The following is a 56,915-nucleotide window of genomic DNA, read 5'->3' on the forward strand; positions in this document are numbered from 1 at the left end:
GGTCAATATCCTTTACACCGCCCCCACGGCTATTCGCGCCATGATGGCCGAAGGCACTGCGGCGGTGGCCGGCGCTGATGGCTCGAGCTTGCGCTTGCTGGGTTCGGTGGGTGAGCCGATCAACCCGGAAGCCTGGAACTGGTACTACAACACGGTCGGCAAGCAGAAATGCCCGATTGTCGATACCTGGTGGCAGACCGAAACCGGCGGCATATTGATCAGCCCGTTGCCTGGGGCGATTGGCTTGAAACCGGGTTCGGCGACCAAGCCGTTCTTCGGCGTGGTACCGGCGTTGGTCGACAACCTGGGTAACATCATCGAGGGCGCGGCCGAAGGTAATCTGGTGATTCTCGATTCCTGGCCAGGCCAGTCGCGCTCGTTGTATGGCGACCACGACCGCTTCGTCGACACCTACTTCAAAACCTTCCGTGGCATGTATTTCACGGGTGACGGCGCGCGCCGCGACGAAGACGGTTACTTCTGGATCACCGGCCGGGTCGACGACGTGCTCAACGTTTCCGGGCACCGTATGGGCACCGCCGAAATCGAAAGCGCGATGGTCGCCCACGCGAAGGTCGCGGAAGCGGCGGTGGTGGGCGTGCCCCACGACCTCAAAGGGCAAGGCATCTATGTGTATGTCACCTTGAACGGCGGTGAAGAGCCGAGCGAAGCCTTGCGCCTGGAGCTGAAGAATTGGGTACGCAAGGAAATCGGCCCTATCGCTTCGCCCGATGTCATTCAGTGGGCCCCGGGCCTGCCGAAAACCCGCTCGGGTAAAATCATGCGGCGGATCCTGCGTAAAATCGCCACGGGGGAATACGATGCGCTGGGCGACATTTCCACCCTGGCCGACCCCGGCGTTGTGCAGAACCTGATCGACACCCACAAGTCGATGAACAAGGCATCAGCTTAAGTTCTTGCTGCGTTAGCGCACTCTGCTGAACCCTGGCCCGCCCTCGATAGCTATCGAGGGCGGGCCAGGGTTTTTTGCTATTGGCCACCGGCTAGGGTTTGTCCGAAATCAGACACAGGCCGGGAATCCGTCCGACTCGACTTGCGGTAGCCCATGGACTTGCGAATAATGCGCGCCTATTGCCGGGGCATGGATCTACTCGCGAGTGCCTTGCCATTTTATTCTCGGCAAGTCAAGTTCTCTGCCTGTAGGCTTGGGTGCATCTGTAACTTGTTGTCGCATTCAAGAAATATCGACCTACAACCTGTCGTTAAAATGCCCGACATCGGTCAGACCACTGTCTGACACGCCCCCCTGGCTGCATCCCTTCTGCCCTGTTCCGCTGGAGTCCTCTTGATGAAAAAGCTCGCAGTGCTTGGCGCCCTGGCGCTATCCGTGTTGTCGGTTGCTTCGTTCGCCGATGAAAAGCCGTTGAAAATCGGCATTGAGGCGGCTTATCCACCGTTTGCGTCGAAAACCCCAGAAGGCAATATCGTCGGTTTCGACTATGACATCGGCAATGCGCTGTGCGCTGAGATGAAGGTCAAGTGCACCTGGGTCGAGCAGGAGTTCGATGGGCTGATCCCGGCGCTCAAGGTGCGTAAGATCGACGCTATTTTGTCGTCGATGTCGATCACCGACGACCGCAAAAAATCTGTCGATTTCACCCACCGTTATTACGCTACCGTGGCTCGCCTGGTCCTCAAGCAGGGCGTCACCGTGAGCGATAACCTGGCGGAACTCAAGGGCAAGAAGATCGGCGTGCAACGTGGCACTATCCACGACCGCTTTGCCAAGGAAGTCCTCGCGCCCCAAGGCGTCGAAGTGGTGCCCTATGGCTCGCAGAACGAAGTGTACCTGGATGTCACTGCAGGTCGCCTGGATGGCGCCCTGGCCGATGCCACCCTGTTGCAGGAAGGCTTCCTCGACACCGATGCCGGTAAAGGGTATGCCTTCGCTGGCCCGTCGTTCACCGAAGCCAAGTACTTCGGCGACGGTATCGGTATTGCCGTGCGCAAGGGCGACAAGGCCAACCTGGAACGCCTGAACGCGGCCATCGACGCGATCCGCGCCAACGGTAAGTACAAGGAAATCCAGGACAAGTACTTCAACTTCGACATCTACGGTCAGTAAGCGGCCCGGGCATCAACCGCCAGATGGTGCAAGCCGGCCTGTTCGAGCCGGCGGCACCATCTTTTCATCTTCACGGCCGAGGTTTTCTTCATGTTGAAAGGCTACGGGGCTGTCATCCTCGACGGTGCTGGGTTGACGCTGCAGTTGGCGCTGTGTTCCATGGCGCTGGCGATCGTCCTTGGGCTGATCGGTGTGGCCTTGCGCCTGTCACCGCTGCGCTGGTTGGCGTGGTGCGGTGATACCTATTCCACGGTGATCCGGGGGATCCCCGACCTGGTGCTGATTTTGCTGATTTTCTACGGCGGTCAGGACCTGCTCAACCGTGTCGCACCGATGCTCGGTTACGACGACTACATCGATCTCAACCCCATGGCGGCCGGGATCTTCACCCTGGGCTTCATTTTTGGGGCGTACCTTTCGGAAACCTTCCGCGGAGCATTCATGGCCATCCCGCGCGGGCAGGCCGAAGCCGGTTCGGCCTACGGCATGAGCCCTCGCCAGGTATTTTTTCGGGTGCTGGTGCCGCAGATGATTCGTCTGGCGATTCCCGGCTTCACCAATAACTGGTTAGTGCTGACCAAGGCTACCGCGCTGATTTCCGTGGTGGGTTTGCAAGACATGATGTTCAAAGCCAAGCAGGCGGCGGACGCGACCCGTGAGCCCTTCACTTTTTTTCTCGCGGTAGCGGCGGTTTACCTGTTGATCACCAGCGTGTCTTTGCTGGTGCTGCGTGCCATTGAAAAACGCTACTCGGTCGGCGTAAAGGCGGCGCAACTATGATTTTCGACTACACCGTGGTCTGGGACAGCCTGCCGTTGTATTTCGCTGGCCTGCTGGAGACCCTGAGGTTACTCGGCATTTCGTTGTTCATCGGCTTATTGCTGGCGGTGCCGCTGGCACTGATGCGGGTATCGCGCCGCGCTGCGGTGAACCTGCCTGCCTGGCTGTACACTTACGTTATTCGCGGTACACCGATGCTGGTGCAGTTGTTCCTCATCTACTACGGGCTGGCGCAATTTGCCGTGGTGCGCGAGAGCATTTTCTGGCCGTGGCTGTCCAGTGCATCCTTTTGCGCGTGCCTGGCCTTTGCCATCAACACCAGCGCCTATACGGCGGAAATCATTGCTGGCAGCCTCAAGACGACTCCGGCCGGGGAAATCGAAGCGGCGCGGGCCATGGGTATGTCGCGGTCGCTGATGTACCGCCGTATCCTGCTGCCGTCGGCGTTGCGCCGGGCGTTGCCGCAATACAGCAACGAGGTGATCATGATGCTGCAGACCACTAGCCTGGCGTCCATCGTCACCTTGATCGATATTACGGGCGCCGCCCGCGCCGTGAACGCGCAGTATTACCTGCCGTTCGAGGCTTATATCACCGCCGGCGCGTTCTACCTGTGCCTCACATTTATTCTGGTTCGGCTGTTCAAGCTCGCAGAGCGCCGCTGGCTGGGCTACATGGCACCGAGAAAAGGCTGACCCCATGCAACGTATCGACCACACCTTGCCTTGGAGCCCATTGGGCACCGAGCGGCACCTGAGCGTATTCCGTTTTGGCGCTGGCGAACGCAAGGCCTATATCCAGGCCAGCCTGCATGCCGATGAACTGCCGGGTATGCGCACCGCTTGGGAATTGAAAAAACAGCTCGGTGCCCTGGAAGCCGCTGGCGCCCTCAAAGGGGTTATCGAGTTGGTGCCGGTGGCCAACCCGCTGGGCCTGGGGCAATTGCTGCAAGGCGCCCACCAGGGCCGTTTCGAGTTTGCCAGTGGGAAAAACTTCAACCGCGACTTTGTCGAGCTCAGCGAGCCGGTGGCCCAGGCGTTGCAGGGCAAGCTCGGGGATGACCCGCATGCCAATATCCGCCTGATCCGCCTGGCCATGGTCGACGCCCTGGCGGCATTGCCTGCCCCCGGCAGCGCGCTGCAAGGGTTGCAACGCCTGCTGTTGGGCCACGCCTGCGATGCCGATGTAGTGCTCGACCTGCATTGCGATGCCGAAGCTGCATTGCACATGTATGCCTTGCCGCAACACTGGCCGCAGTGGCGCTCGCTGGCGGCCCACCTGAACATGCGGGTCGGCCTGCTCGCCGAAGAATCCGGCGGCAGCTCCTTCGACGAGGCCTGTTCGGCGCCCTGGTTGCGCTTGGCGCGGCAGTTTCCCGACGCGCAGATTCCCCTGGCGTGCCTGGCCACCACCTTAGAGTTGGGCGGCCAGGCCGACACCGGCCCGGCCGAGGCGCAGGCCCATGCCCGTGGCATTCTGGCGTTCCTGGCCGAACAAGGCTTACTTGAGGGGGAGTGGCCGGCACCCGCTTTCGAAGCCTGCGAAGGCATGCCGTTCGAAGGCACTGAATTACTCTATGCCCCGCATCCTGGCGTGGTCAGCTACCTCAAGCCTGTGGGCGCTTGGGTCGAGGTGGGCGAGCCGCTGTTCGAGGTGATCGACCCGCTGTCCGACCGGGTCAGCACAGTTTGCGCGGGTACGCCCGGGGTGCTGTTCGCCGTCGAGCGTTTGCGCTACGCCCAGCCGGGTTTCTGGCTGGCCAAGGTCGCCGGGGCCCAACCACTTCGTCATGGGCGCTTGCTCAACGACTGACCGTTTGATGAGAAACCACAGCATGTACAAACTTGAAGTTCAGGACCTGCACAAGCGCTACGGCAGTCACGAAGTGCTCAAAGGGGTCTCGTTGGCGGCCAAGGCCGGTGATGTGATCAGCATTATCGGCTCCAGCGGTTCGGGCAAAAGTACCTTTTTGCGTTGCATCAATTTGCTCGAACAGCCCCACGCCGGGCGCATTCTGTTGAACAATGAAGAGCTCAAGCTGGTCGCCGGCAAAGACGGTGCACTGCAGGCCGCCGATGCCAAACAGCTGCAGCGCCTGCGCTCGCGCCTGTCGATGGTGTTTCAGCATTTCAACCTGTGGTCGCACATGACCGCGCTGGAAAACGTCATCGAGGCGCCGGTGCACGTGTTGGGCGTATCGAAAAAAGAAGCGCGGGAAAAGGCCGAGCATTACCTGGCCAAGGTGGGCGTCGGGCATCGCAAGGACGCCTACCCTGGGCATATGTCCGGCGGCGAGCAACAGCGCGTGGCGATTGCCCGGGCGCTGGCGGTGGAGCCTGAGGTGATGTTGTTCGATGAGCCCACCTCGGCGCTCGACCCCGAGCTGGTCGGCGATGTGCTAAAAGTGATGCAGGCCCTGGCCCAGGAAGGCCGCACGATGGTGGTGGTCACCCACGAGATGGGCTTTGCCCGGGAAGTGTCCAACCAGCTGTTGTTTCTGCACAAAGGCCTGGTGGAAGAGCAGGGCGACCCGCGGGAGGTCCTGGCCAATCCCCGTTCTGAGCGGCTGCAGCAGTTTCTGGCCGGCAGCTTGAAGTAGGCTGTTACATTGAAACACTTCAGTGCTGCCACTTCACGGCATAACAGGGCATGCTTCGCCACCCGTTAATCGCTTGCCCTGGCAGCCTGACCCGGTGCCCCAGGCACGCGCTACCCCAAAGGTTTCGGACCGCACTTGATGACAGCTCAACGAATCGGCTTTCTGTATTGGCCCAGCACGCGCGCCTTGACCCTGGCGCTGGCCGAGGAAGCCCTGTCTGTCGCCCAACGGGTGCACCCAGACGTCGCTTACGAGTTGGTCTTTCTTGAGGCGCAAGCGCCCACCGAGGGTGCCTGGCGGTTGCCCGGCGAGGCCTGGCAGGGGCGTCTGGAACATTGCCACAAGCTCTTTCTGCTGGCCGACGAGCCACCACTGCCGCCCCATCCGGCGTTGGCCACAGCGCTCAAGCAACTGGTGCGCAGCGGTTGCCTGATTGGCGGGCTATCGGCGGGGGTGTATCCGCTGGCCCAACTTGGCTTGCTCGACGGTTACCGCGCCGCGGTGCACTGGCGTTGGCAGGACGACTTCGCCGAGCGCTTCCCCAAGGTGATCGCCACCAGCCACCTATTCGACTGGGACCGCGACCGCATGACTGCCTGTGGAGGGCTGTCGGTGCTCGACCTGATGCTGGCGGTGCTGGCCCGCGATCACGGCGCGGAGTTGGCCGGTGCGGTGTCCGAAGAATTGGTGGTCGAGCGCATCCGCGAAGGGGGTGAGCGCCAGCGTATCCCGCTGCAGAACCGCCTGGGCTCCAGTCATCCGAAGCTCACCCAGGCGGTGTTGCTGATGGAAGCCAACATTGAAGAGCCCCTGACCACCGATGAAATCGCCCAACATGTGTGCGTATCGCGGCGGCAACTGGAGCGGATCTTCAAGCAATATTTGAACCGCGTACCGAGCCAGTATTACCTGGAGCTGCGCCTGAACAAGGCCCGACAAATGCTGATGCAGACCAGCAAGTCGATCATCCAGATCGGCCTGTCCTGTGGCTTCTCCTCGGGGCCGCATTTCTCCAGCGCTTACCGCAATTTTTTCGGCGCCACCCCCCGCGAAGACCGCAACCAGCGGCGCAACAGCAGCCCGTTCGAGCTATCGTCGGTGCCTGCCGAGCGCGGCTAGTGCTGGGTCTTACCGCAATGGCGTGCAACCGTTTAAACTGCGCCTTTGCGACGCAATTTGTCGCATTGATGAAAACCCCGGAAATTAGCGGTTTGGCGCTGTAACAAGTTGTCGCTTGGCGGCAAGGCCAGCGGCCGTGGTGTCCTTACAATTCTTCCATCGCCCGCCGGTTTATGGCTGGGCGTTCCTCTTCAGGAGACTCCGATGTCCGTTGAGCAAGCTGTGGTGCAACGCGCCGATTTCGACCAGGTGATGGTACCTAACTACGCACCGGCGGCGTTTATCCCGGTGCGAGGCGCCGGGTCCCGGGTATGGGACCAAGCTGGCCGAGAGTTGATCGACTTCTCCGGTGGTATCGCGGTGAACGTGCTGGGCCACGCTCACCCAGTGTTGGTGCAGGCCCTCACCGACCAGGCGAACAAGGTCTGGCATGTGTCCAACGTATTCACCAACGAGCCGACCCTGCGCCTGGCGCACAAGTTGGTCGATGCCACCTTTGCCGACCGGGTGTTCTTCTGCAACTCCGGCGCCGAAGCCAACGAAGCAGCGTTCAAACTAGCTCGGCGGGTTGCCCACGACCGCTTCGGCGCGGAAAAATACGAGATCATCGCAGCCACCAACAGTTTTCACGGACGCACCCTATTCACGGTCAGCGTCGGCGGGCAGCCCAAGTATTCCGACGGCTTTGGGCCCAAGATCACCGGCATCAGCCATGTGCCCTACAACGACCTGGAAGCGCTGAAGGCGGCCATCTCCGAGAAGACCTGCGCCGTGGTGCTGGAGCCTATCCAAGGCGAAGGTGGTGTCTTGCCGGCCGATCGTGCCTACCTCGAAGGCGCCCGAGCCCTGTGTGACCAATTCGATGCATTGCTGGTGTTCGACGAAGTGCAGAGCGGCCTTGGCCGCAGTGGCGAGCTGTTCGCCTACATGCACTACGGCGTCGTGCCCGACATCCTTTCCAGCGCCAAGAGCCTGGGCGGGGGCTTTCCCATTGGCGCGATGTTGACCACCGACGCCCTGGCCAGCCATTTTTCCGTCGGCACCCACGGCACCACCTACGGCGGCAACCCACTGGCGTGCGCGGTGGCGGAAGCCGTGGTGGACGTGGTCAACACGCCAGCCGTCCTGCAAGGGGTGAAGGAGCGCCATCAGCGCTTCAAAACCCGCTTGCAGCAGATTGGCGAGCAGTACGGGGTGTTCAGTGAAGTGCGTGGCCTCGGCTTACTGATCGGCTGCGTCCTGGCCGAAGCCTGGAAGGGCCGCGCCAAGGACTTCTTCAACGCCGCCGAGCAACACGACCTGATGATTCTGCAAGCCGGGCCCGACGTGGTGCGCTTCGCCCCCAGCCTGGTGATCGACAACGCTGATATCGACGAAGGCCTGGATCGCTTCGAGCGCGCTGTCGCACAGTTGGCCAAGGGCTGATACCCGGCTCACCCTAGGCTATACGGGGTGAGCCGCTGTTACCGTTCTTTTACCAAGGAGTGACCCCATGCTGGTAATGCGCCCCGCGCGAATGGCCGACCTGGTCGAAGTGCAGCGTCTAGCGGCAGACAGCCCCATCGGGGTCACTTCATTGCCCGATGACAGCGAGCGGCTACGCGACAAGATTTCCGTGTCGCAGGCTTCGTTCGCCGCTGAAGTCAGCTTCAACGGCGAAGAGAGCTACTTTTTCGTGCTGGAAGAAGTCGCCACCCGGCGCTTGGTCGGCTGTTCGGCAATTGTCGCGTCGGCGGGCTATTCCGAACCCTTTTACAGTTTTCGCAACGAGACGTTTGTCCACGCGTCCCGAGAACTGAAGATTCACAACAAGATCCACGTGCTGTCGCAATGTCACGACTTGACCGGCAACAGCCTGTTAACCAGTTTTTATGTGGTGCCCGAGCTGGTGGGCGGGCCGTGGGCCGAACTCAACTCGCGCGCACGCCTGTTGTTCATGGCCAGCCACCCCGAGCGGTTCGCGGATTCGGTGGTCACTGAAATCGTCGGCTACAGCGACGAGCAGGGAGACTCACCGTTCTGGGACGCTATCGGGCGCAATTTCTTCGACCTCAACTATGCCGAGGCTGAACGTATTTGCGGGCTCAAGAGCCGTACTTTTCTCGCCGAACTGATGCCGCACTATCCCATCTACGTGCCCCTGTTGCCCGACGCTGCGCAAGAGGCCATGGGCCAGGTGCACCCCCGGGCGCAGGTGACGTTCGACATCCTGATGCGCGAAGGCTTCGAGACTGATCACTACATCGATATTTTCGACGGCGGGCCGACCCTGCATGCGCCGGTTTCCAGCATCCGCTCCATTGCCCAGAGCCGCGTAGCGCCGGTCAAACTGGCTGCGCTCGACAGTGCCCAGCATGCGCCCCACAGCCGCCAGTATCTGGTGGCCAACGCGCAATTGCAGGAATACCGCGCGGTGCTGCTGGAGCTCGACTGGGTGCCTGGCCAACCCGTCAGCCTCAGCCCGGAGGCCGCCCAGGCGCTGGGTGTGAGTGACGGCGCCAGCGTGCGCCTGGTCGCTGTTTGATACCTGTTATCCACAGGTCGGATTCTGCGGGCCCTATGGGGTGCTCGCTCGAGGAGAAAGCATGATCGTTCGTCCCGTACGCAGCAGCGACCTGCCAGCGCTGATCGAGTTGGCGCGCAGCACCGGCCCCGGGCTGACTACTTTGCCTGCCAACGAAGAGCGGCTGGCGCACCGGGTGGCCTGGGCTGAAAAAACCTTTCGGGGTGAGGCCGAGCGCGGCGACACCGATTACCTGTTCGTGCTGGAAAACGACGCCGGCGAAGTGGTAGGCATCTCCGCAATCGCCGGGGCCGTGGGGCAGCGTGAGCCTTGGTACAACTACCGCGTGGGCCTGACCGTCAGTGCCTCGCGCGAGTTGAAAATCTACCGTGAAATTCCTACGTTGTTTCTGGCCAACGACCTGACCGGTAACTCTGAACTGTGCTCGCTGTTTTTGCGCAGCGAACACCGCGGTGGGCTCAATGGGCGCCTGTTGGCCAAGGCGCGCTTGCTGTTCATCGCCGAGTTTCCCGAGCTGTTCGGGCAAAAGATCATCGCGGAAATGCGCGGCATGTCCGACGACCAGGGCCGGTCACCCTTCTGGGAGAGCCTGGGGCGGCACTTTTTCAAGATGGAGTTCAGCCAGGCCGATTACCTGACGGGCGTGGGCAACCGGGCATTTATCGCTGAACTGATGCCCAAGTTTCCGCTGTATGCCTGCTTTCTGTCCGAGGCCGCCCGCGCCGTGATCGGCAGGGTACACCCGGCCACTGAGCCGGCACTGACCATGCTCAAGGCCGAAGGCTTCAGCTACCAGGGCTATGTCGACATCTTCGATGCGGGCCCGGCCATCGAGTGTGAAACCCTGAAGATTCGTGCCGTGCACGACAGCCAGGCGCTGATTCTGGCCATTGGCACCCCTGGCGACGATGCGCCGGCCTACCTGATCCACAACCGCAAGCGTGAAGACTGCCGCATCACCGCAGCTCCGGCGCGCTTGGCGGCCGGAACACTGGTGGTGGACCCGCTGACTGCGCGGCGCTTGCGCCTGAGCGTGGGCGACCAGGTGCGCGCCGTGCCCCTGGCCGGGCAGACGGTGCGCGAGGTGAAGAAATGACTTCATTGTATGTAGGGGGCCAATGGCAGGCGGGCCAAGGCGACGCGTTCAACTCGCGCAACCCCGCGAGCCAGCAAGTGGTGTGGCAAGGCAAGGGTGCCGATGCCGCGCAGGTAGATCAGGCCGTCGTGGCGGCCCGTGCGGCATTCCCGGGTTGGGCGTCGCGCACCTTGGCCGAGCGCATCAGCGTGCTCGAAGCCTTCGCTGCCGTCCTCAAACGCAAGGCGGACGCGCTGGCCTATTGCATTGGCGAAGAAACCGGCAAGCCGTTATGGGAGGCGGCGACCGAGGTGGCCAGTATGGTCAACAAGGTCGCGATCTCGCTGCAGAGCTATCAGGAGCGTACTGGCGAAAAAAGCGCGCCCCTGGGCGATGCCAGTGCCGTGCTGAGGCACAAGCCCCATGGCGTTGTGGCAGTGTTCGGGCCTTATAACTTTCCAGGCCATCTGCCCAATGGGCACATAGTGCCGGCACTGCTGGCGGGCAACTGCGTGCTGTTCAAACCCAGCGAGCTGGCGCCCAAGGTGGCTGAGCTGACCCTGCAGTGCTGGATCGAGGCGGGGCTGCCCAGTGGCGTGTTGAGCCTACTCCAGGGTGGGCGTGCCACCGGTATGGCATTGGCGGCCCATGATGGGCTCGATGGGCTGTTTTTCACCGGCTCCAGTGCCACTGGCAATAGCCTGCACCGGCAGTTCGCCGGTCAGCCGCAGAAAATCCTCGCCCTGGAAATGGGTGGCAACAACGCGCTGGTGGTCGACGAAGTCGAAGACCTCGACGCGGCCGTCTATACCATCATTCAGTCGGCCTTTATCTCGGCGGGGCAGCGCTGTACCTGTGCCCGCCGCTTGCTGGTGCCCCGCGGGCCCTGGGGCGATCGCCTATTGAGCCGCCTGGTGCACGTCAGCGCTAATCTGCAAGTGGGGGCCTTCGATGCGCAACCGGCACCGTTCATGGGGGCGGTAATTTCCCTGGCGGCGGCCCAGGCACTGCTCGACGCCCAGGCCCAATTGCAGGCCAACGGGGCGCTGAGCTTGCTCGCCATGGCCCAGGTGCGGCCCGATAGCGCGCTGTTGAGCCCGGGCATTATGGATGTCAGCGGCGTTGCCCAACGGCCCGATGAAGAGCTGTTCGGGCCACTGCTGCAAGTGGTCCGCTACGCGGATTTCGCGGCGGCGATCGCCGAGGCCAACGCCACCCGCTATGGCTTGGCAGCCGGTTTGTTGTCTGACTCCGAGGCGCGTTATCAACAGTTCTGGCTGCACAGCCGGGCCGGCATCGTCAATTGGAACAAACCCTTGACCGGTGCCGCCAGCAGCGCGCCGTTCGGTGGCGTTGGCGCCTCCGGCAACCACCGGGCCAGCGCCTACTATGCGGCCGATTATTGCGCCTACCCGGTGGCGTCGCTGGAAACACCCCGGCTCAGCTTGCCGGCTGGCCTGTCGCCAGGCGTCACGCTGTAACGTAGGGCCTGAAAAGTAATGCGATTCGAGGAGCCAAGCCGATGCAGTCCTATGAAGTGAATTTTGACGGCCTGGTCGGGCCGACCCATAACTACGGCGGCTTGTCCTATGGCAATGTAGCGTCCCAGAGCAATAGCCAGCAGGGCTCCAACCCACGGGAAGCGGCCCGCCAAGGCTTGGCGAAGATGAAGGCGCTGATGGAAATGGGCTTTGCGCAAGGCGTCCTGGCACCCCAGGAGCGGCCCGACATCGGCGCCCTGCGCGCCCTGGGGTTCACCGGCAGCGATGCGCAGATCATCGCCCGCGCTGCCCGAGACGCCATGCCTCTGCTGATGGCCAGTTGTTCCGCCTCCAGCATGTGGGTCGCCAACGCGGCCACTGTCAGCCCCAGCGCCGATACCGCCGATGGCCGTGTGCACTTTACGGCAGCCAACCTCAACTGCAAATTTCACCGCAGCATCGAACACCCCACCACCAGCCGGTTGCTGGCGGCGATGTTCAGCGACCCCGAGCATTTCGCCCATCACGCGGCGTTGCCGGCGGTGGCCCAGTTCGGTGACGAGGGGGCCGCCAACCATACGCGCTTCTGCCGAGCCTACGGCGAGCCCGGCGTGGAGTTCTTCGTGTATGGCCGCAGCGCGTTCGACCCTCGCTATCCAGCACCCCAAACGTACCCCGCACGGCAGACCTTAGAGGCCTCCCAGGCGGTGGCCCGCTTGCACGGCCTGGACGCCGCGGGCGTAGTCTTCGCTCAGCAAAACCCGGCTGTAATCGACCAAGGCGTATTCCACAACGATGTGATTGCCGTGGGCAATGGCGAGTTGCTGTTTCACCATGAAGAGGCGTTTCTCGACAGCGCCGGGGTGCTCGAACAATTAGACAGCAAGCTGGCGGCCCGGGGTGGGCGCTTTCAGGCCATTACCGTGACCCGCGACCAATTGTCGGTGGACGATGCCGTGCGCTCCTACCTGTTCAACAGCCAGTTACTGTCGCGCCCAGATGGCTCCATGCTGCTGGTGGTGCCAGAGGAGTGCCGCGCCAACCCCAAGGTGTGGGACTACCTGCAAGGTTTGCTTGACCAGGCTGGACCCGTGGCCCAGGTCAAAGTGTTCAACCTCAAGCAGAGCATGCAGAACGGTGGTGGCCCCGCCTGCCTGCGTTTACGCGTAGCGCTCAACGAAGCCGAACTGGCGGCGGTCAACCCAGGCGTTATTATGACCGCGCAGTTGTATGAAACCCTGACTCAGTGGGTGGACCGCCACTACCGAGATCGGCTCGATGAGCACGACGTGGCCGACCCCCAACTGTTGGTCGAATGCCGTACCGCGCTGGATGAACTGAGCCAGATACTCAAGTTGGGCTCGGTCTATCCGTTTCAACTCTAAACCCCCTTTTTCTACATAGACGAGAGTAATGATCATGGCCGATGCCCTGCAACTCATCCTGGAAGACACCGATGGCACTCAGCTGGAAACGTCCTGCACCCGTTTTGCGGTGATTTGGCAAGGCAAGGAAGTCTGGATTCAGCAGGATGGCCGTGGCCAGTTGCTGATCGGCGTCGATGTCGAAGAAGACGACGCGGAATACGCCAACCTACTGTTGCGTCCCCTGGCAACCAATCTGGTCAGCCTGCAACTGGAAATGGAGCCTGCCGATGCGGGCGTGGAAGAGGGCGACGAACACGTTCACGGCCCTGACTGCAAACATTGATCCCGCCGCTCACATAGGACTGCGCCTATGCTCGCTCTCGGTAAACTGCTCGAACTGACCCTGGCTGGCCGTGAGCCGGCGGAGAAAACCCAGATGACCACCGGCGGCGTGCGCCTGCGCTGGCTAGGCGAGGGTGCCATGGAAGTGAGGCCGCCGCAGGCGCAGGACACCGGCATGGATCTGCTGTTATCGGCAGGCATCCATGGCAACGAAACTGCGCCGATCGAGCTACTGGACGAACTGATCCATCAGATCGCCCGGGGGCAACTCAAGCCCCGCGCGCGGTTGCTGTTGCTGTTCGGTAACCCGGCTGCCATCCGCCGCGGCGAGCGTTACTTGGAGCAGGACGTCAACCGGCTGTTCAATGGTCGCCATGAGATGTCCAGCGGGGCCGAAGCTTTTCGCGCCTGTGAGCTGGAGCGTTTGGCAGCTAACTTCTTTAGCGAGCCGGGCCGTACGCGGCTGCACTACGACCTGCATACGGCTATCCGCGGCTCGAAAATCGAGCAGTTCGCCTTGCACCCCTGGCAGGCCGGGCGTGAGCCCAGTAGCCAAGAGCTGGCCCGGCTGAGCGCTGCGGGTATGCGGGCAGTGTTGTTGCAAAACAAAGCCTCGATCACGTTCAGCGCTTACACCTACGAGCGTCTGGGTGCTGAGGCATTTACCCTGGAGTTGGGCAAGGCGCGCCCGTTCGGGCAAAACGCCCAGGTCGACTTAAGCCGCCTGCAGGACGTTCTGGAACAATTGATCGAAGGCCGTGAGGTCGCGCCAGCGGCTGACGCCTTGCAAGGCCTGGAAGTGTTCCGTGTGTCGCGGGAAATCATCAAGCACAGCGCGGCGTTTCGCCTGAATCTGCCTGACGATGTGGAAAATTTTTCGGAGTTGGAGGCCGGTTATTTACTGGCCGAAGACGAGGGCGGCAAGCGCTGGATAGTGGAAGAGCAGGGCGCGAGGATTATTTTTCCCAACCCCAACGTCGCCAATGGCCTGCGTGCGGGCATTCTGATTGTCCCGCAGCAGGTATAGCGGCTCGGGCGCGGGCCCGAGCCTGGAAGGGCTTAAACGGCAACCCGTTGCGGGCTCGCCATACGGCGCAGCGCGCGGACCTTCTGCAGTGTGTCGGCACAGGTGCGCGCAGCTTCGGCGCCCTTGTGTACGAAGTGCTTGAAGAAGTAGTCGTGGTGCTGCTCGCCGTCGTGGAAGTGGTGCGGCGTGAGCACGACCGAGAAGACCGGTACTTCCGTTTCCAGCTGGACCTGCATCAAGGCACTCACCACCGTTTGCGCGACGAACTCGTGGCGATATATACCGCCATCTACCACAAGTGCCGCGCCGACGATGCCGGCATAACGGCCGGTCTTGGCGAGCAATTTGGCATGCAGCGGGATTTCATAGGCCCCGCCGACTTCATAGAAGTCGATATCGCTGGCCTGGTAGCCCAGCAGGGCCATTTCTTCGATAAAACCGAGACGGCTCTGGTCGACAATATCTTTGTGCCAACAGGCTTGGATGAAGGCGACGCGCTCGTTGGCGTGGGCCTTGCTGTCAATGGCTGTGGGTTGCATCTACGTTGACTCCTGTTTGTGTGAGAAACAGGGCAGTTGGATCGAATGGGATTCAGGGGTACGTGTGCCTACGCAAGCGTAGAAGGCCACGGCCCTTGGGTGCCAATCCCGCTCTCTCTTCATCCGGACTATACCGTCGGCCCCGGAATCAAACCGGGTCTGCTGACCCTGAAGCGCGTTGCCGAGCTTCAGGCGCTCGCGGGCTAGGCTAGTGCCATTACCGCCGGTGGGGAATTGCACCCCGCCCTGAGAACGTCGTTGCCCAATGGGGGGCAACGCGTTTTTTTATCATAATCGAACCAGCCTTGCATAGGGTCTTGGCCGCCGAGGCGGTGTGGGCGGAGCCTTTTCAAGCATCAGACTCTTGAATATGCTGGGGGCAGACCGCAGTAATGCCTTGTGGCAAAAATGGATGGATTGAACAAGGGCTTCCTTATGAGCGTCATCGATTTACGCAGCGACACGGTTACCCAGCCGACCCCTGGCATGCGCGCCGCCATGGCCGTGGCCCAGACCGGGGACGATGTCTACGGGGAAGACCCGACCGTCAGTCGCCTGGAGGCCGAACTGGCCAGCCGCCTTGGCTTTGCCGCAGGCTTGTTCGTACCCAGTGGCACCATGAGTAACCTGCTGGCGTTGATGGCGCATTGTGAGCGCGGCGATGAATACATCGTTGGCCAGCAATCCCACACCTACAAGTATGAGGGCGGAGGCGCAGCGGTGTTGGGTTCGATCCAGCCACAACCGTTGGAGTTGCAAGCTGACGGTTCCCTAGACCTAGACCACGTGGTGGCGACGATCAAGCCCGACGACTTCCACTTTGCTCGTACCCGCTTACTGGCCCTCGAGAACACCATGCAGGGTAAAGTGCTGGCACTGGATTATCTGGCGCGTGCTCGCAAAGTTTGCTCGGCCCATGGCCTGGCCTTGCATCTGGACGGCGCGCGCCTTTACAACGCCGCGGTCAAGCTAGGCGTGCCGGCGGCCGACATTACCCGGCATTTCGATTCGGTTTCGATCTGTCTCTCCAAAGGGCTGGGGGCGCCCGTGGGTTCCGTGCTATGCGGGTCGATGCCGTTGATTGGCAAGGCACGGCGCCTGCGTAAGATGTTGGGCGGCGGTATGCGCCAAGCCGGTAGCCTGGCCGCCGCCGGTCTGTATGCGCTGGAACACCACGTGCAGCGCCTGGCCGATGACCACGCCCATGCGGCCTATCTCGCTGAGGGCCTGGCCAAGGCCGGATATGCCGTGGAGCCAGTACAGACCAATATGGTCTACGTGGCCTTGGGCGAGCAGGCCGGGGCGTTCGCTGCGTTTGCCGCCGAGCGCGACGTCAAGGTCACCGCCGCACCCCGCATGCGCCTGGTGACCCACTTGGACGTGTCGCGGGCCGATGTCGAGCGCACGGTTGAGGTATTCGCTGAATTTGCCGGTAAATCGCGCTGCGGGCCGTCCAATTGATCGTCTGTATCGTACAAACACACTGTACCGCGGCCCCAGGGCCTATATAATGCGGCCCTTTGCGAGTTGCTTTTGCACTTGCCTCCGGTTGCAGTCTCCGTGGAAGATCCTATGAAAAGCGCAGAAATCCGTGAAGCCTTCCTTCGCTTCTTCGAAGAGCAAGGCCACACCCGCGTCGCCTCCAGCTCGCTGATACCGGGCAACGACCCCACCCTGCTGTTCACTAACGCGGGGATGAACCAGTTCAAGGACTGCTTCCTGGGCCAGGAAAAACGCGCCTACACCCGCGCGGTCAGCAGCCAGAAGTGCGTACGCGCCGGCGGCAAGCACAACGACCTGGAGAACGTGGGTTACACCGCACGCCACCACACCTTTTTCGAAATGCTCGGCAACTTCAGCTTTGGCGATTATTTCAAGCGCGACGCTATTACCTACGCGTGGGAGTTCTTGACGTCCGAACAGTGGCTGGGCCTGCCTAAAGACAAACTCTGGGTCACGGTGTACGCCAGCGACGACGAGGCCTACGACATCTGGACCAAAACCATCGGCGTGCCTGCCGAGCGCATGGTCCGCATCGGTGACAACAAAGGCGCGCCATACGCCTCGGACAACTTCTGGACCATGGGCGATACCGGCCCTTGCGGCCCCTGCACCGAAATCTTCTACGACCACGGTGCCGAGATTTGGGGCGGCCCACCGGGCTCCCCGGAAGAAGACGGCGATCGCTACATCGAGATCTGGAACAACGTTTTCATGCAGTTCAACCGTACCGCCGACGGTGTCTTGCACCCGCTGCCCGCGCCTTCGGTCGACACCGGTATGGGCCTGGAGCGGGTCAGCGCGGTATTGCAGCACGTCAACTCCAACTACGAGATCGACCTGTTCCAAAGCCTGCTCGCCGCATCGGCCAAGGCCATCGGCTGCACCTACGAAGGCCAGGCCTCGTTGAAGGTAGTGGCTGACCATATTCGCTCTTGCGGCTTCCTGATTGCCGACGGCGTGCTGCCCTCCAACGAAGGCCGCGGCTACGTGCTGCGGCGCATCATTCGCCGGGCCTGCCGCCACGGCAACAAACTGGGCGCCAATGGCAGCTTTTTCTACCAGATCGTGGCGGCCCTGGTGGCCGAAATGGGCGATGCCTTCCCAGAGCTGAAAAACCAGCAGGCGCACATCGAGCGCGTGCTCAAGGGTGAAGAAGAACAGTTCGCCAAGACCCTGGAGCAGGGCCTGAAGATCCTCGAGCAAGACCTGGCTGAATTGAAGGGTAGCGTGGTGCCCGGTGACGTCATCTTCAAACTGTACGACACCTACGGCTTCCCTATGGACCTGACGGGCGACATCGCCCGTGAGCGCGAACTGACCCTCGACGAAGCGGGTTTCGAGCGTGAAATGAACGCCCAGCGCGAGCGCGCGCGTTCCGCCAGCTCCTTTGGCCTGGATTACAACGCCTTGATCAAGGTCGATGTCCCCACTGAATTCCTCGGTTACACCGACCACGTGGGCGACGCCCAGGTGGTCGCTTTGTATAAGGACGGCGCGGCGGTCGAGCAATTGCACGAAGGCGAGCAGGGCGTGGTGATCCTCGATCGCACGCCGTTTTACGGCGAATCCGGTGGTCAGGTAGGCGATCGCGGTTATCTGCAGAGCAACAACGCACGCTTCGACGTGCGTGACACCACCAAGACCGGCGGCGCGTTCCTGCACCACGGTGTGGTGGTATTGGGCGACTTGCGTAAAGGCGCCACGCTCACGGCTCAGGTCGATGACAGCTTGCAACAGGCCACGGCGCTGAACCACTCGGCCACGCATTTGCTGCATGCCGCCCTGCGCCAGGTGCTCGGTGAACACGTGCAGCAGAAGGGCTCTTTGGTCGACAGCCAGCGCTTGCGTTTTGACTTCAGCCACTTTGAGTCGATCAAGCCTGAGCAAATCAAGGCCCTTGAAGATTTGGTCAACGAGCATGTGCGTAAGAATACGCCGGTGCAGACCGAAGAAATGGACATCGAAACCGCCAAGCAAAAAGGCGCCATGGCGCTGTTCGGCGAGAAGTACGGTGACCGGGTGCGGGTATTGACCATGGGCGGCGATTTTTCTGTCGAGCTGTGCGGCGGTATCCATGCTAAGCGCACCGGCGATATCGGCGTGTTCAAGATCACCAGCGAAGGCGGTGTGGCCTCGGGTGTACGGCGTATCGAAGCGATCACCGGCGCCACGGCGCTGGCCTGGTTGAACCAAGCCGAAGAGCAGCTCAAAGAGGCCGCCCAACTGGTGAAGGGCAGCCGCGACAATCTGCTCGATAAGCTCGGTGCGGTTCTGGAGCGCAACCGCTTGCTGGAAAAACAACTGGAGCAGTTGCAGGCCAAGGCCGCCAGCGCCGCGGGCGATGACTTGTCGGCGGCTGCGGTCGAGGTCAAGGGCACCAAGGTATTGGCCGCACGTGTCGACGGCCAGGACGGCAAGGCATTATTGGCGTTGGTCGACCAACTGAAAAACAAGCTGGGCGAGGCTGTGATCCTGCTGGGCGGCGTACACGAAGACAAAGTCGTGCTGGTGGCAGGTGTCACCAAGGCCCTGAGCGCCCGGGTCAAGGCTGGCGACCTGATGAAGCAGGCCGCTGCGGCGGTCGGCGGCAAAGGCGGCGGGCGCCCGGACATGGCCCAGGGCGGTGGCGTCGATGCCAGCGCACTGGATTCTGCCTTGGCGCTGGCGGTGCCATTCGTCGAGCAGGGCCTCTGATCCATTGTGGCCAAGCCCTTTGCGCACAAGGGGCTTTGGCTTTGTACCGTTTAACTGTTTAATGGGCGCCCTTCACGGGCTGAGGCGGCTTTGAAATGGCTTTGATCGTACAAAAATTCGGCGGTACCTCCGTCGGCAGCGTCGAACGCATCGAACAGGTGGCCGATAAGGTCAAAAAATTCCGTGACGCCGGCCACGATCTCGTTGTCGTGCTGTCCGCCATGAGCGGTGAAACCAATCGCTTGATTGCCCTGGCTAAACAGATCAATGAGCAGCCGGTGCCGCGCGAGCTGGACGTTATTGTGTCCACCGGCGAGCAAGTGACCATTGCCCTGTTGGCCATGGCCTTGATGAAGCGCGGTGTCCCGGCGGTGTCCTACACAGGTAATCAGGTACGCATCCTCACCGACAGCGCACACAATAAAGCGCGCATTCTGCAGATCGACGACCAGAAGATCCGCTCCGACCTCAAGGCCGGGCGGGTAGTGGTGGTGGCAGGTTTCCAGGGTGTGGACGAGAGCGGCAATATCACTACCCTCGGCCGCGGTGGCTCCGACACCACGGGCGTCGCCCTGGCGGCGGCGCTCAAAGCCGATGAGTGTCAGATCTACACCGATGTCGACGGCGTCTATACCACCGACCCACGGGTGGTCTCCCAGGCCAAGCGGCTGGACAAGATCACCTTCGAAGAAATGCTCGAAATGGCCAGCCTGGGTTCCAAGGTGCTGCAGATTCGAGCGGTGGAGTTCGCCGGTAAATACAGTGTGCCATTGCGCGTACTGCACAGTTTCAAAGAGGGGCCGGGCACCCTCATTACTATTGATGAAGAGGAATCCATGGAACAGCCGATCATTTCTGGCATCGCTTTCAACCACGATGAAGCCAAGCTGACCATCCGTGGCGTACCGGATATCCCTGGGGTGGCCTTCAAAATTCTCGGCCCTATCAGTGCCGCCAATATTGAAGTCGACATGATCGTGCAGAACGTTTCCCACGATAAAACCACGGACTTCACCTTTACCGTACACCGCAATGACTACCTGGCAGCCATGCAGGTGCTTGAACAGACCGCCAGCGAAATCGGCGCACGGGAAGTGGTGGGCGACACCAAGATCGGCAAGGTGTCGATCGTGGGCGTTGGTATGCGCTCCCATGCGGGCGTGGCGAGCCGCATGTTCGAGTCGTTGGCCAATGAAGGCATCAACATCCAGATGATCTCCACCTCCGAAATCAAGGTGTCGGTGGTCATCGAAGAGAAATACCTGGAGTTGGCCGTGCGCGCTTTGCACACAGCCTTCGAGCTCGACGCTGCGCGACAGAGTGAGTGAGGCTTCAGCAGAAGGCGCGGCTTGTCCGCGCCTTTGTTTTTTGCTCAGTCGCTAATGGATGTTAATTGCTTTGCGGCTGATCAAAAGGTTCGGTTCGAGCTGATGGCGAGGCCATTGTTTGCAGACTGTGTTGTCCCTGAAATGAAATGCGTGAGGAGAAAGGTATGCTGATTCTGACTCGTCGGTGCGCAGAGAGCCTGGTGATCGGTGATGGTGAAATCACTGTAACCGTGCTCGGCGTGAAAGGTAATCAAGTGCGAATTGGGGTAAATGCACCCAAGGAAGTGGCTGTGCACCGTGAGGAAATCTACCTGCGGATCAAGAAAGAGAAGGACGAAGAACCAAGCCTTTAATTTTTATCGATTTTTAGGTTTGCAAACGGGGAGAAAGGTGGTTAATATACGCCCCGTGTTGCGGAGAGGTGGCCGAGTGGCCGAAGGCGCTCCCCTGCTAAGGGAGTACACCTCAAAAGGGTGTCGGGGGTTCGAATCCCCCCTTCTCCGCCATTATTTATTTAGTGCGTAAAATTCAGGCTTGATCGGTAAGTGTTTGAAATTACTAGAAAAAGCGCTTCACAAAAGAATTTCACGACCTATAATGCGCGGCAACAAATGCACTCGTAGCTCAGCTGGATAGAGTACTCGGCTACGAACCGAGCGGTCACAGGTTCGAATCCTGTCGAGTGCACCATTTAAGAAGCCTGTTTCAGCAATGATAGGGGCTTTTGCTACAGCCAGCGGTGATCTGGTTTATCAATTGCCAATTGTGCACTCGTAGCTCAGCTGGATAGAGTACTCGGCTACGAACCGAGCGGTCACAGGTTCGAATCCTGTCGAGTGCACCACCTTCCGAAAAGCCCGCATCTTATGCGGGCTTTTTGCTTTTCTGCGTTCCTATGAATTTCCGCTTGTCCCAATTGAACAACCGCTTGGGCTTTGCCTCGCGGCGGGCGGGCGGGGCGCTGGCTTTTGCCTCTGGGCCGACAATGGTCAAGTTGTTCGAGCGTTGACTGCGGGTGCGTGCTTTTGCCCGGGGGCTGGCTTTGTCGGCGGGGGCGTGGGCGGGGCTAGCAAGTCGCTGGCTGCTGCTGTGCGCATCTGTAGCGCAGCCCAGCTGAGTGAACGTCACGTGGCCGTCTGGCGTGGTACAGCGTTGAATCTTGGGCTCGGCCCTGGTTGGGGCAGTGGCGAGGCAAAGTATGTACAGCCAACGAGTCTGCATGGTGGTCCTCCGTGACCAATTGGGGCGGGTCAAGAGCGAAGGCCCTCGACCTTTTTGGCCATTTCAGCTTAGCCGCCCCTGCAAGGCGCTCTACGCTGCTTTTATGACAAATTGAGTGCGCGCCTGGGCCTCTTGGCTAGCCTTTGAACAACTTGTTGCAAGCTTTTGTTCTTGCCAGATTTTTTACCTACCCTCGGTGTCAATTTGTGTATGATTGCGCCCGTCAGCCCCGCCGGGGCTTTGGAATACCTCCATGGACTTACCCAGTAGTAATTCAACATTGCCTTACCCCAATCAAGACCTGACTGATTGATCTCCTGGCGTGCGCCACTGCTGGGAGTGGAGTTCGCCTATGACTGAAGTAGAAGCCAAAAAAACTCAAGAAAGCTTGCAGGACCGTCTCGCCCAAGTGGTCGAGCTGCTGCAGCGTCAGCGCGTGATCGAAAACCTGACCCACCGTCAGGAAGGTCCGCACCACGACCGTGTGGAAAGCCTGGTGCATCGGCAGAACCTGGTGGAGTTGCAGCGCAAGCTTGACGACCTTCACTCGGCCGACGTTGCACACATCCTCGAAGCCCTGCCTCTGGAAGATCGCCTGACGATCTGGCAACTGGTCAAGGTCGAGCGCGATGGCGATATTCTTCTCGAAGTGTCCGACTCGGTGCGTGAAACCCTGCTCGCCGACATGGAAGACCACGAGATCCTCGCGGCGGCCAAGGAGATGGACGCCGACGAACTGGCTGACTTGGCCTCCGAGCTGCCCCGCGATGTGGTCCATGAGCTCATGGAGACCCTCGATGCCCAGCAGCGTGAGCGAGTGCGCTCCGCGCTGAGCTACGACGAAGAGCAGGTCGGCGCACTGATGGACTTCGAGATGGTGACCATCCGCGAAGACGTCAGCCTGGAAGTGGTCCTGCGTTACCTGCGCCGGCTCAAAGACCTGCCGGGCCATACCGACAAGCTGTTCGTGATCGATTACGAAGGCATCCTGCGCGGCGTGTTGCCGATCAAGCGGTTGCTGGTCAATGATCCGGAAAAACGCGTGGCCGATATCATGGCCAACGATCCGGTCAGCTTTCACCCTGACGAGGACGCCTACGAGGCGGCTCAGGCGTTCGAACGCTACGACTTGATCTCGGCCCCTGTGGTCGACAAGCACGGCAAGCTGATCGGCCGCCTGACCATCGATGAGATGGTCGACCTGATTCGTGAAGAGAGCGAAAGCGAAGTGCTGCGTACCGCCGGTCTGCGCGAAGAAGAAGACATCTTCGCCTCGGTCTGGCGCTCACTGCGCAACCGCTGGTCCTGGCTGGCGATCAACCTGATTACCGCGTTCATGGCGTCGCGGGTGATCGGCGTGTTCGAAGGCTCCATCGAGAAGCTGGTGGCTTTGGCCGCCCTGATGCCCATCGTTGCAGGTATCGGCGGCAACTCGGGTAACCAGACCATTACCATGATCGTGCGCGCCATGGCCCTCGATCAGGTCAGCCCTGGCAACACCAAGCGTTTGATGCGCAAAGAGCTGGCAGTGTCGTTGATCAACGGCGTGGTCTGGGGCGGGGTGATTGGAGTGGTGGCCTACCTGCTTTACGGTAGCTGGTCACTGGGCATCGTTATGACCACCGCTATGACTTTGAACCTGCTTCTGGCTGCGCTGATGGGGGTGTTGATTCCCATGACGCTGGCCAAGCTGGGGCGTGACCCGGCGATGGGTGCCAGTGTGATGATCACGGCGGTCACGGACAGCGGTGGGTTCTTTATCTTCTTGGGGCTGGCGACTGTATTCTTGATGTAGTGGGTCGTGAAAAAGATCGGGGGCAAGCCCCCTCGCCACGGGTTGTGGCGAGGGGGCTTGCCCCCGCTTCGTTTGAAAGGGGTTTATGAGGCGTCGGCTGCCATCTCCACATCGTGAGCGATCAGCGCCACCAGGGCGTTTTGCTGACGGTGGGTGAGTTGACGGAAACGTTGCAGAAGTTCGCGCTCATTCAGCGACAGCTCTGGGCTGTCCAGTCGCATGCTCAGTTCTTCACCTAGCGCGCCTTCTTGAATGAGGCTCTGTTCAAGGCGTGCGATGATTTCGGAGTTCATGCTGCGGTGATGATTACGAGCTACCTCGGCAATACGCTCACGCATCCCATCGGGAAGACGTACGACGAACTTGTCAGCCGTTCGGCTGGAGTAAATAGCCTGTTTCATTGGGCGCATATATTTGACCGGTTAGTTCAGGGAAGCGGTTCTCGGGATTAGCCGCAGGATGTCAATACGACAGCAATACGGGCTAAATGTTCAACCAGAATTGTTGATGAGGCGCCTATCATGCCTCACCGCAGCCAATTCCTTGGCGCCAATTCTGTGACAAATATTGAACCGGATAGAGGCTAATTGCCAGTAGTGATTATCCGAAATGTGCGCTGGTTTGAAAACTTCTATCTTCAAGCCCTTGCGGATATTGCCAACCGGAACCCATTTAGCGCCAAGGGGTCACGTTTTCCAGGCGGGATGCTTCCTGACATCCACTGCATTCAAGCATAGTGGCAATTTAGTCACTTGTAAGCTTTATTGGACGGAGGGTAGCGATTGTCCGGTAGATTGGTCTATCTCATGGGGCCTTCGGGTTCAGGCAAGGACAGCTTGATCGAGGCCGCCAGGGGGGCGCTAAAGGCGCTAGGCGTGACAACGGTGCGCCGAGTGATCACGCGATCGGCCGAAGCGGTTGGAGAAGAAGCAGACGGCGTCAGCTCACAGATCTTCGCCGAGCGCCAGGCGCGCGGGGATTTTGCCATGCATTGGCAGGCCAATGGCCTGCGATACGGTATTCCTGCCAGCATCGATGCTACGTTGGCGGCCGGAGGGCATGTGCTAGTGAACGGGTCCAGGGCCTATCTGCCCCAGGCGTTGAGCCGCTACCCTGACTTACTGCCCATCGTATTGCGGGTCGACGACGCAGCGCTGCGTCGGCGGCTGGTCGCCCGTGGGCGCGAAAGCAGCGCAGACATCGATCAACGCTTGGCGCGTAATGCAGGCTTTGCGTCGGATGACGCCAGTGTACAAATGGCGGGGGTGATAATCGAGGTTCTGGACAATTCCGATGCCCTGGAACGCACGCTAGAGGCGTTGCTGCAGTTGCTGGCCAACTATGGAATCAGCGCAACAGCGGGTCGAATTTGAACCGACGCCCACGGACCAGCGCAATGATGAACAGGCACCAGAAGGCCAGGCCCATTACGCCGAGGGTAGCGCTGGCTGCATTGGCTTCCAAAGGTAGGAACAAAGCACCCGCCAGGCTGAGCAGGGACATGACTAAAAACACGGCAGATGACAACGACATGATCAGCTCCAGGTGACTCAGAAAGTAAAACGTTCAGTGCGCATTTGCATCTGAGGTGCTACGAGACCTTGTTCGACCGATACGCGGGTTGACGTTTGCACATTCTGGCTGTTCATAACGGCCAAGCGGGCGACGGGGCGGGCCACGAGCTGCTCTGTTGCCACCTGGACTTCAGCGCTGCGTTGGTCTTGGTCATAAAAATGGAACGAAACCAGGGCAACCAAAGCCAAAGCATTCAGAAGGTAGAGTGCACTGTTCATGGGTAAGGTCTCCGCAGGTCATGGGCCGCCAGGCCGTGTTTCGGTGATATTGATATAGCATTAGCCGTGCCAGCCTTTATCGCAGCATCTAACCCTTTAGAATCAAGGGCTTAGCTATTGGATCCGGGTATTGCTACGTGCATATTGCAATAAGCCCGATCCGGCGCATTGCAAATTGCATGACGCCTCGTAGGCCCCGGCCCAGAGGCGCTCTAGCCAAATCCCAAAAAGTTCAAATTTATTTATAGGTCGTGTACGACTGTCCTACAAATAAAATTCCCCGATTGGCATGACAAATTATCTATCGCTCGTTAACATGCTCGCCGTTCGGTCGGTGGCAGGTCGTCTAAGCCTGCGCCTGCCTTCAGCGACAGATGGTGTCCTCTTAGTTCAACGGATAGAACAAGCCCCTCCTAAGGGTTAGATGCAGGTTCGATTCCTGCAGGGGACATTACCCCCTCCGGCTGCTCGCAACGGCCAGCCTGCTTGACCTGACTACGCAGCTAGGCTGCCGGTAGACTTTCGCCGACTAAGGGCTTTGCATAATGCGTCGATCGATTCTTCTGCTCGCTTTGTTGTCCAGCCTCAGTGCCTTGGCCGACCCTGCCACACCGCCTGTGGCCAAATGGACACTGCTCGATCAGAACGACAAGCCCTATACCCTCGACAACGATGCCCAAGTGCTGTTGGTGGCCCGCAGTATGGCCGCTGCGAAGCTGGTCAATGCCGCTATCGACGATGCGCCAGAGGGCTATCTGGAAGCGCGCAACGTGCTTTACGTAGCCGATATCGAGAAGATGCCGTCTTTGATCAAGCTAGTGGCCGTGCCTGCCATGCGCTCGGCCAAGTATCGGATTTTGCTGGACCGCGAGGGCAGGGTCGCCGGCCAGTATGGCGGCGATCGTGAGACCGTGCAGTGGCTGGCGCTAAAGGATGGGGCGGTGGTCAGGGAGCAGCGTTTCACCGACGGCGAGCAACTCAAGCAGGCCATTGCCAAGCAGCCTCACCAATAACTTATACAGCGAGGGCAGCCTTGTCGAAGACCATTCTCATGTACCCGGTGATGAGGTGGGAGTCGCCATAGACCTGGCGTAGGCATTCCTGGGCATTGCCGAGATGCACCTGCAACTGCTGCCTGACTTTGTCTTCGCCATAGAGCGAAACGAAAGTGGACTTACCGAGGTCCTTGCCGGTGTCTTTGTCGCCGTCGAAATGCTTGTCACGCAGGTCGTCGTACATTTGAAAGGCCTGGCCCAGCTCCATGGCGAAGTTTTGCAGGCCGGGCCTGACGGTTTCATCGCTGCTGCCGATCAGCCAGGCCATGTCCATGATTGCGCCGAACAGGGCGCCAGTCTTGAGGTTGTTGGTCATGGCGATTTCTTCCGGGCTACGGGCTTGCTGCCCATCGCGCAGGTCCTGGAATTGCCCGCGCACCAGACCCTGCATGCCGACCGCATTGGCGGCGATTTCGACCAATTGGGTTCTGATGGCTGGTGGCAGGTCCTGAATCGAGGCGATCACGCCGAACGCGCGGCTCAACAGCGCCACGGCGGTAAGGATCGCCACGTCCTCGCCGAACTTCAGATGAACCGTAGGCCGCCCCCGGCGCAGCGCGGCGTTGTCCATGCAGGGCATGTCGTCGAGCACCAGCGAGGCGGCATGGATCATTTCCACCGCGCAGCCCAGCTCCAACCCCTGCGGGCCATCGTGGCCCAGCCCCTGAGCTGCGAGCAAGAGCAGAATAGGGCGCATGCGCTTGCCCGGCGCCAGGGTGGATTCGCGCATGGCGACGGCCACCAGATCACGTTCATTGCCACACTCAGGCAGCAGTTCGTTCAGCCGCTGCTCGATAGATGCGCGCACCTGGATAAGACGTTCAGTGAAACCTTGATCGATGGTGGCGCCTGAATCCAGTGTCATCGGTATGCTTACCTTCGCGGTGGCGGTTGAACGGTTCGGTCTTGTCTTTACACTTTTGTATACTAATCACAACGGAACGACTGCGCATCCCGGCTGCCTCACTCTGAGTCAAACTTGTTGTACCAGCAGCCATATTTGTACAAGTTCGCGCTGCTAGATGACCACGCGCAGTATCAAATGATTCCAGCGATCTGGGGCTTGTGATGAATGAATCCGATTTGAGTCGGCGCAAAGATGACCATCTGGATATCGTGCTGGACCGACGTTCCGCTGCCCAAGGCCCGGGGACGGGCCTGGATGCACTGCAATTTGAGCACTGCGCGTTGCCGGAATTGGATCTCGATGCCATCGACCTCAGCAGTGCTCTGCTGGGCATACCATTGCGCGCACCTTTGCTGATCAGCTCCATGACTGGCGGTGCTGAGCGCTCGGCGGCGATCAACTGCCGCCTGGCTGAAGCGGCCCAGGCCTTGGGCATCGCCATGGGCGTAGGCTCGCAGCGCGTCGGCCTGCGCAGTGGCAACGACCAAGGGCTGACCCGCGAGCTGCGGCGCCTGGCCCCGAACATTGCGCTGCTGGGCAATATCGGCGCGGCGCAACTGCTGGAGCCGGACGGCCTGGACCTGGCGCGGCGCTCGGTGGACACCCTGCAAGCCGATGCGCTGATTATCCACTTGAACCCCTTGCAGGAAGCCGTCCAGGCCGAGGGCGACCGCAAATGGAGTGGTGTGCTCGAGGCAATTCGCCGTACCGTAGACACCCTCGGTGTGCCGGTGGTGGTTAAAGAAGTGGGCGCGGGCCTTTCGGCGTCTGTCGCGGTGGCGTTGGTTCAGGCTGGTGTGCGCGTCATCGATGTCGCGGGCTTGGGCGGTACCAGTTGGGCCGTAGTCGAGGCCGAGCGTGCGGCCAAACCGGCCGACCGCGAAGTGGCCATGGCTTTCGCCCATTGGGGCATTCCCACTGCCACCAGTTTGCAGCAGGTCAGGCAGGCGCTACCCAATACCACGCTGATCGCCTCCGGCGGCATGCGTAACGGGGTCGACGCGGCCAAGGCGATTCGCCTGGGCGCTGACTTGGTCGGCCAGGCCGCTGGGGTGTTGCGCGATGCGACCCTGTCCACGGCGGCGGTCATCGAGCATTTCGAGATCATCATCAGGCAACTGCGGGTGGCCTGTTTCTGCACTGGCTCCGCGGACCTGGCGGCGCTACGCCGGGCCCGCCTGTTGCCCCCCGACCCCGGGTATCCAAGCCATTCATGAGCCACTTCGCAGTTGTGGCACCCGCCTTTTTTAGCCATTTCCAGGCCTGCCAAGCACTGGCGTCGGCGCTGATCGATCGCGGTCACCAGGTGACGTTCTTCCAGCAGGCCGACGCTCGGCGCTGGCTCAGCGATCCACGGGTTGGTTTTTACCCGCTCGGTGCTGGCAGCCACCCGCCTGGCAGCCTCGCTCCCTCCCTGCAACGGGCCGCCTGCTCGAACACCCCGTGGCAGATACATCGCGTCATCCGTGATCTGGCCGCGACCACCCGCATGTTTTGCCGGGAGCTGCCGGCTGCGCTGGACCAGGCTGGGGTCGAAGCCCTGCTGTGCGACCAGATGGAAGCCGCTGGGGGGCTGGTGGCTGAGGGCTTGGGGCTGCCTTATATCTCCATCGCTTGCGCCCTGCCGGTCAATCGCGAGCCGCGGCTACCACTGGCGGTCATGCCTTTCGCCTATGCCAGCGACCCGCGCAGCCAGCACATGTACCAAGGCAGCCAGCGGGTGTATGACTGGTTGATGGGGCCCTCCCGTGAGGCCATCCGTGAGGCATGTCGCGGTTTGGCCATCGATGCCCGTGACGGGCTGCACGATTGCCTGTCGCCCTATGCGCAGATCAGCCAGACCATCACCGCCTTCGACTTGCCGCGTAGCGAACTGCCGGCCCATTTCCACGCGGTCGGGCCCTTGCGCGGGCCTAGCCAGGCGGCCCCGGGCGACTTGCCGATTGCCAGCGGCCGGCCTTTTGTATTCGCCAGCCTGGGTACACTCCAGGGCGGCCGCATGGGCATGTTCCAGCAGATCGCCGAAGCCTGCGCGCGGCTCGATGCGCAGTTACTGGTCGCCCACTGCGGTGGCCTCGATGCTACCCAGGTGCAACGGCTCAAACGCCTTGGCGCGACCTGGGTGACCGATTTCGCCCCGCAACAATGGGTATTGGACCAAGCCGATGCGCTGGTCACCCACGGTGGCCTGAATACTGTGATGGATGCGATCAAGGCGCGCACGCCGATGCTGGTGATGCCCATCGGCTTCGACCAGCCCGGCGTTGCGGCGCGGGTTAGCTACCGGGGTGTCGGCCTGCAACTGAGCCGGCGCGCCGGGGCCGGAAAGATTCACAGCCGCCTCAAGCAACTGCTTGAGTTTCCCCTTGAACCCCTGCATCACCTGGCGGGCGAGCTGGAACGTGCCGGTGGTACGCCGCTGGCCGCCGATATCGTCGAGGCGGTGGTGCGCACGGGTAAGCCGGTCACGGCTGGGGTAATCCATGGACTATGACCTGATCCTCGCTGGCGGCGGCCTGGCCAACGGCCTGATTGCCTGGCGCCTCAAGCAGCTGCGCCCGGCGCTGCGCGTGCTGTGCCTCGAAGCGCAGGCGCAGATCGGTGGCAATCACACCTGGTCGTTCCATGCCGGCGACCTTTGCGCCGCCCAGCGCCAGTGGATCGACCCGTTGGTGGTGTGCCAATGGCCGAGCTATCACGTGCACTTCCCCGGCCGCTCGCGCCGGCTTGCTTCTGGCTACGCCAGCATTACCTCCGAGCGTTTTGCTGAAGTTATTCAGGCTGCGCTGGGCGACAACCTGCGCACGGGGCAAACCATTACTGCTGTCACACCCCGCTCGGTGCTGCTTGAAAGCGGCGAACAGTTGCACGCCAGCGCGGTGATCGACGGGCGTGGCGTGGCTCCCAGTCGGCACTTGGTGCTCGGCCAGCAGGCCTTCCTTGGGCAGTTGCTGCAGCTCACCGCCCCCCATGGCCTGGAAGCGCCCATCATTATGGACGCCCGTGTGGCCCAGGGTGATGGCTACCGCTTTGTCTACGTGTTGCCGTTTTCCGCCGACACGCTGTTGGTCGAGGACACCCACTACGTCGACCGGCACTCCCATTCCCTCGAGCAACTGCGCAGGCATATCGCCGACTACGTGCAGGCCCAGGGCTGGAGCATCGCGGCCTGCCTGCGCGAAGAGCAAGGCGTATTGCCGATCACTCTGGCGGGGGATTTTGCCGGTTTTTGGGACGAGCACCCCGGCCAGCCCCGCGCCGGATTACGCGCAGGGCAGTTTCACTGCACCACCGGCTATTCGCTGCCCCATGCGGTGCGCTTGGCCGAGTGGGTGGCCCGGCAGGACACCTTTGAGGCAGACACGCTGTACGCTGGCATGCGCGCGCTGGCCCTTGCAGACTGGCAGCGCCAAGGGTTTTACCGGCTCCTTAACCGCATGTTGTTTCTGGCAGGCAAACCGCAGAATCGCTGGCAGGTCATGCAGCGCTTCTACGGGCTGCCTGAAGGCTTGATCAGCCGGTTTTATGCGGGCGATACCCGCCTGAGCGACAAGCTCCACGTGTTGCTCGGCAAACCGCCTGTACCTGTCAACGAAGCGGTACGCGCAATGCTGCGCTACCGGCCTGGACACTACGAGAACCGAGAATGACCGACTCAAAAACCGCTATCGTGATTGGCGCAGGTTTCGGTGGCCTGGCCTTGGCAATCCGCCTGCAAGCCGCAGGCGTCAACACCACCTTATTGGAAAAACGCGACAAGCCCGGCGGCCGCGCCTACGTTTACCACGACCAAGGGTTTACCTTCGATGCGGGGCCAACGGTGATCACCGACCCCACCGCCATCGAAGAACTGTTCGCCGTAGCGGGCAAGCCTATCGGCGACTATGTCGACTTGCTGCCGGTTTCGCCGTTCTACCAATTGTGCTGGGAAGACGGCACGCGCTTCGACTACGTCAACGACCAAGCCTCACTGGACCGGCAGATCCACGCCCTGAACCCGAGCGACGTGGCGGGTTACCAGCGCTTTCTGGAATATTCCCAGGCGGTCTTTCGCGAAGGCTACCTGAAGCTGGGTGCGGTCCCGTTTCTGTCGTTTCGCGACATGGTTCAGGCAGGCCCCCAGTTGGCCCGGCTGCAGGCCTGGCGCAGCGTCTACTCGATGGTCGCCAAGTTCATCGAGAACGAAAAACTGCGCCAGGCGTTTTCCTTCCACTCGTTGCTGGTGGGCGGTAATCCTTTCGCGACCTCATCCATCTACACCCTGATCCACGCGCTTGAGCGCGAGTGGGGCGTGTGGTTTCCCAAGGGTGGTACAGGCGCTTTGGTGCAGGGCATGGTCAAGCTGTTCGAAGACATCGGCGGGCGGGTGGAGCTCAATGCCGACGTCTCTAGCATCGAGGTACAGGCGGGCAGGGCGACGGGCGTTCGGTTAGTCGATGGTCGCCACCTGCAGGCCGACAGCATCGCCTCCAACGCCGACGTGATGCACACCTATGCCAAGCTGCTGGGCGGGCACCCGCGCGGTGTCGAAGAAGGTAAGCGCCTGGCTGGCAAGCGTTTCAGCAACTCGCTGTTCGTTATCCATTTCGGCCTGAAGCGGCCACAGCCCCAGTTGCAGCACCACACGGTGTGTTTCGGGCCGCGCTACCGGGAGCTGATTCAAGAAATATTCAAGGGCGATGCCCTGGCCGAGGATTTCTCGCTGTACCTGCATGCGCCGTGCGTCACCGACCCGAGCCTGGCGCCCGAAGGGTGCTCCAGCCACTATGTGCTGTCACCGGTGCCGCACCTGGGCAACGCACCCATTGACTGGGCCGTCGAAGGGCCGCGTTATCGCGACAAGATCTTCGACTACCTGGAGAAGTACTACATGCCAGGCCTGCGCGAAGACTTGGTCACCAGCCGCATCTTTACCCCGGATGACTTCCGCACCGAATTGAACGCCCACTTGGGGTCGGCGTTTTCGCTGGAGCCGATTCTGCGCCAGAGCGCCTGGTTCCGGCCGCACAACCGCGATGCCAGTTTGACCAACGTCTACCTGGTGGGCGCCGGCACTCACCCTGGCGCCGGAGTGCCCGGCGTTATCGGTTCGGCCAAAGCCACCGCTGGCCTGATGTTGGAGGACTTGCACCTGTGAGCACCGCCCCCAGCCCTGAACAGCAGTTGCTGGACCACGCGACCCAGAGCATTGCCGTCGGCTCCAAGAGCTTCGCCGCCGCCTCGCGCTTGTTCGACCCGGCCACCCGGCGCAGCGCCGTGATGCTGTACGCCTGGTGTCGGCATTGCGACGACGTGATCGACGGGCAGGAAGCCGGGCACTCGGCAACGCTGGTGGAGCAGCACGAGGTCAACCAACGCCTGGCTGGATTGGTCGCGCAGACCCACGCCGTGTACGCCGGCCAGCCAGCAGAGGCGCCCGCGTTTGCCGCCTTTGCCGAGGTGGTGAAGCGCCACGGCATCAAGGAGCGCTATGCCCAGGAGCACCTGGCCGGGTTTGCCATGGATGTTCATCAGCGCCACTACCTGCTTATCGAGGACACCCTGGACTATTGCTATCACGTAGCCGGGGTAGTGGGGCTGATGATGGCGCAGGTCATGGGCGTCAGCGATGAGCGCACCCTGGACCGCGCCTGTGATTTGGGGATGGGCTTTCAGTTGACCAACATTGCCCGCGATATCGTCGAGGACGCGCGGGTTGGCCGCTGCTACCTGCCGCAAGCCTGGCTGGACGAGTTATCCATACCCACTCAGCACCTGGCCGACCCGCAATACCGCGAGCCCCTGGCCGTACTGGCCAAGCGCTTGGTAGACCTGGCCGAGCCTTTTTATATCAGTGCCCAGGCTGGCCTAAGCGCACTGCCCTGGCGTTCGGCGTGGGCGGTGGCTACCGCATGTGGGGTGTATCGCGAGATCGGTATCGAGGTGGAAAAACGCGGCGCGCACGCTTGGGACGGGCGGGTGTCGACCTCCAAACTGGACAAGCTGCGTCTGGTGTTCGCAGGCCTCGGGCAGGCCGTTACTTCACGTGGTCGGCAGTGGCCTGAGCGCCCGGCCGATTTGTGGCAGCGTCCGCTTCAGCCTTCTGTAACGGGCCACCGTGCTTGGCCCGCAGTTGCTGGCGAAGCTTGCTAACAGACGGTGCATAGAGAAAGCCGAAGGACACGCAGCGATGCTTCCCTTCCACCGCATGGTGCATCAGGTGGGCTTGATACAAACGCTTGAGGTAGCCGTTGCGCGGCACGTACTTGAAGGGCCAACGCTTGTGCACCAGCCCGTCATGCACCAGAAAGTAGAGCAAACCATAGGCCGTCATGCCGGCGCCGATCCATTCCAGCGGGTGCACGCCCTGATTGCCGAGGGCAATCAGCACAATGGCGAACAGGGCAAAGACCACAGCGTACAGGTCGTTCTTTTCGAACCAGCCCGTTCTGGGCTCATGGTGCGAGCGGTGCCAGCCCCAGCCCCAACCGTGCATTACATATTTATGCGCGACCAACGCGAAGCCTTCCATGCCAATGAGCGTGGCGAGAAAAACCAGTGCGTTCAACATCATGCCAATTACCTGTGAAAAGACAAAGCATGGGACCACACGGCCGCCATGGATGTTCTAAGTATGTCGCGGCGCCTTAGGTTCTGCACGAAAAAGCCAAGTTTGTGCAGAACCTAGCTACAGGTGGTTGAGTCCACACTTAATACCCTGCACTAGGATGACCCATGCCTCACCCCCGTATCGGTTTCGCCTGCCAATACCGTCACCCGGTGCGCAGCCTTAGCCCCGCTGAATTAAAACTCATCGAGACACCGTTCAATCCTCGCACCACCACCTTGCGCTGGATGGACAGCGTGGCCGCGCCAGTAGCCCGCGACAAACTGGTCGAAGTCGTCACCCATAACCTGGCTGCCCAATTGCGCCTGCTGGCCTACGTGGCGCAGTTGCCAGCGCCCTTGCGCATGCTGCGCTTGAGCAGCGATTTGCTGCCGTTCTACAGCCATCCCAAAGTCAGGGACTTTTACCAAGAGCCGGCTATCCAGACCTGGCTCGGCGAGGGCTTCGCGGCCATTGGCGCATTGGCGCGCGAGGCGGATATCCGGGTGTCGTTCCACCCCGGGCAATACTGCGTATTGGGCTCAGACCGGCCAGATGTGGTGGAAAACAGCCTGGCCGAGTTCGAATACCACGCCGATATGATCCGCATGATGGGCTACGGGGTACGCTTTCAGGACCTCAAGTGCAATGTGCACATCGCCGGCCGCTTGGGTGGGGAGGGCACGCGCGAGGTATTGCCGCGCTTGTCGGCGGTGGCGCGTAACTGCATCACCTTCGAGAATGACGAAAAGACCTACGGTGTCGACGAGTGTCTGAAACTGGCCGACCTGGCGCCCGTAGTCCTGGATATCCACCATTGTTGGGTCCACGAGGGCGACTACATCGCGCCCCATGACCCGCGCGTGCAACGCATCGTCGACAGTTGGCGCGGGGTGCGTCCGACCCTGCATTATTCCCAGCCCCAGGAGTCCCTGCAGGAACTGGGCTTCAGTGCTGATCAGAAGCTAGAAATGCCGGCACTGCTGGAGGTGGTGTCCAAGCGTGATCTGTATGCCCACAGCGCGCAGATGTGGAACCACTGGAGCAACCAGTACGCACTGCAGTTTGCCGACCGCTTCGACATCATGTTCGAAGCCAAGGACAAGAATCTCGCGACCTTGGCATTCTATGGAGCCTACATGGAAGCGCGAGGTGAGGCCGCGGTATGATGGGCATTGCACAGCGTTTTAACGGTTCAGGTTCCCGATGCCCATCTTCACTTATTTCAACAGCCCGCCACCGGAGTCGTTGGCCAGCCAGATCCAGCAGTTGGTGGTCGATAACGTCACCGACATCAGCAGCATTGCCATTGCCCCCAGCAACCCGCTGTACCGCCTCTATCAATATGGCGTGGGCTACGAGGTGCACCTGTACCTGCAGGCCATGGCCGGTGCCAACGAGCGACGGGTCGAGCTGATCGTTGCCACCGATCGCGACGCGCCAGAGACCCTCACCGGTTTTGTGCTTTACCTGCGTGAGCAGGACGATGCGCAAGCGTGTGTGGTTGTCTTCATGGCCGTGCTCGCCAGCCATCGGCGCCAGGGCATTGGCCGAGCGCTGTTGGAGCAGGTCATGCAGCGTTACCCTGCGGTCGAGCTCGACTGTTTCGTCAGCAAGGTGCCGTGTTTCGAAGCCATGGGCCTGCGCGCGCTGGCGGCACGTGGGCCGCAGATATTGATGAGTACCCGCCACCAGCCGGGGCACGGGCACGTGGCGCGGGTGGACGTGGCGCCGATCTATCAGTCGCTGGAGGTGCGGCAGATTCACACTTACCTGCTCAACCAGCACGGCAAACGGGCCATGGTCGACGCCGAAAAACAGCGCGACCGCCACCTCGACCAATTAACGCGCCAAGCCCAAGCCTACATCCCGTACCCGTAGGAGGGGCCTCGGCCCCGAGCTCTTGCTGTTACACGGTGCGCGCTGAAGATCAAAAGATCGGGGGCAAGACCCCCTCCTACGGGCGGCGACACGACAATAATGCACATCGGTCATTCTTCGTCGCGCAGGCTTTGGCTTAAGCTTTCACAGCTCTGACTCCATTCCAACACCCAGGCCGGCAGGCTCGGCGAGGGCCCATGTTCGCCAAGCGCCTCGGCCAAGGCCTGCGGGTCGAGATTGCCCTGGGGCCCGCGTAATAGCCCACGCACCACCACCACACCAGACACACGCCCGCCCGCCATAAAGCGGTGTTCCATGAACACCCACTTGCCCTCCCAGCCCATCACCCGGCTGTGCACATCAAAGCGTTGCAACGGCTTGAGGTCGCGGCGGAATTTGGCCAGGGCGTCGCCGACGATCGGCAGCGCGCGGTGGCGCCAGGCAACGCGGGCTGCGCCGGTGCGCAGCATCAGGTCCATGCGCGCCACGTCGGCCAGGGTCAAGTAGCGGCCATTGTTAACGTGCCCGTTGAAATCCAGGTCGTTCGGCAGCACGATCATGCCCAGTTTCGAACTGGCCAACAGCGCTACCCTTGGTCGCCAGGGCAGGGTGATGAGCATCCAGATCAAGCGCAACCAAAGGTTCATCGAATCCCTCCCAGGCAGAAATTATCGCCATGGTAGCTCGCTGCCCGCTACGCTTGCAGCATAGCCCGGTCAATCCGCCGCAAAGGGCCGTTACGTCACTGGGCACGGCCGGTTCGCCCTGTTCTGGATGGAAAAGAAACCCATGGCCCATGTACCTTTGCGACCCGGCGAGAGCGTCTGACTCCCAGTGAGTTTGCCGGGGAACTGTTCGGCCAGGTGTTCATCGAAGGCTACATTGCTTCCTTGGCCACGGGCCTTGGCCGCTCAGGCCTGATATCGCCTATCGGTGTCGCCACCTCTCATGCAAGGAGCCGCTCGGAAAACCGATGCGCCAAATCTGGAAAAACTTTCGCGCCCTTTATTTTGCCTCACTGATGATGCTGATCGGTTCGGGCTTGCTCAGCACCTACCTGGCCCTGCGCCTGGCCGCCGATCACGTCGACGGCCTGTGGGTCGGCGCCTTGATGGCGGCCAACTATTTCGGCCTAGCCCTGGGCGGCAAGATTGGTCACCGCTTGATCGGCCGGGTCGGGCATATCCGTGCCTACGCCACTTGCGCAGGCATTGTGGGGGCCGCGGTGCTTGGCCATGGGCTGGTCGATTATTTGCCCGCGTGGGTGATCCTGCGGGTGATCGTGGGCCTTGGCATGATGTGCCAGTACATGGTGATCGAGAGCTGGTTGAATGAGCAGGCCGATACTAAACAACGCGGTATGGTCTTCAGCGGCTACATGATCGCTTCCTACATGGGCTTGACGCTCGGCCAACTGATTCTGGTGGTGCACCCTCAGTTGGGCCTTGAACTACTCATGTTGGTGGCCCTGTGCTTCGCCCTGTGCCTGGTGCCGGTGGCACTGACCCGACGCATTCACCCTGCGCCCATGCGCCCAGCTCCCATGGAACCGCGCTTCTTCCTCGAGCGCGTGCCGCAATCCTTGAGCACCGTGCTGGGGTCAGGCCTGATCGTGGGTTCGTTCTACGGCCTGGCGCCGCTGTATGCTTCGCGCCAAGGGCTGAGCACCGAGCAGGTCGGTTTGTTCATGGGTTGCTGTATTTTTGCCGGGCTGTTGGTGCAATGGCCGTTGGGCTGGTTGTCAGACCGCTACGACCGCGCTCGCTTGATCCGCATCGTGGCCAGCTGCCTGGCGCTGGCGGCCTTGCCGTTGGCGATCCTGCCCAGCGTGCCTTTGGAACTGCTATTCGGGGCCGGTTTCTTGATCTCGTTGCTCCAGTTTTCGTTGTACCCATTGGCCGTGGCGTTTTCTAACGACCACGTCGAACCGGACCGGCGCGTATCGCTCACGGCGATGCTGCTGATCACCTACGGGGTGGGCGCCTGTATCGGGCCATTGGCGGCGGGGGTGCTGATGAAATTTTTCGGCAGCCAGATGCTCTACGCGTTCTTCAGCTTCTTTGCCCTGGTGCTGGTGTGGCGGATTCGCCCCAAAGCGGTCACCAACCTGCACGTGGTGGACGATGCGCCGCTGCACCACATCGCTATGCCGGCGGCCAACTCACCGCTGGCTGCGGCACTCGACCCACGGGTCGACGAGCATGTGGTGCAGGAGCAGATGCAAACCGGCGAACCGGCGTTCGAAGAGCCAGAGGAAGCGGGGGCGAAGGTTTGATCCATCGGGGCCTGGCGCGGCTGCAGCTGGCCCCGATCTTTAACGCGGATTAGTCGTCTTTATCGAGCCGCGCGTCACGCTGCAGTTGATACACCACACGCTCAACGTTGCGTTGAGTGAGGCCGCTCATGTTATGGAAACGGACGCCGGCGAACGTGGTGTTGATGCGCTCTTCGAAATGCAGATGGCGCAACTCCACCGCCGAGTTGATCGCGACCATCTTCGGTAGGTTGGCGGCGAAACTCTCGTACACCTGGCCCAACTGCAGGCTTCCACTGATGTCACCGGCGAAACTCAACTTGCAGCCCGTGGCGGAAATATCCAGCAGCTTACCCTTGTAAGGTTTCTCTACGCGGCCGCCGCTCAGCTCAGCTTCACTGAGTTGCTTGATAATCGTTGCGCGGAAGGCGTTGCGTCTTTGAAAGTAGGTAACTTCGCCAGGCAGTTCGCCGATGTAGCTGCGTTGGCCGCCCTCGTCGAGGATCTCCAGGCTGCCCCGGGTGTCCCAGGTCATACGTACGCCGTCGTGAAAGCCCTCGACCTTGAAGGGCTCACCGTTGGCCAAAAACTTTTCACCATCGCGCGGCATCATTTCGTCGAAGACCAGGCGATTTTTGTCACGATCCACTTCGATGATGTAGCTCTGGAAGCGCTGGCTACGTTCGGCGAACGTGAAGATCAGTGGATCATTGCCATCCAACAGCATGCGCAAGTGGGCGGTAACTTCCAGGGGGGTGCTCAGGACCTTTGGCGGCTGCGGAGCATCATCATTGGACACGATCGGTGGATCTCCAGGCTAAGAAGCATGCTGCGGGATGTCAATTTGCCACTATGCTCCACCTGCGCCAGCCAGGAGTCAAGCTTGGCTTAACGTACGCGGTTTGCCCATCTGCGCCGTAGTGCCGCGGGCATTGTATAAGGAGGGAGCTTCACCACCCATCAGGATACGCACCTGATTTGCCGTGGCCGCCTGTTGCAGCTGGATGGCCCGACCATTGTGTGCATTGACCGCATGGCAGTTGTGCAACAGTTGGGTCAATTGATCGCCGCGCTCGAGCATGGCGTCGCCCAGTTGGGTTTGCACCGCAAGCTGTTCCAAGCCGCTACGATCGGGGCTCAGGCCCAACTGCAAAAGCAACTGGCTACGGCGGCGGCCATGCTGTTCGAGCAGTACGATGAGCGACTGCTTCTGCGCCAGAATATTTTCCAGGAGGTGCATGTCCCGGCCGTGCAGGGCGAGCGACTCGGCCTGCAACAGCTCCAGCAGCTGGTTCGCTGGAGCAATATCGTCTTCAATCAGTTGCAACATCGTTTGGTCGTGCATGGCGTGCTCTGGTAGTCAAGCGGCTGGGAACCCCTGCGCTGGGCTAAGCTTAGCGCTGGGCTTCAAAGTTGAGCATTTTGCTGGCGACGCTTTTGCTGTCGACCTGGTAGCTGCCGTCGGCGATAGCCTGTTTCAGTTCGGCAACCCGGGCACTGTTGACAACCGGTTGTTCGCCCAGCTTTTCAGTGATCTTTTGCAACTGCTGTGCACCGTCGCTGAGGGTGACGGCTTCCCCGCTAGGCACGGAAGCGGTTTTTTCGACGGCGATGTCAGCAGTCACGGCAGCGGCTTCCTTGGTGCTGCCGGTACGAGTGGTGCTTGCCACCGAAGCGGAATTGTTCAAACGACTGATGTCGATAACCATGATTAAAACCTCTGGGTACTTGGACGCTTACCTTGGTTTCGGCCCAAACCCAATAAACTTTAGGCGCTTTTTTTGAAAAAACGCCGGTGCGCGAAAACCGCGGGCCATGAGTGCCACAGTTTAGAAAATGCGTGCGCCAAGCACCAGCGTTACATTGCAACCTCAACCTGGCCCGGGCCGGTCACCCGGGCTTTTACCACCCGTTTGGAGTTGAGGTTGCGCACCCGAATTTGCTCGCTCATACCGCCCTTGGCCAGCGCTTCGCCCGGCATGCGTACGGCCAATGGCCCGCTGCGCGCGATGATCACCACATGATCGCCCTTGCGCACCAGTTCTGGCTGTTCGACGTTGACCAGGCTCAGCACTTGATCCACCGCCGTTGGTCGGATCACCTTCTGCCCGACTGCCTGATCCAGCCCGGTCATATAGCCTGCTGGCACGCTCGAAACGTCTCTTTCGCGCAGGGTGACATCTTCTTCACTTATAACGGTGTCGCGTTTGAGCGGGCGAACCGTGGTCACCACTTCACGAAATAGCTTCACCTGAGCCGTCACGAATACGGTCCAGGGTGCGCTGCCATCACAGCGCACCCGCACGGTGACACGGCCCAGGGGCTGCGCCGGGCTTTCCAGGGTGCCTGTCAATTCCCTGTCACAACCGGGCATGCGCAAGCGCGGGTCGATCTGGCTGACTTCAATCTCAAAACGTCCCTCGGTTTGGCTGGTCGCCAGATAATCTTCAACGGTGAACTCAAGAAAACCCTGGGTGACACCGATAAGCTGTTCGGGCACTGTGACATTATCGGCACGCGTGTACCCGCTGAGCCCCAGAAGGCTCAGGCTGGCCAGCAGGTAGCGAAGGCTACGCAGCAGGTGTCGGGAAACTGTCGGTTTTAGGTTCATGCAGTGCAAATAGCAAAGCCCGTGCCGGATGGCTCGGTTCTTTGTGTCAGAGGTTCACGTAGGGGGTCTGGGCATGGCTGGTGTAATGGATTCAGTTAACCAGCGTACTCAACTGGTCGGGCAGAATCGCCTTGAGCTGCTGTTGTTCCGGCTTAACGGAAAGCAGCTGTATGGGATCAACGTATTCAAGGTCAAAGAGGTGCTGCAATGCCCAAAACTGACCATAATGCCGAAGTCCAGTCCAGTGGTACGCGGTGTGGCAAATATTCGTGGGGCGACGATTCCGATCCTCGACCTGGCGCTGGCGACCGGTTCGCCTGGCCTGAATAATATTGAAAACAGTTTTGTGATCATCACCGAATACAACACCAAGATTCAGGGTTTTCTGGTGCACTCGGTCGAACGCATCGTCAACATGAACTGGGAAGAGATCCACCCACCACCCAAGGGCACCGGGCGCGATCACTACCTCACGGCGGTAACGCGGGTGGACAGCCAACTGGTGGAAATCATCGACGTGGAGAAGATCCTCGCCGAAGTCGCACCGATGTCCGAGAACATTTCCGTCGGCGTCGTCGACGACGAAGTGAAGCTCAAGGCCCAGACGCTGCGCGTGCTGACAGTGGACGATTCATCGGTGGCGCGTAAGCAGGTCACCCGTTGCCTCGAAACCATCGGCGTGGAAGTCACGGCGTTGAACGACGGGCAGCAAGCGCTGAACTACTTGAAGAATATGGTAGAAGAGGGCAAACGCCCGGAAGAAGAGTTCCTGATGTTGATCTCAGACATCGAGATGCCAGAAATGGACGGGTATACCCTGACCTCGGAAATCCGTCGCGACCCGCGCATGCAGAAATTGCATATCATCTTGCACACATCGCTGTCTGGGGTATTTAACCAGGCGATGGTGAAGAAGGTCGGCGCCGACGACTTCCTGGCTAAATTCCGCCCGGACGACTTGGCGGCACGGGTGGCAGATCGCATCAAGCAACATTGATCATGCAGGCAAAGGGCCGAAGGCAGCAGCCTTCGGCAGTACACTACGAGTTAAGGGGCGGCACCAGTGGCTACAGGTAATGTGGATTTTGATCAGTTCCGGGTATTCCTGGAAAAGGCCTGTGGCATTTTGTTGGGCGAGAATAAGCAATACTTGGTCTCCAGCCGCCTCAACAAATTGATGGAGCAACAGGGCATCAAGTCGCTGGGCGAACTGGTGCAGCGCATCCAGACCCAGCCCCGTAGCGGCCTGCGCGAGCAGGTGGTGGACGCCATGACCACCAACGAAACTCTGTGGTTTCGCGACACCTACCCCTTTGAAGTGCTCAAGAGCAAAGTGTTGCCTGAAATGATCAAAGCCAGCCCAGGCCAGCGCCTGCGGATTTGGTCGGCGGCGTGTTCTTCGGGGCAGGAACCCTATTCGTTGTCGATGACCATCGACGAGTTCGAACGCAGTAATTCCGGCCAGCTCAAGGGCGGCGCACAGATAGTCGCCACCGACCTTTCGGGGTTGATGTTGACCAACTGCAAGTCTGGTGAATACGACAGCCTGGCAATTAACCGCGGGTTGTCCCAGGAACGCCTGCAGCGTTACTTCGACCCTAAAGGCCCCGGCCGTTGGGCTGTGAAACCGGCGATCCGCACGCGCATCGAGTTCCGCCCGATCAACCTGCTGGACAGCTATGCCGCCCTCGGCAAGTTCGACATCGTGTTTTGCCGCAACGTGCTGATCTACTTCTCTGCCGAAGTGAAGAAAGATATTCTCAAGCGCATACACGCCACCCTCAAACCTGGTGGCTACCTGTTTCTGGGTGCCTCTGAGGCGCTGAACGGGTTGCCAGAGTTGTATCAGATGGTGCAGTGCAGCCCTGGGATCATTTACCAGGCGAAGTGAGTTTGAGCATTGAAAGATCGGGGGCGAGCCCCCTCGCTACGGTGGCGAGGGGATCGCCCCCGATGTTTTTCCCTCCCCAGCAAGCACGGCAATTTTTCTGACGCCAAGCTTGCCGCTTTCCTGGCACTTTGCGGAAATCGCTTGCCGCTTTTCTGGCATTGCCGCCCGGCAATCCCTCTGGACCCCTTGTAAAACGGCACTTTGAAGAACTGGCACGCTGCTTGCTATACCTCAAGTACGAAAATCAGTTCTGCCGCATAGGTCCCCGAACATGAGCATCAGTTTCGATAAAGCGCTCGGTATCCACGAAAAGGCCCTCGGGTTTCGCGCCCAGCGCGCCGAGGTGCTGGCGAACAACATCGCTAACGCCGACACCCCGAACTACAAGGCTCGGGACCTGGACTTCGCTTCGGTCCTAAAGGCGCAGAGCGAGAAAACCCAAACCGGCCATTTTTCCCTCGGCGTGACCAACGCCAAGCACATTGCGGCCGAAGGCCTGGACGACAACGCCGATGGCGCGCTGCAGTACCGCACGCCGATGCAACCGTCGCTCGACCAGAACACCGTGGATGCGCAGCTGGAGCAATCGAGCTATGCCGAGAACTCGGTGAATTTCCAAGCCAGCTTTACGCTACTCAACAGCAAATTCAAAGGGCTGGTCTCAGCCCTGCGTGGAGAATAATTCATGTCCCTTGCCAGCGTTTTCAACATTGCCGGTAGCGGCATGAGTGCACAAACCACTCGGCTGAACACCGTCGCCAGTAACATCGCCAACGCCGAAACCGTCTCGTCGAGCCTCGACCAGACCTACCGCGCGCGCCACCCGGTGTTCGCCACGGTGTTCCAGCAGGCGGGCGGCAGTGACTCGTTGTTCCAGGACCAAAGCGCCGCCGGGCGGGGCGTGCAGGTCACTGGCGTGGTCGAAGACCAAAGCAACCTGGAAGCCCGCTACGAACCCAACCATCCCGCGGCGAACAAGGACGGCTACGTTTACTACCCCAACGTCAACGTCGTCGAAGAAATGGCTGACATGATTTCTGCCAGTCGCTCGTTCCAGACCAACGCGGAACTGATGAACACCGCTAAAACCATGATGCAGAAAGTGCTGACCCTCGGTCAGTAATTAAGGGGCCCAGGCCATGAGCACGACAGATAGCACCAGCGGCGTTTCCAGTTCAGTTCTGAGTTCGCTGCAGAAAACCACCGCCAGCAGCAACAGCAACACCGGCACCGCCGGCAGCGCTTTGGGCAAGGACGCGTTCCTGCAGTTGCTGGTCACCCAGATGCAGAACCAGAACCCGCTGGACCCTCAGGACAACGGCGAATTCGTTTCCCAGTTGGCCCAGTTCAGTAGCCTGGAAAGTATGACCACGTTGAACGACTCGGTCAGCACGATCCTCAGCTCCTACCAGTCGTCCCAGGCCCTGCAGGCCTCGTCGCTGGTCGGTCGCTCGGTGATCACCCAGACTGGCACCGCAGTGGTCGACACCACTAAGGGCCTGACGGGCTCGGTAAACGTGTCGTCTTCAAGCACTTCTACCACCGTGGGCGTGTACGACAGTGCCGACAAGCTGGTGCGCACCATCGACCTGGGCACCCAGAGCGCCGGCAAAGCTGACTTCACCTGGGATGGCAAGGATGGTGATGGGGTTGTGGTCGACCCGGGTACTTACACCTTTAAAGCTGTCGCCACCATCGATGGCACCTCGACTGTCATGTCAACCAACCTGCCAGCGACGGTCAATAGCGTTTCCCTTAGCAGCACTGGCGGTGAAATGGTGCTTAACCTCGCTGGCGGGACGACTGTCGCCCTGTCCAAAGTACAAACAGTCGGAATTTAAGCCGGGTAACGGCACAGGAGTTGAACCATGTCTTTCAATATCGGCCTCAGCGGCCTTGCAGCAGCCAACAAGGCACTGAACGTTACCGGCAACAACATCGCTAACGTTGCCACCACCGGTTTTAAATCGTCGCGCGCCGAATTCGCCGACCAGTACGCGGCGTCGATTCGCGGCACTTCTGGTAAAACCTCTGTGGGCAGCGGCGTGACTACGGCCGCCGTTTCCCAGCAGTTCACCCAGGGTAATATCACCTCGACTGGGCAGAGCCTGGACCTGGCAATCAACGGCAACGGCTTTTTCGTCTTGAGCGACAACGGTTCGAAGGTGTACACCCGTTCCGGCGCGTTCTACAGCGACAAGTCCGGCAACATCGTCGACGTCAGCGGCAACAACCTGCAGGGCTATTCCGCTGACACCGATGGCAAGTTGCAGACCGGTGTGCTCAGCAACTTGAAGATCGACACCTCGAACCTGGCGCCCAAAGCGACCTCGAGCATCTCCGAGACCGTCAACCTGAACTCCAGCGCGACCACGCCGTCGGTGACCACGTTCGATCCGGCCAACTCGGCCAGCTATAACTACACCTTCAACACCGATACCTACGACAGCCAGGGCAACCTCCACGCGCTGAACCAGTACTTCGTCAAAAACGATACTGACAACACCTGGACCATGTATTCCACCATCGACGGTGTTACACCTAACGACCCTGGCGCAGTTCCTGTGGTGCCGCTGGTCAATACCCTGAGCTTCAACTCAGACGGTACCTTGAAAGATATCACCGTACCGACCGGCTCCACGGGTTGGACGGTAAAGACTGACGGCACCCTGGCGCTGACCGACTGGGTTCCTGCCGCCAAGGCCGCCGACGGCACCTGGGCTGGCAACGGTGCGGCGCCTAGCGCTACCGGAATCACCCTGGACCTGCTCAGCACCACCCAGTACAACGCAGCGTCCGCGACCACTTCCAAGGACCAGAACGGCTATGCAACCGGCGAGTTGACCGGCCTGAGCGTCGATGGCTCGGGTAACCTGTTCGCCAACTTCACCAACGGCCAGGACAAAGTCATTGGCCAAGTGGTCATGGCCAACTTCGCCAATACCCAAGGCCTGACGCCGATTGGCGGCACCAACTGGAAAGAGTCGTTCGCCTCCGGTGTTGCGATTATTGGCGAGCCTGACACGGGCACCTTGGGCGACATCAAGTCCTCGTCCCTGGAAGATTCCAACGTCGACCTGACGGCTGAGCTGGTCAATTTGATCAAGGCGCAGAGCAACTATCAGGCGAACGCGAAGACCATCTCCACGGAAAGCACCATCATGCAGACCATCATCCAGATGACCTGATGCGCGTACGTCACTAAGAAAAGCCCCGACCTGGTTCGGGGCTTTTTGTTGACGGTTGCCGCGCGATTGCCGCATGCGGCCAGTTGGCGCCGTATTTCCGTCTCGACATATTTTGACGCCTAACACTACAAACCTCACAGCCCAGTAAATTCGGGAGCTGGAGAGAATATTTACAGGTTGGCCCGCTAATTGCTCTAGTCCATTCAGAACCTTTCCAAGCGGCATTCGCCCGTCAGAGGAGTCAATCTGTGGACAAGATGCTTTACGTGGCAATGACCGGTGCCAGCCAGAACGCACTGGCACAAAAGGCCCATGCCAACAACCTGGCCAACCTGACCACCAGCGGCTTTCAGCGCGACCTGGAACAGGCGCGTTCGATGCCCGTCTTCGGCGACAGCTTCCCATCGCGTGCCTACGCCATGACGGAAAAGCCGGCCACCGATTTCAGCGCCGGCGCCCTGATGGAAACCGGTCGCGACTTGGACGTCGCCGTCGATGGCGATGGCTGGATTGCCGTACAAGCCCCTGACGGTAGCGAAGCCTATACCCGTACCAGCAGCATGAACGTCGATGCCCTGGGTGTATTGCGCACCGGCAATGGTTTGCCGGTGATGGGTAACGGTGGCCCGATTGCCGTGCCGCCCGAGCAGAAAATCGAAGTCGGTATGGATGGCACCATCAGCGTTCGCGGCATGGGTCAGAACCCCTCGGCGCTTGCTCAGGTGGACCGCATCAAGCTGGTCAAACCCGACCTCAGCACCATGGTCAAGGGCACTGACGGCATGATCCACACCAAGAGCGGCCAACCCGCGGCAGTAGACGGCAACGTGCGGATGGTCTCGGGTTTTCTGGAGGCCAGCAACGTCAATGCCGTGGAAGAAATGACTTCGGTACTGGCTTTGTCCAAGCAATTCGAACTGCACATCAAGATGATGGGCACCGCCAAGGAAGACGACGAGGCGATGGCCCGGGTCTTGCAAGTTAGCTAATTAACAGCCTAATTATCAGCCGCTCGCGCCGTAGAACAGGCGCACGAGGAGATACACCATGCTTCCAGCTCTTTGGGTCGCCAAGACGGGCCTGTCCGCACAGGACACCAACCTGACCACCATTTCCAACAACTTGGCCAACGTTTCCACCACCGGTTTCAAGCGCGATCGGGCTGAGTTCCAGGACCTGCTGTACCAGATCAAACGCCAGCCTGGCGCCCAGTCGACCCAAGACAGCGAGCTGCCGTCGGGCCTGCAAGTGGGTACCGGTGTGCGTATCGTCGGCACCCAGAAGAACTTCACCGCCGGTAGCCTGCAGACCACCGACCAGCCGCTCGACCTGGCGGTGAACGGCCGTGGTTTCTTTCAGGTGATGCAGCCTGACGGTACGGTTTCCTACACCCGTGACGGTACTTTCCACCTGAACGCTGACGGCCAGATCGTCACCGCCAGTGGCTTGGCGCTGGAGCCTGCGATTATCGTCCCGGCCGATGCCCAGACCTTCACTGTCGGCACCGACGGTACGGTGTCCATCACCACCGCCGGTAACCCGGCGTCGACTGTGATCGGCAACCTGCAAACCGCTGACTTCATCAACCCGGCCGGCCTGCAGGCCATGGGCGGCAACCTGTTCCTGGAAACCGCTTCCAGCGGCGCGCCGCAAGTCGGCACCCCGGGCTTGAATGGTTTCGGCACGACGCTGCAGAACACCCTGGAAAACTCCAACGTGAGCACCGTGGAAGAGCTGGTCAACATGATCACCACGCAACGGGCTTACGAGATGAACTCCAAGGTGATCTCCACCGCCGACCAGATGCTCTCGTTTGTTACGCAGAACCTGTAACTCAGCCAACGTAGTTAACCAGCAACCTGTGCGCCGCCAGCGCCGGCTACACCGTGAGGTCCGTGTCATGACTCGTCTGTTGAATGTTCTTGCCTTGAGTGGGCTCACCTTGTTGGCCGGTTGCATGGGCCCACCGCCCAAGCCTAACGATCCGTACTACGCGCCGGTGCTGCCGCGCACGCCGCTGCCGGCTGCCGCTAATAACGGCTCGATCTACCAGGCCGGGTTCGAGCAGAACATGTACGGCGACCGTAAAGCGTTCCGGGTCGGCGACATCATTACCGTGACCCTTAACGAAAGAATGGCGGCGAGCAAAAGCGCTAACTCCAAGGTGGGCAAGGACAGCTCCAACAGCATTGGTCTGACTTCGCTGTTCGGCGCGGTTCCTAACACCAACAACCCATTGGGCGACGGCGACTTGACGCTCAATGCTGGTTACAGCGGCACCCGTTCGACCAATGGCACTGCGGCTGCAGCGCAGGCTAACAGCCTGACCGGTTCGGTCACCGTGACCGTGGCCGATGTGCTGCCCAACGGCATCCTGGCGGTTCGTGGCGAGAAGTGGATGACCCTCAATACCGGTGAAGAGTTGGTGCGCATTGCTGGCATGATCCGTGCAGATGACATTGCAACTGACAATACTGTGTCGTCGACCCGTGTCGCCGATGCTCGCATCACCTACTCCGGTACCGGCTCTTTCGCCGATGCCAGCCAACCCGGTTGGTTTGATCGGTTCTTCGGCAGCCCGTACTTCCCTTTTTAGGTGTCGACGACCATGTTCAACTTTAAACAGCTGATCGCTGCGGCCATGTTGCTCACCTTCACCCTCGGCGCCCACGCCGAGCGGCTGAAGGACATTGCCAGCATTTCCGGCGTGCGCACCAACCAGTTGATCGGCTACGGCCTGGTGGTGGGGCTCAATGGTACGGGCGACCAGACCACCCAGACCCCGTTCACCCTGCAGACCTTCAACAACATGTTGGCGCAGTTCGGCATCAAGGTGCCGGCGGGCAGCGGGACGGTTCAGCTGAAAAACGTTGCGGCGGTGTCGATCCATGCCGACCTGCCAGCGTTCGCCAAGCCAGGGCAGCAGATCGACATTACCGTGGCATCCATCGGTAACTCGAAAAGCTTGCGCGGCGGCAGCCTGTTGATGACCCCGTTGAAAGGGATCGACGGCAACGTCTACGCCATCGCCCAGGGCAACCTGGTCGTCGGCGGTTTCGATGCTGAAGGCCGCGACGGTTCGAAGATCACAGTCAACGTACCGTCGGCCGGTCGTATCCCTGGCGGGGCGTCGGTCGAGCGTGCGGTGCCGAGCGGTTTCAACCAAGGCAACAGCCTCACCTTGAACCTCAACCGTTCCGATTTCACCACCGCCAAGCACATTGTCGACAAGATCAACGACATGCTCGGCCCAGGCGTGGCTCAGGCCATCGACGGTGGCTCGGTGCGGGTCACAGCGCCGGTCGACCCCAGCCAGCGTGTGGATTACCTGTCGATTCTGGAGAACATCGAGATCGAGCCCGGCCAGGCCGTGGCCAAGGTCATTATCAACTCGCGTACCGGCACCATCGTGATCGGCCAGAACGTCAAAGTTTCGCCAGCAGCGGTGACCCACGGCAGCCTGACCGTGACCATCACCGAAGACCCGATCGTCAGCCAGCCGGGCCCGTTGTCCAACGGCCAGACCGCCGTCGTACCACGCTCGCGGGTTAACGCTCAGCAGGAAGCCAAGCCGATGTTCAAGTTTGGCCCTGGCACCACGCTGGACGAGATCGTTCGTGCGGTCAATCAGGTGGGCGCTGCGCCCGGTGACTTGATGGCCATTCTCGAAGCTTTGAAACAAGCCGGCGCGCTGCAAGCCGACCTGATCGTGATTTAAGGGGTTCGACCATGGACATGCCTAGAGGCGGTGTATCGAGCGGGACTGATTCGGGGGCCTATACCGACCTGAACCGTCTGAGCTCCTTGAAAGTAGGGGATCGCGACAGCGAGGCCAACCTGCGCAAGGTGGCCCAGGAGTTCGAGTCGCTGTTCCTCAACGAGATGCTCAAGTCGATGCGTTCGGCCAACGACGTGCTGGCCAAGGACAACCCGCTCAACACGGCGACCACTAAGCAGTATCAGGAAATGTACGACCAGCAGCTGTCGGTCACCCTCTCCAAGCAGGGTGGCGGCATTGGCCTGCAAGATGTCCTGATGCGCCAATTGTCCAAAACCAAGGGCCCGACCCCGGGTGCCAATAATCCGTTCCCCCATGTCGGCCAGGCGCAAACGCCGCTGGGCGCGACCCGTGACGGCGCCGCTGACCTCAAAGCCGGTGGCAGCGCAGCCACCAGCACGCGCAACGACATGGCGCTGCTCAACCAGCGCCGTTTGGCTCTGCCGAGCAAGATGACCGACCGCTTGCTGGCTGGCATCGTGCCGTCGGCCAGCACTGATGCCACCGCACTGGCGGCATCGGCGAAGAACCGTATCAATGTGGCCAGTTCGGCTGCCGCGACCACCGGCGTGGCCGGCGTTGGCCGCGCCAACGGCGACTGGACCGCGCCGATCACCACCGCTCAGGCTTCTGACAGCCTGCGCATCACCGGCCGCAGCGTGGCCCAGCCACCGCTGGCACCGGCGAAGAAGGCTTTCGATTCGTCTGACGAGTTCATGGCGACCATGTTGCCGATGGCCGAAAAAGCCGCCGCGCGTATTGGCGTCGACCCCAAGGTGTTGGTCGCCCAAGCCGCCCTGGAAACCGGCTGGGGCAAGTCGGTGATGCGCAACGACGACGGCACCAGCAGCCATAACCTGTTTGGCATCAAGGCCACGGGCAGTTGGCAGGGCGAGCAGGCGCGGGCCATCACCAGCGAGTTCCGCAATGGCCAGATGGTCAAGGAAACCGCCGACTTCCGCTCCTACGAGTCGTTTGAAGACAGTTTCCACGACCTGGTCAGCCTGCTGCAAAACAACGACCGCTATCAAGGTGTGTTGAAGTCAGCCGATAACCCAGAACAGTTTGTTAAGGAGCTGCAGAAGGCTGGTTACGCCACTGACCCTAATTATGCGAGCAAGATTTCCAGTATTGCCAAGCAGATGCAGGGCGTTGCCACTTACGTGCGCAACCCTTCGGCTACCACGAATTTATAAGGTTTGAATCATGTCGTTGATCTCGATCGGACAATCCGGCCTGGCGGCCACCCAGGCAGCACTGGCGACCACCAGTAACAACATCGCTAACGTGTCGACGTCGGGGTATTCGCGTCAGAGCACGGTGACGACTGCCAGTAACCTGCAGAACATTGGCGTGGGTTACCTGGGGACCGGTACGACGATTTCTGATATCCGCCGCATCTACAACAGCTATATGGAAACCCAGTTGCAGACCAGCACTGCACTGAAAACCGATGCGGCAGCCTATCAGGCACAAGCGACCAACCTCGACAAATTGCTCTCTGATAGCAGCACGGGCATCAGTTCGGTCCTGACCAGCTTTTTCGCGGCCGTGCAAAACGCCTCGGCGACGCCGGCTGACAGCGCTAGCCGCTCGCTACTATTGACCCAGGCCCAGGGCCTGAGCAGCCGTTTCAACGCGCTGTCTTCGCAGATGAGCCAGCAGAATCAAGCGATCAATACCCAGCTGTCGAGCGTGGCTAAACAGGTCAACGCGCTGTCCAGCTCGATTGCGACCTTGAACCAGCAGATCTCCGAAAAAACCGCGACCGGTTCGACCCCCAACAGCCTGCTCGATGCGCGCAACGAAGCCGTGCGCTCGCTCAATGAGCTGGTGGGCGCCACCGTTCAGGAAAACAACGGCATGTACGATGTGTACATCGGCAGTGGCCAGGCGCTGGTGTCCGGCGTCACCTCCAATACCTTGTCGGCGGCACCCAGCACCACGGATAAAAGCCAGTATTCGCTGACCATCAACTACGCCAGCTTCAGCTCTGACGTGACCAACGTGGTCACCGGTGGCGAAATCGGCGGCCTGCTGCGCTATCGCAGCGAGACCCTGACCCCGGCCATGAATGAGCTGGGCCGGGTTGCCCTGGTTGTGGCCGATACCCTGGACCGTCAATTGGGCCAGGGCGTCGATGCCAACGGTGACTTCGGTTCGTCGCTGTTCTCCAGCATCAACAGCGCCAAAGCCATCAGCGAGCGCAGCTTGGCTGCTACGGGTAATAGCTCGGGTTCCGGCAACCTCGATGTAACCATCAGCGATAGCAGCAAGCTGACCACCAACGATTACCTGGTGAAATTCACCAGCGACAAGTCTTATACGGTTACCCGTTCGGACGGCAAGGCCATGGGCACCTATAGCCTGGACACCGACCCGGCACCGGTGATCGACGGCTTTACCATGGCCCTAAAAGGCGGCGGCCTGAGTGCCGGTGATACCTTCAAGGTGATACCTACCCGCGCGGCTGCAGGGTCCATTACCACCACCTTGACCGACGGCAACAAAATTGGCCTGGCAGCCCCCTTGACCTCCACGGCGTCGGGCAGCAACACCGGTACCGGCACCGTGGCGCAGCCAAGCATGACCACTAAGCTGGACATCTACAGCGGCGCTGACCTGGCCGAACTGCAAGGTGCTGTGCAGACCTCGACCCCGGTCAAACTGGTGTTCGGCACTGCCGGTGGCGGCACCCAGAGCTATACGGTGTACAACTCATCGGGCGCGAGTATCGGCACCGGTACCATCGTGCCCGGTCAGGACAACACCCTAAACATCAGCGTGCCGATGGTCGATGCCAGCGGCAACCCGGTGTACGAGGCCGATGGCACCACGCAAAAGAGCTTTACGTTCCAGACTACAGTGGGCGGCGCCCCGGCCAAGGACGACGCCTACACGGTTGCGTTCAACAGCGAAGGTAAATCCGACAACCGCAACGCCCAAGAGCTGCTGAAATTGCAGACGGCGGCTACCGTGGGGGTCAGCAATGGCGCGGCGGGCACCAGTTTCACCGGGTCCTACGCAGCGTTGGTGGAAACCGTCGGCTCGCGTACCGCCCAGGCTAACGTCGATGTGGCCACTACCACCGCCGTGTTGACCTCGGCCAAGGCCAACCGGGACTCCGTGTCCGGTGTGAACCTGGACGATGAGGCTTCTGCACTGGTCAAGTTCCAGCAGTATTACACCGCCTCTTCGCAGATTATCAAAACCGCGCAGGAAACTTTCAGCGCGCTGATGAACGCTCTCTAAAGGATAAGTCGACCATGCGTATTTCCACTTCTCAGTACTTCGAGACCAGCGCGGCCAGCTATACCAAGAGTTTTGCCGACACCGCCAAGACCCAGCAGCAGATTGCCTCCGGCTCGCGTATCGATACCGCGTCGGATGACCCTGCGGGCGCGGCCCGCCTGCTGCAACTGCAGCAGCAGAGCGCATTGCTGACTCAGTACAAAGGCAATATCACCACCGTCACCAATTCGCTCAACCAGAGCGAAGGCATTCTGGAGAGCATCACCACCGCGCTGCAAAGGGCCACCGAGCTTTCTGTGAGCGCCGGTAACGGTGCCATGAGCGACGACGATCGCGCGTCGATCGCCAGTGAAATCAGCGAAATCGAAGCGAACGTCTTCAGCTTGCTCAACAGCCGCGACGCCAACGGTGCGTATATTTTTGCCGGCTCCAAAACCACCGAACCGCCCTACACGCGCAATGGCGACGGTACCTACACCTATCAGGGCGACCAGACCCAGCTCAGCCTGCAGATTTCCGACACCCTCAGCGTTGCGACCAACGAAACCGGCTACAGCGCGTTCGAGCAGGCCATTAACACCGCTCGGACCAATTCTACCCTCACCGCGCCTCCTGTAAACGATAACCGCGTTACCGTTTCCGGCGGCCAGTTGCAGGCGGTCAATACGTACAACAAGAGCTATATCGCGGGTGAGCCTTATACGCTCAACTTTGTCAGCAGCACGGCTTACACCGTGACCGATAGTTCCGGTAATGACATTACCGCAGAGCTGCCGAGCAAAGGCGTATTCGACCCGAAGAAGGAGGGTGGTTCAGCCATCAGCCTGCGCGGCGTTGAATTTGCCTTGGACATCACCCTCAAGAGCACTGACACCGACGCCGATGCGGCGATTGCCGGGCACACCTTCACCTTGTCGAGCAAGCCCGACACCCTAAGCCCATCGCGTGGTGCGGCCAACCCCTCGACGGCGCAGATTACCGGCGCTGTGGTAACCGATAAATCCGCCTATGCGGCAGGGTTCCCCAGCAGTGGGGCGGTCATCAAATTCAGCAGCGCTACCGACTACGCCGTGTACGCTCAGCCCCTCAGCGATGGCAGCAAGCCGGTCGCTACTGGGTCAACCGGTGGCGCGTCGCAGATCACCGTAGCCGGTGTCACCTTTGACTTCACCGGCACGCCCGCCGACAAAGACCAGTACGTGGTACAGGTCAACAGCCATAAGACGCAGAACGTGCTCGATACCCTGCATCAGTTGAGCGCGGCGCTTAATGTACCGGTGGAGGGCGACCGCCAGGGCCAACTGGCACAACAGGCGGCCATCCAGGCGGCCCTGGGCAATATCACCAGTGCCAACGATCGAGTCGAAGTGACCCGCGGTGCCATTGGTGGCCGGGGCAATATGGTCGATATCCAGTCGGCCGAGAACACCAGTATGGAGTTGAACAATAAAACCGTTCAGTCGGCCATCGGTGACACCGACATGGCCAGCGCTTCCATTGCATTGACCTTGCAGCAAACCATGTTGCAGGCTTCGCAACTGGCGTTTGCAAAAATCTCCCAGCTGAGTTTGTTTAACAAACTTTAAGCTACGCTTCCCAGGTAAGGGGCGGCATCTGCTGGCGCCCCTTCTGCCTTGCCTTGTCTCCCCTCCGGCTGTCGCTGACAGCTCTGCTCTGGGTCTTCGTCCATGTCTTCTATGCCGTTAGTCACCATCGCCATCCCTGCGAGCCGCCCAGAGGGTTTCGCCCGTGCCTTACGCAGTGCTTTGAGCCAACAATACGAGCCTTTGGAGGTATTGGTTTACGACGACAGCGCTGATGACGTTATCGCCGGTTTGGTCGAGCAGATACGGGGGCAGTCGACAGTGGCTCTGCGCTATGTGCGCAGCCCCGCAGCGCTGGGCCTGGCTAACGCCGTTCAGCAGTGTGTCGAACTGGCTACAGGCGAGTTCGTCAAGATTTTGCACGATGAAGACTGGCTATTTGAAAACCATGTCAGTCGGCTGGTCCCCGCGCTGCAACAGTGCCCTGACGTATGGGTAGCGGCCTGCCAGCGTTATATGGCCGACCCTCAAGAGCGCATCCTGCCGACCCGGGTCGAGAACGCCAGTTACATTCACGAGGACGTGCTGATGCAAGGGGGGGATATCCTCAGCTTGCTCGAGGCCAACCCGATCGATCTGTTCGGTAGCTTGAGCTGCTTACTGATGCGTCGGGTGCAGCTACTGGCGGTACTCCAGGCCCTGGCCAGCGATCCTGCGCAGTCGTTCTCGGTCACTCTGGATTTCATCGTTCTGATCTGCCTGCTGCGCCGCGGCAATCTGGTGTTGCTCAACGAGGTGCTGGCCACCCAACGCCTGGATCCTGCTCGCGTGCACAGCGTTGCCAATGCCCATCACCGGCATGCTGTCGAGCTGGGCACCATCGTCAAATTGCTCAAAGCCCGCGGCGCCAAGGTGGTCGGCACCAGCCTGGATATTCGCTATGTGACGCTCAAGGACTTGCCAGCCCTGGAAGCACAGCGGGTTTACGAGCCACTGCCGTTGATTCGGCAAATGGGCGTACTCAAAGAAAACCTCAAAGAATATATCGGCGACGGCGCGCGCACATTCGATGACGTGTATGAACAATGGGTAGCTTCTAAAAACTTTACCGAGGGGCAAAAGCTCAATTTGCCGGAACGAGTAGCGGGGTGGCCGCGCCAGACCCGCTTTGTGGTCGTCATCGTTGACGAGCGTCCAGCGGCCCAGTTGCACGAAACCCTGGCAAGCGTCGAACAACAGAGCTACCCGGCGGTGGCCAGTATCGTGATTTCGTCGGCTTGCCACGAGACCCGAGTGGAAGGGACCACCCTCTACGCTCCACTGACCGAGGCCTGGCCGCAGCAAGTCAATGCGCTGTTGGCAGAACTCGACGGTTTCGATTGGTTTTACCTGCTGCGCTCGGGTGATTGCCTACATGAACATGCTTTGCTGTTGATGGCAGAGAGAATCGCCCAGGACGCGGTTTTACAAGCCTGTTACAGCGACGAGGATTGCCAGGGCGAGGCGTTCCTGACAGAGCCGGTGTTCAAGCCGGATTTCAACCTGGATTTGCTGCGCAGTTACCCCTACGTCGGACGCCTGCTCGCGTTCAGCCGTGATCGGTTCCTCGCTGTGTCCGGGTTCGATCCTGAATTCGGCGAGCTGGGCCCTCACGACCTGCTCTGGAAAATAGTCGAGGGCGACGGCACTGCGGCGGTCGGCCACATTGCTCAGGTACTGGTGCACTGCCGCCAGTCCTACTCCAGTTGGCTGAGCGAGCCTGGTGTGCAGAGCGCCAGCGCGATGCTCGTGTCCCGCCACTTGGACCGGATCGGCCTGGCCCACACTCATTTGCCCGTCAGCCCTAAAGTGGTCAACCGGCTGCAGTATCACTTCTCCGAGCAGCCGTTGGTGTCCATCGTGATCGTCAGCGACGCGCGCTTGGCCCACCTGCAGAACTGCCTGGATAGCTTGTTGGAAAAAACCGACTACCCCGCTTATGAAGTGATCGTCATCCCATCCTTAGAGGAATCGGCCCCGGGTCGGGCCTGGCTGGATGGCATCGCTTCGTTGGGCAGCGAGCAACTTCGCGTCTGCTGGGCGCCGCATGGGCTCGTTGAGTACGCGCAAAGAGCCAACTATGGTGCATCGCTGGCCAAGGGGGACTACGTTCTGCTGTTGAGCCAGGACGCCGGCATCATTGATCCGGTGTGGTTATCCGAGATGATGATGCACGTCCAGCGCAACGAGGTGGCTGCCGTTGGAGCCAAGCTATATAACCAGGCTGGGACGGTCGAACACGCAGGCCTGGTGTTCGGCCTCGGTGGTCTGGCGGGGTCGGTTTCCCGGGGCGAGCAGCCGAGCAGTGCGGGGTACATGCAGCGGTTGATCGTCGTCCATAACTACAGCGCGGTGAGCCGTCACTGCTTACTGGCGGACAAGACCGTTTGGGCGGCCATCGGTGGGCTGGATGAAAACCTGCGCGACATCAGCCTGGAAGTCGATCTATGCCTGCGGATGCGCCAGGCCGGATATCTGACCGTGTTCACACCGTTTGCCCGGCTGCTGCTCAGGGCTGCCGAAACACTTAGCGCAGCTAACTCTGCTAGCGAAACCGAAGTCCCCGAGGCGCAGAGAGCGGTGCTACGCAAGTGGATGCCGGACCTGGCTCGAGACCCGGCCTATAACCCCAACCTATCCCTGGCCAGCACCGGTT

54 protein-coding genes, 4 tRNA genes, 1 pseudogene and 1 riboswitch (2 of these 60 only partly in view) are annotated in these 56,915 nt (G+C 60.6%); of the genes and pseudogenes, 48 read left to right on the plus strand and 11 right to left on the minus strand.

Features of this window, described 5'->3' with window-relative positions; translation table 11 throughout:
• From acs to astE, 14 genes are all read left to right on the plus strand, one after another.
• On the plus strand, positions 1-913 hold the 3' end of the coding sequence (acs, locus tag QCL65_RS08590; RefSeq protein WP_407315784.1) for an acetate--CoA ligase. 1,049 nt of this gene lie to the left of the window's left edge; 913 of the gene's 1,962 nt are visible here — the last part of the coding sequence; its start codon lies off the left edge, out of view; its stop codon occupies positions 911-913.
• A gap of 396 nt (positions 914-1,309) precedes the next feature.
• A complete protein-coding gene (locus tag QCL65_RS08595; RefSeq protein ID WP_407315785.1) occupies positions 1,310-2,086 on the plus strand; it encodes an ABC transporter substrate-binding protein in 777 nt (258 codons plus the stop codon).
• Between the two features lie 90 nt (positions 2,087-2,176).
• Entirely contained in the window at positions 2,177-2,866 is a 690-nt protein-coding gene (locus QCL65_RS08600) for an ABC transporter permease (protein WP_407315786.1), read from the plus strand.
• On the plus strand, positions 2,863-3,561 hold the full coding sequence (locus QCL65_RS08605) for an ABC transporter permease (protein ID WP_407315787.1): 699 nt from the start codon (positions 2,863-2,865) through the stop codon (positions 3,559-3,561). Before QCL65_RS08600 ends, QCL65_RS08605 begins: the two co-directional genes overlap by 4 nt.
• 4 nt (positions 3,562-3,565) lie before the next feature.
• Complete coding sequence (locus QCL65_RS08610; protein WP_407315788.1) at positions 3,566-4,678, plus strand: succinylglutamate desuccinylase/aspartoacylase family protein; 1,113 nt, start codon at positions 3,566-3,568, stop codon at positions 4,676-4,678.
• 22 nt (positions 4,679-4,700) lie between these two features.
• Positions 4,701-5,465, plus strand: coding sequence for an ABC transporter ATP-binding protein (locus tag QCL65_RS08615; RefSeq protein WP_407315789.1), 765 nt, complete (start codon positions 4,701-4,703; stop codon positions 5,463-5,465).
• 138 nt (positions 5,466-5,603) lie between these two features.
• Positions 5,604-6,584 (plus strand): transcriptional regulator ArgR, encoded by a 981-nt coding sequence (gene argR, locus QCL65_RS08620; protein ID WP_407315790.1) that lies wholly within the window; start codon positions 5,604-5,606, stop codon positions 6,582-6,584.
• A 204-nt stretch (positions 6,585-6,788) separates the two neighbouring features.
• Positions 6,789-8,009, plus strand: a complete 1,221-nt coding sequence (locus QCL65_RS08625; protein WP_407315791.1) for an aspartate aminotransferase family protein — start codon at positions 6,789-6,791, stop codon at positions 8,007-8,009.
• A 67-nt stretch (positions 8,010-8,076) separates the two neighbouring features.
• Positions 8,077-9,108: an arginine/ornithine succinyltransferase subunit alpha gene (aruF, locus tag QCL65_RS08630; protein ID WP_407315792.1), complete on the plus strand. Its 1,032-nt coding sequence runs from the start codon at positions 8,077-8,079 to the stop codon at positions 9,106-9,108.
• Positions 9,109-9,169: 61 nt separating this feature from the next.
• Complete coding sequence (astA, locus tag QCL65_RS08635) at positions 9,170-10,204, plus strand: arginine N-succinyltransferase (RefSeq protein WP_407315793.1); 1,035 nt, start codon at positions 9,170-9,172, stop codon at positions 10,202-10,204.
• The gene (gene astD, locus QCL65_RS08640; RefSeq protein WP_407315794.1) at positions 10,201-11,664 is read left to right on the plus strand and encodes a succinylglutamate-semialdehyde dehydrogenase; all 1,464 of its coding nucleotides are present in this window, start codon (positions 10,201-10,203) and stop codon (positions 11,662-11,664) included. The genes astA and astD overlap by 4 nt, the downstream gene beginning before the upstream one ends.
• 41 nt (positions 11,665-11,705) lie before the next feature.
• Positions 11,706-13,049 carry an N-succinylarginine dihydrolase gene (astB, locus tag QCL65_RS08645; RefSeq protein ID WP_407315795.1) on the plus strand — a complete coding sequence of 448 codons (1,344 nt, stop codon included), beginning with the start codon at positions 11,706-11,708 and terminating at the stop codon, positions 13,047-13,049.
• A 34-nt stretch (positions 13,050-13,083) separates the two neighbouring features.
• The gene (locus QCL65_RS08650) at positions 13,084-13,374 is read left to right on the plus strand and encodes a topoisomerase II (RefSeq protein WP_407315796.1); all 291 of its coding nucleotides are present in this window, start codon (positions 13,084-13,086) and stop codon (positions 13,372-13,374) included.
• Between the two features lie 27 nt (positions 13,375-13,401).
• Positions 13,402-14,400 carry a succinylglutamate desuccinylase gene (gene astE / locus QCL65_RS08655; protein ID WP_407315797.1) on the plus strand — a complete coding sequence of 333 codons (999 nt, stop codon included), beginning with the start codon at positions 13,402-13,404 and terminating at the stop codon, positions 14,398-14,400.
• Positions 14,401-14,432: 32 nt separating this feature from the next.
• Here the strand turns inward: astE and QCL65_RS08660 are convergent, their stop codons facing one another.
• Positions 14,433-14,939, minus strand: coding sequence for a 6,7-dimethyl-8-ribityllumazine synthase (locus QCL65_RS08660; protein WP_407315798.1), 507 nt, complete (start codon positions 14,937-14,939; stop codon positions 14,433-14,435).
• A 106-nt stretch (positions 14,940-15,045) separates the two neighbouring features.
• A riboswitch (FMN riboswitch) is annotated at positions 15,046-15,197 on the minus strand.
• Between the two features lie 177 nt (positions 15,198-15,374).
• On the opposite strand from QCL65_RS08660, the gene ltaE reads away from it, so the two are divergent.
• The 8 genes from ltaE (at position 15,375) to mgtE (ending at position 23,480) form a co-directional block, all read left to right on the plus strand.
• Positions 15,375-16,400 (plus strand): low-specificity L-threonine aldolase, encoded by a 1,026-nt coding sequence (gene ltaE, locus QCL65_RS08665; protein ID WP_407315799.1) that lies wholly within the window; start codon positions 15,375-15,377, stop codon positions 16,398-16,400.
• A 111-nt stretch (positions 16,401-16,511) separates the two neighbouring features.
• Positions 16,512-19,136, plus strand: coding sequence for an alanine--tRNA ligase (gene alaS, locus QCL65_RS08670; protein ID WP_407315800.1), 2,625 nt, complete (start codon positions 16,512-16,514; stop codon positions 19,134-19,136).
• A gap of 95 nt (positions 19,137-19,231) precedes the next feature.
• Positions 19,232-20,464, plus strand: coding sequence for an aspartate kinase (locus QCL65_RS08675; RefSeq protein ID WP_407315802.1), 1,233 nt, complete (start codon positions 19,232-19,234; stop codon positions 20,462-20,464).
• Positions 20,465-20,628: 164 nt separating this feature from the next.
• A complete protein-coding gene (gene csrA / locus QCL65_RS08680; protein WP_407315803.1) occupies positions 20,629-20,817 on the plus strand; it encodes a carbon storage regulator CsrA in 189 nt (62 codons plus the stop codon).
• 62 nt (positions 20,818-20,879) lie between these two features.
• Positions 20,880-20,970, plus strand: a tRNA-Ser gene (locus tag QCL65_RS08685).
• 107 nt (positions 20,971-21,077) lie between these two features.
• Positions 21,078-21,154, plus strand: a tRNA-Arg gene (locus tag QCL65_RS08690).
• A gap of 77 nt (positions 21,155-21,231) precedes the next feature.
• Positions 21,232-21,308: transfer RNA gene (locus QCL65_RS08695), tRNA-Arg, on the plus strand.
• Between the two features lie 729 nt (positions 21,309-22,037).
• Positions 22,038-23,480, plus strand: coding sequence for a magnesium transporter (gene mgtE, locus QCL65_RS08700; protein ID WP_407315804.1), 1,443 nt, complete (start codon positions 22,038-22,040; stop codon positions 23,478-23,480).
• 83 nt (positions 23,481-23,563) lie between these two features.
• On the opposite strand, the gene QCL65_RS08705 is transcribed toward mgtE, so the two are convergent.
• On the minus strand, positions 23,564-23,890 hold the full coding sequence (locus QCL65_RS08705; RefSeq protein WP_407315805.1) for an Arc family DNA-binding protein: 327 nt from the start codon (positions 23,888-23,890) through the stop codon (positions 23,564-23,566).
• Positions 23,891-24,262: 372 nt separating this feature from the next.
• Between QCL65_RS08705 and phnN the strand changes: the two genes are divergently transcribed.
• Positions 24,263-24,853: a phosphonate metabolism protein/1,5-bisphosphokinase (PRPP-forming) PhnN gene (gene phnN, locus QCL65_RS08710; RefSeq protein ID WP_407315806.1), complete on the plus strand. Its 591-nt coding sequence runs from the start codon at positions 24,263-24,265 to the stop codon at positions 24,851-24,853.
• On the opposite strand, the gene QCL65_RS08715 is transcribed toward phnN, so the two are convergent.
• Both QCL65_RS08715 and QCL65_RS08720 read right to left on the minus strand, forming a co-directional pair.
• Positions 24,828-25,013 (minus strand): PA3371 family protein, encoded by a 186-nt coding sequence (locus QCL65_RS08715; protein ID WP_407315807.1) that lies wholly within the window; start codon positions 25,011-25,013, stop codon positions 24,828-24,830. The two genes, phnN and QCL65_RS08715, sit on opposite strands and share 26 nt — an antisense overlap.
• A gap of 17 nt (positions 25,014-25,030) precedes the next feature.
• Complete coding sequence (locus QCL65_RS08720; protein WP_407315808.1) at positions 25,031-25,273, minus strand: hypothetical protein; 243 nt, start codon at positions 25,271-25,273, stop codon at positions 25,031-25,033.
• A 379-nt stretch (positions 25,274-25,652) separates the two neighbouring features.
• On the opposite strand from QCL65_RS08720, the gene QCL65_RS08725 reads away from it, so the two are divergent.
• Together QCL65_RS08725 and QCL65_RS08730 are read left to right on the plus strand one after the other, a co-directional pair.
• A tRNA-Arg gene (locus QCL65_RS08725) sits at positions 25,653-25,724 on the plus strand.
• A gap of 94 nt (positions 25,725-25,818) precedes the next feature.
• A complete protein-coding gene (locus QCL65_RS08730; RefSeq protein WP_407315809.1) occupies positions 25,819-26,286 on the plus strand; it encodes a hypothetical protein in 468 nt (155 codons plus the stop codon).
• Between the two features lies 1 nt (position 26,287).
• Here the strand turns inward: QCL65_RS08730 and QCL65_RS08735 are convergent, their stop codons facing one another.
• Positions 26,288-27,193, minus strand: coding sequence for a polyprenyl synthetase family protein (locus tag QCL65_RS08735; RefSeq protein ID WP_407315810.1), 906 nt, complete (start codon positions 27,191-27,193; stop codon positions 26,288-26,290).
• 203 nt (positions 27,194-27,396) lie between these two features.
• Between QCL65_RS08735 and fni the strand changes: the two genes are divergently transcribed.
• Genes fni through QCL65_RS08760 form a run of 5 tightly spaced genes read left to right on the plus strand, consistent with a single transcriptional unit; the run spans position 27,397 to position 33,367 of the window.
• Positions 27,397-28,452, plus strand: a complete 1,056-nt coding sequence (gene fni / locus QCL65_RS08740; RefSeq protein WP_407315811.1) for a type 2 isopentenyl-diphosphate Delta-isomerase — start codon at positions 27,397-27,399, stop codon at positions 28,450-28,452.
• Entirely contained in the window at positions 28,449-29,729 is a 1,281-nt protein-coding gene (locus QCL65_RS08745; protein WP_407315812.1) for a glycosyltransferase, read from the plus strand. Before fni ends, QCL65_RS08745 begins: the two co-directional genes overlap by 4 nt.
• On the plus strand, positions 29,719-30,885 hold the full coding sequence (gene crtY, locus QCL65_RS08750) for a lycopene beta-cyclase CrtY (RefSeq protein WP_407315814.1): 1,167 nt from the start codon (positions 29,719-29,721) through the stop codon (positions 30,883-30,885). Before QCL65_RS08745 ends, crtY begins: the two co-directional genes overlap by 11 nt.
• Positions 30,882-32,372 carry a phytoene desaturase gene (locus QCL65_RS08755; protein ID WP_407315815.1) on the plus strand — a complete coding sequence of 497 codons (1,491 nt, stop codon included), beginning with the start codon at positions 30,882-30,884 and terminating at the stop codon, positions 32,370-32,372. Before crtY ends, QCL65_RS08755 begins: the two co-directional genes overlap by 4 nt.
• The gene (locus QCL65_RS08760; RefSeq protein WP_407315816.1) at positions 32,369-33,367 is read left to right on the plus strand and encodes a phytoene/squalene synthase family protein; all 999 of its coding nucleotides are present in this window, start codon (positions 32,369-32,371) and stop codon (positions 33,365-33,367) included. Before QCL65_RS08755 ends, QCL65_RS08760 begins: the two co-directional genes overlap by 4 nt.
• Here QCL65_RS08760 and QCL65_RS08765 read toward each other — a convergent pair.
• Positions 33,252-33,788 carry a sterol desaturase family protein gene (locus tag QCL65_RS08765; protein ID WP_407315817.1) on the minus strand — a complete coding sequence of 179 codons (537 nt, stop codon included), beginning with the start codon at positions 33,786-33,788 and terminating at the stop codon, positions 33,252-33,254. The two genes, QCL65_RS08760 and QCL65_RS08765, sit on opposite strands and share 116 nt — an antisense overlap.
• 161 nt (positions 33,789-33,949) lie before the next feature.
• Here QCL65_RS08765 and QCL65_RS08770 point away from each other — a divergent pair, with 161 nt between their 5' ends.
• Entirely contained in the window at positions 33,950-34,990 is a 1,041-nt protein-coding gene (locus QCL65_RS08770) for a UV damage endonuclease UvsE (protein WP_407315819.1), read from the plus strand.
• 37 nt (positions 34,991-35,027) lie between these two features.
• Complete coding sequence (locus tag QCL65_RS08775; protein ID WP_407315820.1) at positions 35,028-35,702, plus strand: GNAT family N-acetyltransferase; 675 nt, start codon at positions 35,028-35,030, stop codon at positions 35,700-35,702.
• A 110-nt stretch (positions 35,703-35,812) separates the two neighbouring features.
• Here QCL65_RS08775 and QCL65_RS08780 read toward each other — a convergent pair whose 3' ends face one another.
• Positions 35,813-36,349, minus strand: a complete 537-nt coding sequence (locus QCL65_RS08780; protein ID WP_407315821.1) for a thioesterase family protein — start codon at positions 36,347-36,349, stop codon at positions 35,813-35,815.
• Between the two features lie 147 nt (positions 36,350-36,496).
• Between QCL65_RS08780 and QCL65_RS08785 the strand changes: the two are divergent.
• Positions 36,497-36,592, plus strand: a pseudogene (locus tag QCL65_RS08785) (glutamine synthetase); the annotation flags it as partial.
• A gap of 83 nt (positions 36,593-36,675) precedes the next feature.
• Entirely contained in the window at positions 36,676-37,977 is a 1,302-nt protein-coding gene (locus QCL65_RS08790; RefSeq protein ID WP_407315822.1) for an MFS transporter, read from the plus strand.
• 49 nt (positions 37,978-38,026) lie between these two features.
• Here QCL65_RS08790 and QCL65_RS08795 read toward each other — a convergent pair whose 3' ends face one another.
• From QCL65_RS08795 to flgA, 4 genes are all read right to left on the minus strand, one after another.
• A complete protein-coding gene (locus QCL65_RS08795; RefSeq protein WP_407316751.1) occupies positions 38,027-38,758 on the minus strand; it encodes a flagellar brake protein in 732 nt (243 codons plus the stop codon).
• Between the two features lie 75 nt (positions 38,759-38,833).
• Positions 38,834-39,301: a flagella synthesis protein FlgN gene (locus QCL65_RS08800; protein WP_407315823.1), complete on the minus strand. Its 468-nt coding sequence runs from the start codon at positions 39,299-39,301 to the stop codon at positions 38,834-38,836.
• A gap of 49 nt (positions 39,302-39,350) precedes the next feature.
• The gene (gene flgM, locus QCL65_RS08805) at positions 39,351-39,665 is read right to left on the minus strand and encodes a flagellar biosynthesis anti-sigma factor FlgM (RefSeq protein WP_407315825.1); all 315 of its coding nucleotides are present in this window, start codon (positions 39,663-39,665) and stop codon (positions 39,351-39,353) included.
• Between the two features lie 149 nt (positions 39,666-39,814).
• Positions 39,815-40,567: a flagellar basal body P-ring formation chaperone FlgA gene (gene flgA, locus QCL65_RS08810; protein ID WP_407315826.1), complete on the minus strand. Its 753-nt coding sequence runs from the start codon at positions 40,565-40,567 to the stop codon at positions 39,815-39,817.
• 73 nt (positions 40,568-40,640) lie between these two features.
• Here flgA and QCL65_RS08815 point away from each other — a divergent pair, with 73 nt between their 5' ends.
• From QCL65_RS08815 to QCL65_RS08880, 14 genes are all read left to right on the plus strand, one after another.
• Positions 40,641-41,564, plus strand: coding sequence for a chemotaxis protein CheV (locus tag QCL65_RS08815; protein ID WP_407315827.1), 924 nt, complete (start codon positions 40,641-40,643; stop codon positions 41,562-41,564).
• Between the two features lie 66 nt (positions 41,565-41,630).
• On the plus strand, positions 41,631-42,458 hold the full coding sequence (gene cheR, locus QCL65_RS08820) for a protein-glutamate O-methyltransferase CheR (RefSeq protein WP_407315828.1): 828 nt from the start codon (positions 41,631-41,633) through the stop codon (positions 42,456-42,458).
• 271 nt (positions 42,459-42,729) lie between these two features.
• Positions 42,730-43,140 carry a flagellar basal body rod protein FlgB gene (flgB, locus tag QCL65_RS08825; RefSeq protein ID WP_407315829.1) on the plus strand — a complete coding sequence of 137 codons (411 nt, stop codon included), beginning with the start codon at positions 42,730-42,732 and terminating at the stop codon, positions 43,138-43,140.
• Between the two features lie 3 nt (positions 43,141-43,143).
• Positions 43,144-43,581 (plus strand): flagellar basal body rod protein FlgC, encoded by a 438-nt coding sequence (flgC, locus tag QCL65_RS08830; protein ID WP_407315830.1) that lies wholly within the window; start codon positions 43,144-43,146, stop codon positions 43,579-43,581.
• 16 nt (positions 43,582-43,597) lie between these two features.
• A complete protein-coding gene (locus QCL65_RS08835) occupies positions 43,598-44,299 on the plus strand; it encodes a flagellar hook assembly protein FlgD (RefSeq protein WP_407315831.1) in 702 nt (233 codons plus the stop codon).
• 27 nt (positions 44,300-44,326) lie between these two features.
• Complete coding sequence (gene flgE, locus QCL65_RS08840; protein WP_407315832.1) at positions 44,327-45,646, plus strand: flagellar hook protein FlgE; 1,320 nt, start codon at positions 44,327-44,329, stop codon at positions 45,644-45,646.
• Between the two features lie 248 nt (positions 45,647-45,894).
• Complete coding sequence (locus QCL65_RS08845) at positions 45,895-46,635, plus strand: flagellar basal body rod protein FlgF (RefSeq protein WP_407315833.1); 741 nt, start codon at positions 45,895-45,897, stop codon at positions 46,633-46,635.
• 58 nt (positions 46,636-46,693) lie between these two features.
• The gene (gene flgG / locus QCL65_RS08850; RefSeq protein WP_407315834.1) at positions 46,694-47,479 is read left to right on the plus strand and encodes a flagellar basal-body rod protein FlgG; all 786 of its coding nucleotides are present in this window, start codon (positions 46,694-46,696) and stop codon (positions 47,477-47,479) included.
• A 67-nt stretch (positions 47,480-47,546) separates the two neighbouring features.
• The gene (flgH, locus tag QCL65_RS08855; RefSeq protein WP_407315835.1) at positions 47,547-48,242 is read left to right on the plus strand and encodes a flagellar basal body L-ring protein FlgH; all 696 of its coding nucleotides are present in this window, start codon (positions 47,547-47,549) and stop codon (positions 48,240-48,242) included.
• A 12-nt stretch (positions 48,243-48,254) separates the two neighbouring features.
• The gene (locus QCL65_RS08860) at positions 48,255-49,364 is read left to right on the plus strand and encodes a flagellar basal body P-ring protein FlgI (protein ID WP_407315836.1); all 1,110 of its coding nucleotides are present in this window, start codon (positions 48,255-48,257) and stop codon (positions 49,362-49,364) included.
• An 11-nt stretch (positions 49,365-49,375) separates the two neighbouring features.
• Entirely contained in the window at positions 49,376-50,620 is a 1,245-nt protein-coding gene (gene flgJ, locus QCL65_RS08865; RefSeq protein ID WP_407315837.1) for a flagellar assembly peptidoglycan hydrolase FlgJ, read from the plus strand.
• 10 nt (positions 50,621-50,630) lie between these two features.
• Complete coding sequence (flgK, locus tag QCL65_RS08870) at positions 50,631-52,676, plus strand: flagellar hook-associated protein FlgK (protein ID WP_407315838.1); 2,046 nt, start codon at positions 50,631-50,633, stop codon at positions 52,674-52,676.
• A 14-nt stretch (positions 52,677-52,690) separates the two neighbouring features.
• Entirely contained in the window at positions 52,691-54,262 is a 1,572-nt protein-coding gene (locus QCL65_RS08875) for a flagellar hook-associated protein 3 (RefSeq protein WP_407315839.1), read from the plus strand.
• A gap of 102 nt (positions 54,263-54,364) precedes the next feature.
• On the plus strand, positions 54,365-56,915 hold the 5' portion of the coding sequence (locus QCL65_RS08880) for a glycosyltransferase (RefSeq protein WP_407315840.1). Its footprint extends 1,037 nt past the window's final position; 2,551 of the gene's 3,588 nt are visible here — the first part of the coding sequence; it begins with the start codon at positions 54,365-54,367; the stop codon falls past the right edge of the window.

The organism is Pseudomonas sp. nanlin1 (genome assembly GCF_045571515.1).
GTDB lineage: Bacteria > Pseudomonadota > Gammaproteobacteria > Pseudomonadales > Pseudomonadaceae > Aquipseudomonas.

Bases quoted from the DNA above. Each gene is read 5' to 3' on its own strand.
- QCL65_RS08595 (WP_407315785.1), top strand. From the start codon at position 1,310: ATGAAAAAGCTCGCAGTGCTTGGCGCCCTGGCGCTATCCGTGTTGTCG.
- QCL65_RS08600 (WP_407315786.1), top strand. From the start codon at position 2,177: ATGTTGAAAGGCTACGGGGCTGTCATCCTCGACGGTGCTGGGTTGACG.
- QCL65_RS08605 (WP_407315787.1), top strand. From the start codon at position 2,863: ATGATTTTCGACTACACCGTGGTCTGGGACAGCCTGCCGTTGTATTTC.
- QCL65_RS08610 (WP_407315788.1), top strand. From the start codon at position 3,566: ATGCAACGTATCGACCACACCTTGCCTTGGAGCCCATTGGGCACCGAG.
- QCL65_RS08615 (WP_407315789.1), top strand. From the start codon at position 4,701: ATGTACAAACTTGAAGTTCAGGACCTGCACAAGCGCTACGGCAGTCAC.
- argR (WP_407315790.1), top strand. From the start codon at position 5,604: ATGACAGCTCAACGAATCGGCTTTCTGTATTGGCCCAGCACGCGCGCC.
- QCL65_RS08625 (WP_407315791.1), top strand. From the start codon at position 6,789: ATGTCCGTTGAGCAAGCTGTGGTGCAACGCGCCGATTTCGACCAGGTG.
- aruF (WP_407315792.1), top strand. From the start codon at position 8,077: ATGCTGGTAATGCGCCCCGCGCGAATGGCCGACCTGGTCGAAGTGCAG.
- astA (WP_407315793.1), top strand. From the start codon at position 9,170: ATGATCGTTCGTCCCGTACGCAGCAGCGACCTGCCAGCGCTGATCGAG.
- astD (WP_407315794.1), top strand. From the start codon at position 10,201: ATGACTTCATTGTATGTAGGGGGCCAATGGCAGGCGGGCCAAGGCGAC.
- astB (WP_407315795.1), top strand. From the start codon at position 11,706: ATGCAGTCCTATGAAGTGAATTTTGACGGCCTGGTCGGGCCGACCCAT.
- QCL65_RS08650 (WP_407315796.1), top strand. From the start codon at position 13,084: ATGGCCGATGCCCTGCAACTCATCCTGGAAGACACCGATGGCACTCAG.
- astE (WP_407315797.1), top strand. From the start codon at position 13,402: ATGCTCGCTCTCGGTAAACTGCTCGAACTGACCCTGGCTGGCCGTGAG.
- QCL65_RS08660 (WP_407315798.1), bottom strand. From the start codon at position 14,939: ATGCAACCCACAGCCATTGACAGCAAGGCCCACGCCAACGAGCGCGTC.
- ltaE (WP_407315799.1), top strand. From the start codon at position 15,375: ATGAGCGTCATCGATTTACGCAGCGACACGGTTACCCAGCCGACCCCT.
- alaS (WP_407315800.1), top strand. From the start codon at position 16,512: ATGAAAAGCGCAGAAATCCGTGAAGCCTTCCTTCGCTTCTTCGAAGAG.
- QCL65_RS08675 (WP_407315802.1), top strand. From the start codon at position 19,232: ATGGCTTTGATCGTACAAAAATTCGGCGGTACCTCCGTCGGCAGCGTC.
- csrA (WP_407315803.1), top strand. From the start codon at position 20,629: ATGCTGATTCTGACTCGTCGGTGCGCAGAGAGCCTGGTGATCGGTGAT.
- mgtE (WP_407315804.1), top strand. From the start codon at position 22,038: ATGACTGAAGTAGAAGCCAAAAAAACTCAAGAAAGCTTGCAGGACCGT.
- QCL65_RS08705 (WP_407315805.1), bottom strand. From the start codon at position 23,890: ATGCGCCCAATGAAACAGGCTATTTACTCCAGCCGAACGGCTGACAAG.
- QCL65_RS08715 (WP_407315807.1), bottom strand. From the start codon at position 25,013: ATGTCGTTGTCATCTGCCGTGTTTTTAGTCATGTCCCTGCTCAGCCTG.
- QCL65_RS08720 (WP_407315808.1), bottom strand. From the start codon at position 25,273: ATGAACAGTGCACTCTACCTTCTGAATGCTTTGGCTTTGGTTGCCCTG.
- QCL65_RS08730 (WP_407315809.1), top strand. From the start codon at position 25,819: ATGCGTCGATCGATTCTTCTGCTCGCTTTGTTGTCCAGCCTCAGTGCC.
- QCL65_RS08735 (WP_407315810.1), bottom strand. From the start codon at position 27,193: ATGACACTGGATTCAGGCGCCACCATCGATCAAGGTTTCACTGAACGT.
- fni (WP_407315811.1), top strand. From the start codon at position 27,397: ATGAATGAATCCGATTTGAGTCGGCGCAAAGATGACCATCTGGATATC.
- QCL65_RS08745 (WP_407315812.1), top strand. From the start codon at position 28,449: ATGAGCCACTTCGCAGTTGTGGCACCCGCCTTTTTTAGCCATTTCCAG.
- crtY (WP_407315814.1), top strand. From the start codon at position 29,719: ATGGACTATGACCTGATCCTCGCTGGCGGCGGCCTGGCCAACGGCCTG.
- QCL65_RS08755 (WP_407315815.1), top strand. From the start codon at position 30,882: ATGACCGACTCAAAAACCGCTATCGTGATTGGCGCAGGTTTCGGTGGC.
- QCL65_RS08765 (WP_407315817.1), bottom strand. From the start codon at position 33,788: ATGATGTTGAACGCACTGGTTTTTCTCGCCACGCTCATTGGCATGGAA.
- QCL65_RS08770 (WP_407315819.1), top strand. From the start codon at position 33,950: ATGCCTCACCCCCGTATCGGTTTCGCCTGCCAATACCGTCACCCGGTG.
- QCL65_RS08775 (WP_407315820.1), top strand. From the start codon at position 35,028: ATGCCCATCTTCACTTATTTCAACAGCCCGCCACCGGAGTCGTTGGCC.
- QCL65_RS08780 (WP_407315821.1), bottom strand. From the start codon at position 36,349: ATGAACCTTTGGTTGCGCTTGATCTGGATGCTCATCACCCTGCCCTGG.
- QCL65_RS08790 (WP_407315822.1), top strand. From the start codon at position 36,676: ATGCGCCAAATCTGGAAAAACTTTCGCGCCCTTTATTTTGCCTCACTG.
- QCL65_RS08800 (WP_407315823.1), bottom strand. From the start codon at position 39,301: ATGCACGACCAAACGATGTTGCAACTGATTGAAGACGATATTGCTCCA.
- flgM (WP_407315825.1), bottom strand. From the start codon at position 39,665: ATGGTTATCGACATCAGTCGTTTGAACAATTCCGCTTCGGTGGCAAGC.
- flgA (WP_407315826.1), bottom strand. From the start codon at position 40,567: ATGAACCTAAAACCGACAGTTTCCCGACACCTGCTGCGTAGCCTTCGC.
- QCL65_RS08815 (WP_407315827.1), top strand. From the start codon at position 40,641: ATGGCTGGTGTAATGGATTCAGTTAACCAGCGTACTCAACTGGTCGGG.
- flgB (WP_407315829.1), top strand. From the start codon at position 42,730: ATGAGCATCAGTTTCGATAAAGCGCTCGGTATCCACGAAAAGGCCCTC.
- flgC (WP_407315830.1), top strand. From the start codon at position 43,144: ATGTCCCTTGCCAGCGTTTTCAACATTGCCGGTAGCGGCATGAGTGCA.
- QCL65_RS08835 (WP_407315831.1), top strand. From the start codon at position 43,598: ATGAGCACGACAGATAGCACCAGCGGCGTTTCCAGTTCAGTTCTGAGT.
- flgE (WP_407315832.1), top strand. From the start codon at position 44,327: ATGTCTTTCAATATCGGCCTCAGCGGCCTTGCAGCAGCCAACAAGGCA.
- flgG (WP_407315834.1), top strand. From the start codon at position 46,694: ATGCTTCCAGCTCTTTGGGTCGCCAAGACGGGCCTGTCCGCACAGGAC.
- flgH (WP_407315835.1), top strand. From the start codon at position 47,547: ATGACTCGTCTGTTGAATGTTCTTGCCTTGAGTGGGCTCACCTTGTTG.
- QCL65_RS08860 (WP_407315836.1), top strand. From the start codon at position 48,255: ATGTTCAACTTTAAACAGCTGATCGCTGCGGCCATGTTGCTCACCTTC.
- flgJ (WP_407315837.1), top strand. From the start codon at position 49,376: ATGGACATGCCTAGAGGCGGTGTATCGAGCGGGACTGATTCGGGGGCC.
- flgK (WP_407315838.1), top strand. From the start codon at position 50,631: ATGTCGTTGATCTCGATCGGACAATCCGGCCTGGCGGCCACCCAGGCA.
- QCL65_RS08875 (WP_407315839.1), top strand. From the start codon at position 52,691: ATGCGTATTTCCACTTCTCAGTACTTCGAGACCAGCGCGGCCAGCTAT.